The organism is Streptosporangium sp. NPDC050284, assembly GCF_044459525.1.
Taxonomy (GTDB): Bacteria; Actinomycetota; Actinomycetes; order Streptosporangiales; family Streptosporangiaceae; genus Streptosporangium.
Map to the genome: position 1 here is coordinate 172,278 of NZ_JBITIZ010000016.1, position 57,671 is coordinate 229,948.

General features: G+C 70.0%; 47 protein-coding genes and 1 pseudogene (2 of these 48 cut by a window edge). 29 read left to right on the top strand and 19 right to left on the bottom strand.

Features of this window, described 5'->3' with window-relative positions:
- Positions 1-151: the final stretch of an ATP-binding protein gene (locus ACIBH4_RS31770; RefSeq protein WP_362764625.1), read on the top strand. 1,154 nt of this gene lie to the left of the window's left edge; only the last 151 of its 1,305 coding nucleotides appear in the window; its start codon lies off the left edge, out of view; the stop codon is at positions 149-151.
- Positions 151-768, top strand: coding sequence for an RloB family protein (locus tag ACIBH4_RS31775; RefSeq protein WP_362510472.1), 618 nt, complete (start codon positions 151-153; stop codon positions 766-768). The genes ACIBH4_RS31770 and ACIBH4_RS31775 overlap by 1 nt, the downstream gene beginning before the upstream one ends.
- 208 nt (positions 769-976) lie before the next feature.
- Here the strand turns inward: ACIBH4_RS31775 and ACIBH4_RS31780 are convergent, their stop codons facing one another.
- Complete coding sequence (locus ACIBH4_RS31780) at positions 977-1,498, bottom strand: UTRA domain-containing protein (protein WP_362764737.1); 522 nt, start codon at positions 1,496-1,498, stop codon at positions 977-979.
- 42 nt (positions 1,499-1,540) lie between these two features.
- A pseudogene (locus ACIBH4_RS31785) lies at positions 1,541-1,738 on the bottom strand (winged helix-turn-helix domain-containing protein); the annotation flags it as partial.
- Positions 1,739-2,459: 721 nt separating this feature from the next.
- Between ACIBH4_RS31785 and ACIBH4_RS31790 the strand changes: the two are divergent.
- Positions 2,460-2,687 (top strand): hypothetical protein, encoded by a 228-nt coding sequence (locus ACIBH4_RS31790; protein ID WP_362764622.1) that lies wholly within the window; start codon positions 2,460-2,462, stop codon positions 2,685-2,687.
- A complete protein-coding gene (locus tag ACIBH4_RS31795) occupies positions 2,684-3,112 on the top strand; it encodes a hypothetical protein (protein WP_362764619.1) in 429 nt (142 codons plus the stop codon). The genes ACIBH4_RS31790 and ACIBH4_RS31795 overlap by 4 nt, the downstream gene beginning before the upstream one ends.
- A gap of 204 nt (positions 3,113-3,316) precedes the next feature.
- Here ACIBH4_RS31795 and ACIBH4_RS31800 read toward each other — a convergent pair whose 3' ends face one another.
- Entirely contained in the window at positions 3,317-4,216 is a 900-nt protein-coding gene (locus ACIBH4_RS31800; protein WP_362764617.1) for a TIGR03619 family F420-dependent LLM class oxidoreductase, read from the bottom strand.
- Between the two features lie 212 nt (positions 4,217-4,428).
- Here ACIBH4_RS31800 and ACIBH4_RS31805 point away from each other — a divergent pair, with 212 nt between their 5' ends.
- Together ACIBH4_RS31805 and ACIBH4_RS31810 are read left to right on the top strand one after the other, a co-directional pair.
- On the top strand, positions 4,429-4,839 hold the full coding sequence (locus ACIBH4_RS31805; protein ID WP_362510484.1) for a VOC family protein: 411 nt from the start codon (positions 4,429-4,431) through the stop codon (positions 4,837-4,839).
- Between the two features lie 62 nt (positions 4,840-4,901).
- Positions 4,902-7,280, top strand: coding sequence for an excinuclease ABC subunit UvrA (locus ACIBH4_RS31810; RefSeq protein WP_362510487.1), 2,379 nt, complete (start codon positions 4,902-4,904; stop codon positions 7,278-7,280).
- A 72-nt stretch (positions 7,281-7,352) separates the two neighbouring features.
- Here the strand turns inward: ACIBH4_RS31810 and ACIBH4_RS31815 are convergent, their stop codons facing one another.
- Positions 7,353-7,919 carry a TetR family transcriptional regulator gene (locus ACIBH4_RS31815; protein ID WP_362764614.1) on the bottom strand — a complete coding sequence of 189 codons (567 nt, stop codon included), beginning with the start codon at positions 7,917-7,919 and terminating at the stop codon, positions 7,353-7,355.
- A 197-nt stretch (positions 7,920-8,116) separates the two neighbouring features.
- Here ACIBH4_RS31815 and ACIBH4_RS31820 point away from each other — a divergent pair, with 197 nt between their 5' ends.
- A complete protein-coding gene (locus ACIBH4_RS31820) occupies positions 8,117-9,094 on the top strand; it encodes an SDR family oxidoreductase (protein ID WP_362764611.1) in 978 nt (325 codons plus the stop codon).
- 2 nt (positions 9,095-9,096) lie between these two features.
- Here ACIBH4_RS31820 and ACIBH4_RS31825 read toward each other — a convergent pair whose 3' ends face one another.
- Together ACIBH4_RS31825 and ACIBH4_RS31830 are read right to left on the bottom strand one after the other, a co-directional pair.
- On the bottom strand, positions 9,097-9,300 hold the full coding sequence (locus tag ACIBH4_RS31825) for a ferredoxin (protein ID WP_362510496.1): 204 nt from the start codon (positions 9,298-9,300) through the stop codon (positions 9,097-9,099).
- Between the two features lie 8 nt (positions 9,301-9,308).
- Positions 9,309-10,526: a cytochrome P450 gene (locus ACIBH4_RS31830; RefSeq protein WP_362510499.1), complete on the bottom strand. Its 1,218-nt coding sequence runs from the start codon at positions 10,524-10,526 to the stop codon at positions 9,309-9,311.
- A gap of 104 nt (positions 10,527-10,630) precedes the next feature.
- Here ACIBH4_RS31830 and ACIBH4_RS31835 point away from each other — a divergent pair, with 104 nt between their 5' ends.
- A complete protein-coding gene (locus ACIBH4_RS31835; RefSeq protein ID WP_362510502.1) occupies positions 10,631-11,254 on the top strand; it encodes a helix-turn-helix domain-containing protein in 624 nt (207 codons plus the stop codon).
- 150 nt (positions 11,255-11,404) lie between these two features.
- Here the strand turns inward: ACIBH4_RS31835 and ACIBH4_RS31840 are convergent, their stop codons facing one another.
- Both ACIBH4_RS31840 and ACIBH4_RS31845 read right to left on the bottom strand, forming a co-directional pair.
- Positions 11,405-12,646 (bottom strand): hypothetical protein, encoded by a 1,242-nt coding sequence (locus tag ACIBH4_RS31840; protein ID WP_362764608.1) that lies wholly within the window; start codon positions 12,644-12,646, stop codon positions 11,405-11,407.
- On the bottom strand, positions 12,643-13,143 hold the full coding sequence (locus ACIBH4_RS31845) for a SigE family RNA polymerase sigma factor (protein WP_362510507.1): 501 nt from the start codon (positions 13,141-13,143) through the stop codon (positions 12,643-12,645). The genes ACIBH4_RS31840 and ACIBH4_RS31845 overlap by 4 nt, the downstream gene beginning before the upstream one ends.
- A gap of 178 nt (positions 13,144-13,321) precedes the next feature.
- On the opposite strand from ACIBH4_RS31845, the gene ACIBH4_RS31850 reads away from it, so the two are divergent.
- The gene (locus tag ACIBH4_RS31850; RefSeq protein WP_362764605.1) at positions 13,322-14,029 is read left to right on the top strand and encodes a nucleoside/nucleotide kinase family protein; all 708 of its coding nucleotides are present in this window, start codon (positions 13,322-13,324) and stop codon (positions 14,027-14,029) included.
- Here the strand turns inward: ACIBH4_RS31850 and ACIBH4_RS31855 are convergent.
- The 3 genes from ACIBH4_RS31855 to ACIBH4_RS31865 are packed head-to-tail and all read right to left on the bottom strand — an operon-like array spanning position 13,989 to position 19,199.
- Positions 13,989-17,384, bottom strand: a complete 3,396-nt coding sequence (locus ACIBH4_RS31855; RefSeq protein WP_362510513.1) for a helicase HerA domain-containing protein — start codon at positions 17,382-17,384, stop codon at positions 13,989-13,991. The genes ACIBH4_RS31850 and ACIBH4_RS31855 overlap by 41 nt on opposite strands.
- On the bottom strand, positions 17,384-18,010 hold the full coding sequence (locus tag ACIBH4_RS31860) for a hypothetical protein (RefSeq protein WP_362510516.1): 627 nt from the start codon (positions 18,008-18,010) through the stop codon (positions 17,384-17,386). Before ACIBH4_RS31860 ends, ACIBH4_RS31855 begins: the two co-directional genes overlap by 1 nt.
- Positions 18,000-19,199 (bottom strand): DUF559 domain-containing protein, encoded by a 1,200-nt coding sequence (locus ACIBH4_RS31865; protein WP_362764602.1) that lies wholly within the window; start codon positions 19,197-19,199, stop codon positions 18,000-18,002. Before ACIBH4_RS31865 ends, ACIBH4_RS31860 begins: the two co-directional genes overlap by 11 nt.
- A gap of 270 nt (positions 19,200-19,469) precedes the next feature.
- On the opposite strand from ACIBH4_RS31865, the gene ACIBH4_RS31870 reads away from it, so the two are divergent.
- Complete coding sequence (locus ACIBH4_RS31870) at positions 19,470-19,730, top strand: hypothetical protein (protein WP_362764600.1); 261 nt, start codon at positions 19,470-19,472, stop codon at positions 19,728-19,730.
- 452 nt (positions 19,731-20,182) lie between these two features.
- Positions 20,183-20,803 (top strand): TIGR04282 family arsenosugar biosynthesis glycosyltransferase, encoded by a 621-nt coding sequence (locus ACIBH4_RS31875; RefSeq protein ID WP_362764597.1) that lies wholly within the window; start codon positions 20,183-20,185, stop codon positions 20,801-20,803.
- Between the two features lie 113 nt (positions 20,804-20,916).
- On the opposite strand, the gene ACIBH4_RS31880 is transcribed toward ACIBH4_RS31875, so the two are convergent.
- On the bottom strand, positions 20,917-22,203 hold the full coding sequence (locus ACIBH4_RS31880; RefSeq protein WP_362764594.1) for an endonuclease Q family protein: 1,287 nt from the start codon (positions 22,201-22,203) through the stop codon (positions 20,917-20,919).
- A gap of 215 nt (positions 22,204-22,418) precedes the next feature.
- Positions 22,419-22,955, bottom strand: a complete 537-nt coding sequence (locus tag ACIBH4_RS31885; protein ID WP_362510530.1) for an NUDIX hydrolase family protein — start codon at positions 22,953-22,955, stop codon at positions 22,419-22,421.
- Between the two features lie 446 nt (positions 22,956-23,401).
- On the opposite strand from ACIBH4_RS31885, the gene ACIBH4_RS31890 reads away from it, so the two are divergent.
- The 11 genes from ACIBH4_RS31890 (at position 23,402) to ACIBH4_RS31940 (ending at position 44,775) form a co-directional block, all read left to right on the top strand.
- Positions 23,402-24,679 (top strand): acyltransferase domain-containing protein, encoded by a 1,278-nt coding sequence (locus ACIBH4_RS31890; RefSeq protein ID WP_362510533.1) that lies wholly within the window; start codon positions 23,402-23,404, stop codon positions 24,677-24,679.
- The gene (locus tag ACIBH4_RS31895; RefSeq protein ID WP_362510536.1) at positions 24,676-27,621 is read left to right on the top strand and encodes an SDR family oxidoreductase; all 2,946 of its coding nucleotides are present in this window, start codon (positions 24,676-24,678) and stop codon (positions 27,619-27,621) included. Before ACIBH4_RS31890 ends, ACIBH4_RS31895 begins: the two co-directional genes overlap by 4 nt.
- Positions 27,618-30,200 carry a KR domain-containing protein gene (locus ACIBH4_RS31900; RefSeq protein WP_362510539.1) on the top strand — a complete coding sequence of 861 codons (2,583 nt, stop codon included), beginning with the start codon at positions 27,618-27,620 and terminating at the stop codon, positions 30,198-30,200. The genes ACIBH4_RS31895 and ACIBH4_RS31900 overlap by 4 nt, the downstream gene beginning before the upstream one ends.
- Entirely contained in the window at positions 30,197-31,531 is a 1,335-nt protein-coding gene (locus ACIBH4_RS31905; RefSeq protein WP_362764591.1) for a cytochrome P450, read from the top strand. Before ACIBH4_RS31900 ends, ACIBH4_RS31905 begins: the two co-directional genes overlap by 4 nt.
- Entirely contained in the window at positions 31,528-33,888 is a 2,361-nt protein-coding gene (locus tag ACIBH4_RS31910) for an SDR family NAD(P)-dependent oxidoreductase (RefSeq protein WP_362510546.1), read from the top strand. The genes ACIBH4_RS31905 and ACIBH4_RS31910 overlap by 4 nt, the downstream gene beginning before the upstream one ends.
- Before the next feature lie 376 nt (positions 33,889-34,264).
- Positions 34,265-37,597 (top strand): DUF4132 domain-containing protein, encoded by a 3,333-nt coding sequence (locus ACIBH4_RS31915; RefSeq protein ID WP_362764588.1) that lies wholly within the window; start codon positions 34,265-34,267, stop codon positions 37,595-37,597.
- On the top strand, positions 37,594-38,679 hold the full coding sequence (locus tag ACIBH4_RS31920; protein ID WP_362510552.1) for an AAA family ATPase: 1,086 nt from the start codon (positions 37,594-37,596) through the stop codon (positions 38,677-38,679). The genes ACIBH4_RS31915 and ACIBH4_RS31920 overlap by 4 nt, the downstream gene beginning before the upstream one ends.
- A gap of 2 nt (positions 38,680-38,681) precedes the next feature.
- Positions 38,682-40,934 carry a DUF5682 family protein gene (locus ACIBH4_RS31925; protein ID WP_362764585.1) on the top strand — a complete coding sequence of 751 codons (2,253 nt, stop codon included), beginning with the start codon at positions 38,682-38,684 and terminating at the stop codon, positions 40,932-40,934.
- A gap of 37 nt (positions 40,935-40,971) precedes the next feature.
- Entirely contained in the window at positions 40,972-42,105 is a 1,134-nt protein-coding gene (locus tag ACIBH4_RS31930; protein ID WP_362510558.1) for a VWA domain-containing protein, read from the top strand.
- On the top strand, positions 42,102-44,084 hold the full coding sequence (locus tag ACIBH4_RS31935; RefSeq protein ID WP_362764582.1) for a hypothetical protein: 1,983 nt from the start codon (positions 42,102-42,104) through the stop codon (positions 44,082-44,084). The genes ACIBH4_RS31930 and ACIBH4_RS31935 overlap by 4 nt, the downstream gene beginning before the upstream one ends.
- 148 nt (positions 44,085-44,232) lie before the next feature.
- Positions 44,233-44,775 carry a hypothetical protein gene (locus ACIBH4_RS31940; RefSeq protein ID WP_362764579.1) on the top strand — a complete coding sequence of 181 codons (543 nt, stop codon included), beginning with the start codon at positions 44,233-44,235 and terminating at the stop codon, positions 44,773-44,775.
- Positions 44,776-44,867: 92 nt separating this feature from the next.
- Here ACIBH4_RS31940 and ACIBH4_RS31945 read toward each other — a convergent pair whose 3' ends face one another.
- Positions 44,868-45,368, bottom strand: a complete 501-nt coding sequence (locus ACIBH4_RS31945; protein ID WP_362510567.1) for a DinB family protein — start codon at positions 45,366-45,368, stop codon at positions 44,868-44,870.
- Positions 45,369-45,684: 316 nt separating this feature from the next.
- On the opposite strand from ACIBH4_RS31945, the gene ACIBH4_RS31950 reads away from it, so the two are divergent.
- Positions 45,685-47,268 (top strand): MFS transporter, encoded by a 1,584-nt coding sequence (locus tag ACIBH4_RS31950; RefSeq protein ID WP_362510570.1) that lies wholly within the window; start codon positions 45,685-45,687, stop codon positions 47,266-47,268.
- Positions 47,269-47,384: 116 nt separating this feature from the next.
- Here ACIBH4_RS31950 and ACIBH4_RS31955 read toward each other — a convergent pair whose 3' ends face one another.
- The gene (locus tag ACIBH4_RS31955; protein ID WP_362510573.1) at positions 47,385-48,917 is read right to left on the bottom strand and encodes an FAD-dependent monooxygenase; all 1,533 of its coding nucleotides are present in this window, start codon (positions 48,915-48,917) and stop codon (positions 47,385-47,387) included.
- Positions 48,918-49,019: 102 nt separating this feature from the next.
- Here ACIBH4_RS31955 and ACIBH4_RS31960 point away from each other — a divergent pair, with 102 nt between their 5' ends.
- Entirely contained in the window at positions 49,020-49,649 is a 630-nt protein-coding gene (locus ACIBH4_RS31960) for a TetR/AcrR family transcriptional regulator (protein ID WP_362764576.1), read from the top strand.
- A gap of 171 nt (positions 49,650-49,820) precedes the next feature.
- Here ACIBH4_RS31960 and ACIBH4_RS31965 read toward each other — a convergent pair whose 3' ends face one another.
- From ACIBH4_RS31965 to ACIBH4_RS31975, 3 genes are all read right to left on the bottom strand, one after another.
- Positions 49,821-50,498 carry a DoxX family protein gene (locus ACIBH4_RS31965; RefSeq protein ID WP_362764573.1) on the bottom strand — a complete coding sequence of 226 codons (678 nt, stop codon included), beginning with the start codon at positions 50,496-50,498 and terminating at the stop codon, positions 49,821-49,823.
- A gap of 152 nt (positions 50,499-50,650) precedes the next feature.
- Complete coding sequence (locus ACIBH4_RS31970) at positions 50,651-52,279, bottom strand: multicopper oxidase family protein (protein ID WP_362764570.1); 1,629 nt, start codon at positions 52,277-52,279, stop codon at positions 50,651-50,653.
- A complete protein-coding gene (locus tag ACIBH4_RS31975; protein ID WP_362510585.1) occupies positions 52,272-52,847 on the bottom strand; it encodes a hypothetical protein in 576 nt (191 codons plus the stop codon). Before ACIBH4_RS31975 ends, ACIBH4_RS31970 begins: the two co-directional genes overlap by 8 nt.
- A gap of 183 nt (positions 52,848-53,030) precedes the next feature.
- On the opposite strand from ACIBH4_RS31975, the gene sigJ reads away from it, so the two are divergent.
- The 5 genes from sigJ to ACIBH4_RS32000 all read left to right on the top strand — a co-directional run bounded on the left by sigJ (position 53,031) and on the right by ACIBH4_RS32000 (position 57,593).
- The gene (sigJ, locus tag ACIBH4_RS31980; RefSeq protein ID WP_362510588.1) at positions 53,031-54,032 is read left to right on the top strand and encodes an RNA polymerase sigma factor SigJ; all 1,002 of its coding nucleotides are present in this window, start codon (positions 53,031-53,033) and stop codon (positions 54,030-54,032) included.
- A gap of 484 nt (positions 54,033-54,516) precedes the next feature.
- Positions 54,517-54,858, top strand: a complete 342-nt coding sequence (locus tag ACIBH4_RS31985) for a YciI family protein (protein WP_362510591.1) — start codon at positions 54,517-54,519, stop codon at positions 54,856-54,858.
- A gap of 21 nt (positions 54,859-54,879) precedes the next feature.
- Entirely contained in the window at positions 54,880-56,106 is a 1,227-nt protein-coding gene (locus ACIBH4_RS31990; protein WP_362510594.1) for an RNA polymerase sigma factor, read from the top strand.
- 765 nt (positions 56,107-56,871) lie between these two features.
- On the top strand, positions 56,872-57,213 hold the full coding sequence (locus tag ACIBH4_RS31995; RefSeq protein ID WP_362510597.1) for a DUF3147 family protein: 342 nt from the start codon (positions 56,872-56,874) through the stop codon (positions 57,211-57,213).
- Entirely contained in the window at positions 57,210-57,593 is a 384-nt protein-coding gene (locus ACIBH4_RS32000) for a DUF3147 family protein (RefSeq protein ID WP_362764567.1), read from the top strand. The genes ACIBH4_RS31995 and ACIBH4_RS32000 overlap by 4 nt, the downstream gene beginning before the upstream one ends.
- Positions 57,594-57,661: 68 nt before the next feature.
- Here the strand turns inward: ACIBH4_RS32000 and ACIBH4_RS32005 are convergent, their stop codons facing one another.
- On the bottom strand, positions 57,662-57,671 hold the 3' portion of the coding sequence (locus ACIBH4_RS32005; protein ID WP_362764565.1) for a DNA topoisomerase IB. It continues 986 nt past the right edge of the window; only the last 10 of its 996 coding nucleotides appear in the window; its start codon lies off the right edge, out of view; it ends in the stop codon at positions 57,662-57,664.

Below are 57,671 nucleotides of genomic sequence, written 5' to 3' on the forward strand. Positions count from 1 at the left end.
CTCCACCCGCCTCGGCGCATTGGCCGATTTTTCCGGAGAGCGTGTGCGCAAATCGCAGAACCTTGAGAATGCTTATCTCCACGGCAGGTTCGGCGCTCTACCTCAAGTGGACCAGACTGCCCTGTTGCGCGCTCTTGGATTAATCGGCTGATGATTTCGAGTAGGCGCCAAAGGGGCGGGAAGTCACTGAGGAGGACCGCTGAAAAGCGGCCCGAGCTCCGCACGATAATGGTTTTTTGTGAAGGGCAGAACTCTGAACCCGATTACATAAACGGCCTGAAGAGGCTTCCGCACATAGCCGAAAACACAGCGCTGAGCATAGAGATCCATCCCGAACAGGGCGTGCCTCTCACCTTGGTCAAGAAGGCCATGGCGTACAAGAGCGATCCTGAAATCGATGAATGTTGGTGCCTTTTTGATGTGGAGTGGCCAAAAAATCACCCGAACCTGCCGCAGGCAATAGATCTAGCGAGGTCGAACGGGATAAACCTTGCGATATCAAACCCGTGTTTCGAGCTGTGGCTGATCTTGCACTACAGCAACTGCAGTGCATTTATGGACACGAATTCCGCAGACAGTCGATCCCGTTCGCTGGACGGCCGATCAGGAAAGAGGATCAACCCCGAAGTCTATATGCCTCTAAGAAAGAAGGCGGCCGAGCACGCCAAGCGCCTCGATGCACGGCATGTGCAAAATGGCACATCTTTTCCACATGACAATCCATCTTCGGGGATGTATAAATTTTTACGGAGTCTTGAAGGCGAATAGCGCCGAGGTGCTTCCGTAACTAACGGACCAGTTGACTGGGCTGGACCGATGGAGGGCGAGCAGACGATCGCCCGCTGCGCTGGTTTCGCCGACTACGTATCCGTTGAGAGGGAGGCGCGCGATGATATTCACGAGGTCTTCATGACCCTCGCGATTGGCTGCTGGCGATGCCTTACCTTCCTGTTGGGACCCCTAAGCGGGCTGCCTCTCACAGCACGATGTGATCCACCCGCACGGCCCGGTCGCCGGGGATGACGATCGGATCCGCGACCTCCACGACACGCTTCTTTGAGTACATCAGCCGAGTGATCGAGAAGACCGGCACTCCAGCCGCGATCCTGAGCAGCTCGGTCTCTTCCGGTGTCGGCATACGCGTCGCGGTCTCTTCGGTGATCTTGTCGACCTCGATCCCGAGAGTCCGCAGCTGACCGATGTTGCCGCCCGGCCACGGCTCATTGCTCGGGTTGGCGACCGGCGTGCCCTCCACGTCAGCGGCCAACAGGTACGAGCGCGCCATCTGGCTCGGGTTGCCCGAGGCGTAGAAGACGAACCGGCGTTCAAGGACCCGGATTCCGGTCGAGACTCCGAACAGGCCGGCCAGGCGCTCGTCGGCTCGAATCATCCGGTAAGCCTTGTCGAGACGGTACTGCGACCAGGTGATCCCGACATCATGTGTGAAACTCGTCTGCGGACTGTCCTGCGGCCCCGCATCGATCAGGTAGCGGTCCATGCAGATGCGACGTACGGGCAGACGCTCCCGGACGTACGTTCCGGAGCCCTGGCGCGATTCGACCAAGCCCTCGTTGCGAAGGATCTCCAGCGCCCGCCTGATGAGGATGTCGGAAACCCCGTGCTCCTCGGCAAGGAGCCGTTGCGTCGGCAGTTTCGCTCCCGGGGCGAGCACTCCCGACACGATCAGTTCTCGCAGGTGATCGGCAATACGGAGATAGGCATGTGGCCTTTCGGTCACGTCTACCTCCTGAATTTCAGTTTGGCTTGACAGGAGCGTACACGGTCGGGCAAGTTCGTATACGAACTCGATTAACCAGTATACAGCGTCGCCTTTGAGTGCTCATGCCCGCTGTTGTCCCTCATGACCAGGAAGGTTCTCTCGGCCAGTGAACGTTTCCAGCGCTCTGGTTCTTGACCGGGCCACGCCGAGTGGATGCGGCTGTTTCGCCGAGGTCGCACCGTTGCCGATGGGGTGTGCCGTCTGCGGGCACGCGCCGTACGCGCACGGTTGTCCCGGTCAACCCGCCGATCACGAATACGCGCAGCCGTCCGGTGAGCTGATGGCGGTGCGCCTGGAGGCCCGTCGCCTCGGTCTTCCTATGCCGGTCTCCAAGTCGGCAGCCGACGAGGCCCCCGTCGAGGTGATTCCTCTGGTGCCCGTGCAGCGTGGCCCCGGCCGGTCCGAGACCGGCGCGGTCGCACCCACCGCGCGCACACCGCTTCCCCGGCGAGTGCATCGGTCTCGGGGGGCAGGTCCCGCAGCCATGCCGCCTCGGCGTGGAGACACCCGATGCCCGGCCGGTAGAGGACATCCGGTCACCCGGCGTTCTCGCCCGAAGAACGTTCCACCCAGGCCGCCGTGCGGCGGCGCATGTCAGACCCCTCCTGCCCATACAAGCCGGACCCGCCCGGCGCTCGCGACGTCCGGGCGGGTCCTTGATCGGATGGAGGTCCGATCCATGGACGATGGTAAGTCAACGACTCCTGAGCCGGTGATTTCCGGTTGGCGGGTCATTCTCAGTGACAAGGGGCGGTTGTGGGCGTCTCGTGTCGTTCCGTTCACCGATGCGGAGTTCGATGCCGGGGCGGCGCGTACGGTCGACGCCGACACTCTCGACGAGTTGCGGGAGGAGGTCGAGCGGCAGGAGAGTGCCGCTCGGCAGGTGAGCGGGCAGGCGGTCTCGTGATCCGGCGCAGGCCCGCGTCCACCGGAGGGCGGCACCGTGACGGCCGCGACGGTATGGCCCCCGCCCTTGTTCCCCGGCGTACGTGGGATCACCGTGCCCGTGGTGAGGCGGAGCGGCTGGATCGTGAGTGGAAGGACTGGACGGTCTTCTACGGCGCGCACTCGCGGCTGTTCTACGCGATCGCGGCCTGGCCGGTGCCCGGCCCGGTGATCCTCCAGGGGGCCACCGCCGACGATCTCGAAGCCCAGATGTACGGGATCGTGATGGCTCTGGCCGTCCGGCCCGTGGTGGAGGGCTCCGGTACGTCTCCCGAACGGGCGCGGCGGCGGTCTCGCGATCGTCGCGCCGATGACTCCCGCGAGCGTGAGCGGTGGTGCGAACCTTCTGGGATCGCTCGCGGGGCCGGGGGCGACCGGGAGTCATGATCCCGGTCGCCGTGGCGGTGCCCTTGTCAGGGGTGGCGAGGGCACCACTGCCGGTCGTTCCCGGCAAGAGCAGCGCTCTGGAGGAGATCCGGCGACCGGCCCGACATGGGGGCGCCGCCTTCCAAGAGTGGTGCCCTGCCCCGGCGAGGGCACCCCCAGGAGACGGTCCGGCGGACGCGGGACGAAGCGTTCACCGGCACCTCGTCAGGCGGGCAGGCCGAGCTTGCCGGCGAGGGCCTCCAGCAGTTCGATCTGATCGTCCGGGGAGACGGGCTTGAGGTTGAGGGTGAGGTGCATCTCGTCCGCATCGGCTTTCGCGGCGCGTTCGAGGTCGTTCAGCGTGGCGTCCGTGAACGTGGCGGGGGTGATCGGGGTGTCGGGGTAGGCCTGGATCGTGTTCACCACGACCGTGCCGGTGCCGCCCGCGTCCCGGTACCACTGGATCTTGGTCCGGGTCTCCTCCCAGTCCAGGGCCACGACGATGAAGCCGTCACCGACGCGCGCCGCCCGTTCGATGGTGTGCCGGGCCAGCGCGCCGATGAACAGCGGGATGGTGTCCCCGAACGGTTTCGGCCCGACCAGGGACGACGGGATGCGGTAGTACCGGCCGTGATGCGCGACGGGATCCGGCCCCCAGCAGGCCCGCATCGCGGCGATGTGCTCGACGAACCCGGCGCCCCTGCGCGAGGCCGGCACTCCCGCCGCGACGAACTCCTCGGGAATGTAGTACGGCGGTTCCATCGTGCCGCCCCCCTGGCCGATACCGGCGTCCAGGCGGCCACCGGACAGCCGGTCGAGGGTGGCCAGCCTGCGGGCGAGGATGACGGGCGACTGGAAGATCGAGTTGACGATTCCGGTGCTCACCCGGATCCGCTCCGTGTGGGCGGCGGCCCAGGTCAGGATCTCCAGTGAGTCCCAGACATGGGACTCGGGCAGACCGGCGTCGTTGGTCCAGTCCGGTGCGGCGGGCATGAGCAGCCGTTCGCTGACGGACACGGCGTGGAACCCGAGCCGCTCGGTCGCCCGTGCCACGGCGACGACGGCGTCCGGGCCCGCGTACGGTCCGAAGTGCGGCAGGCTGACGCCGATACGCGGAAGGTTCATCTCGTTCTCCGATGATCGTTGAGGTGTGTCCTTTCGATGAGTAGTCGGAGCGGGCATGAGATTTTTGCGCTCTCCCCGGGAGGGATGCCGAAATCTCCGTGCGGATTCGGCCGGGCGACGGCGGGGATACCGTCCTGCCTGGCCGGACAGGTGACCCGACCGGTCAGGATCGGAGAAGCGCACACCCCCGAGCCGCACCTAGCGTGAAGGCCATGGGCATCACCATTCACGCGAGTTTCCTCCCGCACGACGACCCGGACGCCTCCCTGGCCTTCTACCGCGACACCCTCGGCTTCGAGGTCCGCAACGACGCCGGATACGCCGGGATGCGCTGGATCACGGTCGGTCCCCCCGGACAGCCGGGCACCTCCATCGTCCTGCAACCGCCGGTCGCCGACCCCGGCATCACCGACGACGAGCGTCGCACCATCGTCGAGATGATGGCGAAGGGCACCTACGCCGGTATTGTTCTCTCCACCGACGATCTCGATAGTATTTTCGAACGGTTGCGTGCAGGCGGCGCCGAGATCAGTCAGGAGCCGACCGAGCAGCCGTACGGCGTTCGAGACTGCGCCGTCCGCGACCCCGCGGGCAACCTGATCCGCATCCAGGAGCTGCGCTGATCCCCCCCGGGGGGCGCAGCCAAGAACTCGCACAGCCGCCCCCGCAGACAGTTGGAGAGCCGATGAGTATGACCGAGAGGTCGTCCGAGCCGCACGCCGCCGACAGCCACGATCTGATCCGCGTGCTCGGCGCGCGGGTGAACAACCTCAAGGACGTGAGCGTCGAGATCCCGAAGCGACGGCTCACGGTGTTCACCGGTGTCTCCGGCTCGGGCAAGAGCTCTCTGGTCTTCGGTACGATCGCCGCCGAGTCGCAGCGGATGATCAACGAGACCTACAGCGCCTTCGTGCAGGGCTTCATGCCGACGCAGGCGCGGCCCGAGGTCGACGTCCTCGAAGGGCTGACGACCGCGATCATCGTGGACCAGCAGCGGATGGGCGCCGACCCCCGCTCCACGGTCGGCACCGCCACCGACGCGAACGCGATGCTGCGCATCCTCTTCAGCCGGCTCGGGCAGCCGCACATCGGCTCGCCCCAGGCGTTCTCCTTCAACATCGCCACGGTCCGGGCGAGCGGTGCGATCACGGTCGAGCGCGGTGCCCGTAAGACCGAGAAGGCGACCTTCACCCGTATCGGCGGCATGTGCGTGCGCTGCGAGGGCCGGGGCGCGGTCTCCGACATCGACCTCACCCAGCTCTACGACGACTCCAAGTCGCTCGCCGAGGGCGCGTTCACCATCCCCGGCTGGAAGTCGGACAGCTTCTGGACCGTACGGGTCTACGCCGAGTCGGGGTTCGTCGACCCGGACAAGCCGATCCGCGACTACACCAAGAAGGAACTCCACGACTTCCTCTACGGGGAGCCGGTCAAGGTGAAGGTCGACGGCGTCAACCTCACCTACGAGGGACTGATCCCGAAGATCCAGAAGTCGTTCCTGTCCAAGGACCGGGAGGGGATGCAGCCGCACGTCCGGGCGTTCGTGGACCGGGCGGTCACCTTCACCACCTGCCCCGAGTGCGACGGCACCCGGCTCAGCGAGGCGGCGAGGTCCTCACGCATCGGCGGGGTCAGCATCGCCGACGCGTGCGCGATGCAGATCAGCGACCTGGCCGGATGGGTGCGCGGCCTGGACGAGCCCTCGGTGGCTCCGCTGCTCGGCACGCTGGCGCACACCCTCGACTCGTTCGTGGAGATCGGGCTGGGCTACCTCTCGCTCGACCGGCCCGCGGGCACGCTGTCGGGCGGTGAGGCCCAGCGCGTCAAGATGATCCGTCACCTCGGCTCCTCGCTCACCGACGTCACCTACGTCTTCGACGAGCCCACCATCGGCCTGCACCCCCACGACATCCAGCGGATGAACAACCTGCTGCTGCGGCTTCGGGACAAGGGCAACACGGTCCTCGTCGTGGAGCACAAGCCGGAGACGATCGTGATCGCCGACCACGTCGTCGACCTCGGCCCCGGAGCCGGTACGGAGGGAGGCACCGTCTGCTTCGAGGGCACCGTCGAGGGGCTGCGGACCGGCGGCACCATCACCGGCCGCCACTTCGACGACCGATCCACGCTCAAGGAGACGGTGCGGACGCCCAAGGGCACGCTGGAGATCCGCGGCGCCGACCGTCACAACCTGCAGAACGTCGACGTGGACATCCCGCTCGGGGTGCTCGTCGTCGTCACCGGCGTCGCGGGGTCCGGCAAGAGCTCGCTCATCCACGGGTCGATCCCCGCCCGCGCGGGGGTGGTCTCGGTCGACCAGAGCGCGATCAAGGGCTCGCGGCGCAGCAACCCGGCGACGTACACCGGACTGCTCGAACCGATCCGCAAGGCGTTCGCGAAGGCGAACGGCGTGAAGCCGGCGCTGTTCAGTGCGAACTCCGAGGGCGCCTGCCCCGGCTGCAACGGCGCGGGCGTCATCTACACCGACCTGGCGATGATGGCGGGTGTCGCCACCGTCTGCGAGGAGTGCGAGGGGAAGCGGTTCCAGGCGTCGGTGCTGGAATACCGCTTCGGCGGTCGCGACATCAGCGAGGTGCTCGCGATGTCGGTGATCGAGGCCGAGGAGTTCTTCGGCGCGGGCGAGGCGCGCACCCCGGCCGCGCACGCGATCCTCGGTAGGCTCGCCGACGTCGGGCTCGGCTACCTCAGCCTCGGCCAGCCGCTCACCACGCTGTCCGGCGGCGAGCGGCAGCGGCTCAAGCTCGCCACCCACATGGCGGAGAAGGGCGGCGTCTACGTCCTCGACGAGCCGACCACCGGCCTGCACCTCGCCGACGTCGAGCAGCTGCTCGGCCTGCTGGACCGGCTCGTCGACTCCGGCAAGTCGGTCATCGTCATCGAGCACCACCAGGCGGTGATGGCGCACGCCGACTGGATCATCGACCTCGGTCCGGGTGCCGGTCACGACGGCGGCCGGATCGTCTTCGAGGGCACCCCCGCCGACCTCGTCGCCACCCGCTCCACCCTCACCGGCGAACACCTCGCGGCCTACGTCGGCACCTGAGCGGGAGAACGCGGGCACCTGACCAAGGGGAACGTCGAGCGCCGGGAATCCGAGCCGGTCGGGTCTCGCGGGTCAGGTGCCCGCGGTCACCGCTCTGAGTCCTTCGAACGACTCCCTGATGAACTGGGAGAGATCTCCCTGGCCGGACTGCTCGACCCAGAGGCGAGTCGCGATCTTGAAGACGGCGATGCCCGCCTCCGCGGCGAGGTTCGCGCAGGCGTCCTCGACTCCGCGTTGCCGCAGCGCGTCGGCGAGTGTGGTCGACAGTGAGGCGAGTTTGATCAGCTCGCGTTCCTGCAGCTCGGCGCTGGCGGCGATGACGGTCTGGCGGCGGAGGGTGTACTCCCGACGTTCCTGTAGCACGGCCGCGGTGGCTTCGATGGCCGCCGCCACGGCTTCTATCGGGGTGGCGGACTCGGGGGCCTGGGTGGCCGCGTCCGTGAAAAGCTGCTGCAGCAGGCTCGGACACGAGAACAGCACTTCGCGCTTGTCCGCGTAGTGGCGGAAGAACGTCCGCTCGGTCAGCCCCGCCCGCTGGGCGATCTCCGCGACCGAGGTCCGTTCGAAGCCGCGCTCAAGGTAGAGATCCAGCGCCGCCTGTTCGAGCCGAGATCGTGCGTTCGGCTCCCATCTCCCCATGTCGGGCAGTGTACCCGATGGCAGTGGCTGACATCGGTCGGCGCCGCGTGATGACAGTCGCTGACATTGTTTGCCACCATGTGATGACAGCGACTGACATCGGTTGCTACGGTGTGATGGCAGTGACTGACATTACTCGGTCGTCCAACGCGCCTTCTCCGCGCGAGGGCGACCGACCCGAGCGGGAGGCATGACTCATGCGCGTTTTCGTCACCGGAGCATCCGGATGGATCGGCTCCGCACTCGTCCCCGAACTCATCGACGCGGGTCACCAGGTCGTGGGGCTCGGCCGTTCGGACGCCTCGGCCGCAGCCCTCACCAGGGCCGGGGCCGAGGTGGTCCGCGGCACGCTCGACGACCTCGACGTCCTGCGCGACGCGGCCGCCGCCTCGGACGGGGTGGTCCACCTCGCGTTCAAGCACGAGATCGCCTTCGCGGGAGACTTCCAGACCGCCGCCGACGCGGACCGCCGCGTCGTAGAGACGTTCGGGGAGGCGCTCGCCGGTTCCGCCAGGCCGTTCCTGCTCGCCTCCGGGGTGGTCGGGCTCACCCCGGGCCGTATGAGCACGGAAGAGGACGGACTCACCTCCGAGGCGTTGCCCGCGGACCTGGCCAGCGGCCCGCGGACCCGGATGGGCACCGCACACCTCACCCTCGCCCTCGCCGACCGGAACATCCGCTCGTCCGTCGTACGACTTCCGCCGACCGTGCACGGCGAGGGCGACTACGGGTTCGTGGCTGCCCTGGTCGGCATCGCCCGTGACAAGGGTTTCTCCGGCTACATCGGCGACGGCTTCCAGCACTGGCCGGCCACGCACCGCGTCGACGCCGCGCACCTGTTCCGGCTCGCCCTGGAGGGCGCGCCGCCCGGATCGGTCCTGCACGCGGTCGCCGAACAGGGCGTGCCGCTCCGCTCGATCGCAGAGGTCATCGGCCGCCACCTCGACCTGCCGACCCGCTCCGTCTCCGTCGACGACGCGGCCGGGCACTTCGGCTGGCTGTCGTGGTTCCTCGCCACCGACAACCCCGCCTCCGGCGAAGTCACCCGCGAACTGCTGGGATGGCAGCCGACCCAGCCGGGCCTGATCGAGGACCTGGAGAAGGGCCACTACTTCAGGACCGACCGGCCCGGGGGAACCTCAGCCCTCCCGTTCAGGGCCGACCGGTCCGCTTAGCCTCAGCCCTCCGGATCGCTCACCGAGATCGCGCCCGAGGGGCACAGCTGCACGGCCCGGCGGACGGCCGCGTGCAGCTCGGGCGCGGGCGTCTCGTCGAGAAGCACGACGGTGCCCTCGTCCTCACTCTGGTCGAAGACCTCGGGCGCGGTGAGCACGCACATGCCCGCTCCGATACACCGCGCCACGTCCGTGGTGACCTTCATTCCGTCTCCTACCATCTGACCGGCAGCTCCCGTACACCGTAGATGGACATCTTCTCGCGCATGGGGACCTCCTCCGCGGGTACGGCGAGGCGCAGCCCGGGGAAGCGGTCGAACAGCATCGGGAACGCGGTGCGCATCTCCACGCGGGCGAGCTGCTGGCCGAGACACTGGTGCAGCCCGTGGCCGAACGTGAGGTGCCCGGTCGCGGAGTTGGTGATGTCCAGGTGCTCGGGGTCGGAGAAGCGCGCGGGGTCGCGGTTGGCGGCCACGAGTGAGAGGGTCACCGGGTCTCCCGCCTTGATGAGCCGCCCCTCGATCTCGACGTCCTCCAGGGCCGCGCGGAGCGGGCCGACGTGGATGATCCCGAGATAGCGCAGCAGCTCCTCGACCGTGTTGTCGATCAGCGAGGGGTCGGCGCGCAGCGCGGCGAGCTGGTCGGGGTGCTGGAGCAGGGCGAACGTGCCCAGGCCGAGCATGTTCGCCGTCGTCTCGTGTCCGGCGACGAGCAGCAGGAACCCGACGTTGCCCAGCTCCTCGTCGGTCAGCTCGCCGCCCGCGATCAGCCCGCTGAGCAGGTCGTCGGTGGGGTCGGCCCGCTTGGCCTCGATGAGCCGGGCGAAGAACGCGCTGAAGCCTACGATCGTCGCGCGGATGTCCTCGACGGAGGACTCCAGGTTCAGCAGCACCGCGGTGGACCGCTGGAACTCGTCGCGGTCGGCGTACGGGACGCCGAGCAGCTCGCAGATCACCAGGGAGGGGATGGGCAGCGCGAACTCCTTCACCAGGTCCTGGGGAGGCCCGGCCTTCTCCATCGCGTCGAGCCGCTCCTCGGTGATCTCGCGGATCCTCGGCTCCAGCTGCTTCATCCGCCGCACCGTGAACTGCGCGGTGAGCGGCTTGCGGTAGCGGGTGTGGTCGGGTGGGTCCATCCGGATGAACATGCCGGGGTCGGCCGGCCGGCGCATCTCCTGCATCAGCGGGAAGGGCACGGGGACGTGCAGCAGCTCGCGCCGGGAGCTGAAGCGGGGGTCGGCCAGGATCGACCGTACGGCGGAGTAGCCGGTCACGAGCCAGCCCGTCGCGCCGTCCGGGTAGACCATCGGGGTGATGGGCCCCTCCTCGCGTAACGAGGTCAGGCGCTCGGGCGGTTCGAAGGGGCTGGGACGTCCGAAGGGGAAGGTGACGGCTTCCTGGTGGGCCTGGGCTTCCGGTTGGGACTGTGCCATCTCACGCTCCTTTGCGGTGACGTGCTTCGTCCCATCCAGAAAACTACATCAAGTGCAAAATTTCAACAGGTGCAAAGTATGGTCTGATGTACTAAACTGCCCGCATGTGTGAGGTTCTGGGTTTGCGCGAACGCAAGAAACTGCGCACCCGGCACGCGCTCATCGCCGCCGCGCTGGAGCTCTTCATGGACAAGGGCTACGAGCAGACCACCGTCTCGGAGATCGCCGCGGCCGCCGACGTCTCGACGCGCACCTTCTTCAGCTACTTCGCGAGCAAGGAGGACGTGATCTTCTGCAACTCGCGCGACGGAGTCGAGCGCGTGCTGCGGGTGGTCGCGGAGCCCCGTCCTGGAGACCGGGCGATCGACCTCCTCACCCGCGCCGTCGACTCCGGCTTCTCCGCGATCACCCTCGACGAGCGGCTCCAGGGCGAGATAGGCCCGATCAACCACCTCGTCATGACCGTCCCCTCGCTGCGGGCACGCGGCCTGCTGCTTCTCTTCGAGAGCCAGCGGGAGCTCGCCGAGGCCCTGCACCGGGCATGCCCGGAGGAACTGAGCCTCGTCGAGGCGTCGGCGGTCGTCGGCGCGGTGATCGGCGGGGGCAAGCTTGCCGCCATCGTCAGCATGAGCAACGGTGCCTCGGCGGAGGAGATGCTGAAGGCCGGCCGCGAGGCGAGCGAACTCGTCCTCTCCGCCCTCCGCGCCGCCTCCGCGCCGCCGCTCTGACCACGCCTCCGTCTTCGGCCCAGACGATGATCCGTACACCTCGGACCGGCCGGTCTTCCCCGGGTTGCTTCAGGGGGAGAGGCCGGCTGTTCTCGCGGTGAGGAGTGTTCCCCGAAGGCGCCGGGGCGGGCATAAGCCCCGGCCCCTCCGCTACCTGATGGCCGCCAGGTCCACGACGTACATCTCCTCGCCGACCCGATAGGCCATCAGCCGGTCGAAGCCGCCGTCGGGGACGGTCGTCGTTTTCTGCTTGTTCCGTCGTACGCCCAGGTCGGCGGAGGTGCCGGTGGCCAGGTCGTAGAGGAAAACACCGCCGTCAATGGGCATCCTCTTGTAGAACCGCTCCAAACCGGGATCGTCTATCTGGACATCAAAGGGCAACGTCCGCTCCCGGGAACCATCGCGGTCGCGAACGAATTTGCGTGGTTCGGACCCCACAGGCAGGCTCTGGCCGTAACACCGGTTGATGCCGCAGCTGACGAAGTTCTCGTGGGGCTTGACCACGGCGCCCCGCCGCTCCCCCGTCTCGACATTGAACAGCTCGCCGAATCGCGTCAGCATGGCCGAGTCGTTCCACGTGGCGGTATCCCGAGGGATGTCGCGGCCCACCCAGGGCCACCGCAGGAGGTGCTGTCCCGCGGTCCTCGGCACCGCCCGCGGCTCGCCGCCGCGCAGTGGCACCCGGTACACTCCGCTCTCGTTGGAGAAGACCACGTCCCGGCCCACAACCTCCATCGCCCGGACCTTCTTCGGCGGGAGATCGGTCACCTTCCGAGGGGTGCCGCCGCCGACGGGCACCGTCCAAATTTGGGCGACCCGCTGCCTGCCCGGCTCCTTGTACCATGTCCACCAGGCGATGTTCCCGCCACTCGCTGTGACGTCGTCGACGAAGGTCATCGAATTCCGGGTTGGGATCTCGGCGATCCGTCGAGGCCTTCCGCTCTCCAGGTCATAGCTCCACAGGAACTGCTTCTTCCCGCCGCTCGCTCCCGACCTGACAAGCAGCGTCCGATCGTCGAGAAGCAACTGCGGATAGTAGACGCGGCCGTCGGGCAGCCTGGCCGGGATCTTGTGCAGGGCCTGCGGCCATACCCGCTCGATGGGCGGTGGCAGCTTCTCCTTCGGCACCGGGGCCGGCGGTGGCGTGGATTTCTGCGTGCCTGTGGCGTTCACCGCGGGCTGGGGTGCGGCCGAGGTGCCCAGGGTTCGCACCGCCGTACCCGCCCCACCGACCACCACGATCACGGCCGCCGCCGCGAGCAGTGCGGCGGGTGCTCGCCGAGGCCGACGGCGTTCCCCGACCGCCGCGGACAGTCTGATCCGCGCCTGCTCGGGCACCTGCTCCGCCGCTACGGACAGGACGCGGCTCAACTTGTCTTCGATCTCGGTCATCGCGTGCCCCCGTAGGCCTTCGGTGAGGTGGAGATGGCGGATCGCAGCTTGTCCAGGCCCCGGGAGACCTGGCTGCGCACGGTCCCCTGGGAGATGCGGAGCACCTCGGCGATCTCGGCGTCGGTCAGCTGCTCGTAGTAGCGGAGCACCAGCACGGCGCGCTGTCTGCGGGGCAGCGCGGCCAACTCTCGCCAGAGCCCCTGATCCTCGTCGGACGGGAAGACCGCCTTCCAGGTCTGCTCGGGCGGCTCCCCGGTGAGGTGCTCGCGCCTGCGTCGACGCCAGATGCTGATGTGCAGCCGCGCCATCGTCGTCCGGGCGTAGCTGAGCGCGTCGGTCTTGTGCCGCACCCTCGGCCAGGCGGCGCGTAATCGGGTCAGCGCCTCCTGCGTGAGGTCGGCGGCGTCGTGGGGGTTGCCGGTCAGGACATACGCGTAGCGGAGCAGCGCCTCGCCTCGTTCGACCACGAAGTCGTCAAAGCCGGGTTCGTCGTCCAACTGTCGTCCTTTCTGCGTCGTTACGGCCTAGACGGCGCAGGGACCGGAATTGTTGCAGCGCCGTCGGGACGTACGGGCCGCGCTGGATGCCGGCGGGCGGCTCGGCTACGTTCGTTCACGTGACGAGCACTTCGACGGTTTCGGCCGAGGACGACCCGCTCCGTGTGGGCCTGACCCGATGAGCTCCCTCGACGACCTGGTGGACAGGGCGCGCTCCCTCGTACGGGAGGGGCGGCGGGCGCTGCTCGGCGTCACCGGGAGCCCGGGGGCGGGCAAGACCACCCTCGCCGAGCACCTGGTCGGCCTGCTGCGCTCGGTGCCTCCGGAGGGACTGCCGGAGCGGGAGTGGGTGGCGTACGTGCCGATGGACGGCTTCCACCTCGCCGACGTCGAGCTCGACCGGCTCGGGCGCCGCGAGCGCAAGGGCGCGCCCGACACCTTCGACGCCGCCGGATACGCCGCGCTCCTCCGCCGCCTGCGCGAGGACGAGGACGACATGGTCTACGTGCCCGCGTTCGAGCGTGACCTGGAGCAGCCGATCGCGGGAAGCATCCCGGTCCCTCGGGCCGCCAGGCTCGTCGTCACCGAGGGGAACTACCTGCTGCTGGACCGGGGCGACTGGGCACGCGTGCGATCGTGGCTCCACGAGGTCTGGTACTGCGACCTCGACCCGGACGAGCGCGTACGCCGCCTCGTCGCCCGGCACGAGCGCTTCGGCAAGGATCCCGAGGCCGCCGCGGCCTGGGCGCTGGGCACCGACCAGCGCAACGCCGACCTCATCGCCACCACCCGCTTCCGCGCCGACCTCGTCGTCCCCGACGCCGTCCTGCGCTCGATCGGCGAGGTCAGCGGAAGTCCGCCACCGGCCTCCCCGCCCTCGCGATGACCTCCTCGGTGCTGAGCGGATCTTTCGGATGGTGGCTCAGGCACATGGGGACCTGCACCTTCACGAACGCCGCGCCCTCGGAGGCCGCGTAGAACTGACCCGTCCGCAGCCGCGAGATGTCGGTGACGTCGCTCCCCTTGGCCTGGGCCATCTCCCTCGCGGCGGAGATCTGGATCGGGCTGTTCAGCAGGCCGAAGAACTGGGTCGCGGCGTTACCGGGAATCCGGTTGTGCAGTCCCTTGGGTGCCTGGGTCGCGAACACGAGACCGAGCCCGTACTTGCGGGCCTGGGAGGCGAGCGCGAGCGTGCTGTGCGTGCAGGGCGTCATCACGCCTGACGGCGCGAACGTCTGGGCCTCGTCCATCACGAACAGCCCGCCCAGCGGCCGGTCACCGGCCGGGTTCTTCTTGATCCAGGCGAACAGGGCCATCTGCAGTTGGTTCACGAAGCTCTGCCGCTGGTGGTCCGACTGCAGCCCGACAAGGCTGATCACCGAGACGCGTGCCCTCTTTCCCGGGGGAGGGGTGAGCAGGAGCCCGGCATCCACCGGCGTACCCTCACCGCCGAACATCGGGTCGTTCACCATGGCCGCGGTCAGGTTCTGGGCCAGCTCGGCCGCGATCCTCTCCGCGTTGTCGAGCTCGCTCACCCCGTCCGGCAGTGCCGACAGCATCGCGATGAGCCCTCTGAGGCTGCTCGCCCCCTGCCTTCCGTAGTGTCTGAGCGTCTCCCTGAGCACCGCCTGCCCGAGCTGGGCCTTGGTCGTTCTCGCGTCCAGTTTGACTCGCGGCACGATGGACGCGACGGCCACCTCCACGGCCTCGGTGAACTCGTCGGGATTGTCGACGACGCTCGCGAAGTCGGGCAGGGGCTGGAAGCTGAGGGGACGTCCCGCGCTGCGACGCGGCGTCCAGATCACGACATCGGTGTCGGCGAGATACCTCTCGGCCTTCGCGGGGGCATCGGCGTCCCAGTGTGTCGGCGGGTACGGCCAGGGGTCTCCCAGACGTGCCAGGTCGTTGTTGGGATCGAGCACGATGGCCGACACGCCCTGAAGCGCGCACCTCTCGATCAGGCCGCGAATGAGCACGGTCTTCCCCGACCCGGACCCGGCGAAGATCGCGGTGTGTTTCCTGAGCGATTCCAGGTCGAGCTCAAGGGGGGCGCCGTCGGCCGTCGCCCTGCCGAGGGTGACGGAAGGCGCGCGGTTCGCGTCGGGTCTCGTACGAGGGCTCGCGTTGGATTCCGTGCCGGTTCCCGTACGAGGGGCCGTGTGGTTCGCGGGTCTCGTGTGAGGGCTCGCGTCGGATTCCGCGTCGGGCCTCACAGCGGGTCTCGCCGCGGGGGAGGAAAGCGGCGAGGAAGCGACCCGGCCGGGGTGCCCTCCGGCGGCGGTGTTTCCGGGCTCGGCGAGTACGGTGGCGTGCCCCGCCACCTCGGCATCTTCGAGAGTGGCCCGGCCGGACGGCTCGTCGGAGGCGACGGGAGAGGGCGGCTCGGGGCCCGAAGGCTCGCCGGGAACGGTCCACCCGTCACCCAGCGCCTCGCTGAACAGCTTGACGTCACCGCTGGGCTTCCGTGAGACGAGCCAGGCCTGCAGGTTCGCGGGGTCCTCGACGAACAGGTCACGGAGCGCCGTGAGGATCCTGAGGTCCTCGTCGTCCACGCGGAGCACCCTGCCGCCCGCCCGCTCGAACTCCGCGAGAACCTCCCGGGTGCGCGGCCCCTTCGCCCACTCCGCGTTCCGCAGTACGAACAGTTTCCGCTTCGGAACCCCGGCGTCCAAGCCCGCCGCCACCGAGGCGTTGCGCAGGCGGACCAGCGCGGCGTTGGCGTGCTTGGTGGCGATCGCACGGAAGCACCAGTGCGCCTCGTCCTCGGTGGTCTCGTCCAGGCTGCGCCGCAGACGCGCGTGCAGGGGAGGCTTCGAACTCGGCGGGGGGTCCTGGCTGAACAGGCGTCCCGCGTCGCCCTGTTCGGCGATCCAGGCGCTGAGTCCGGCCGAGAGCAGCGCGGGCATCGTCATGTCCTCGGTCGAGGGACTGGTCGCCGAGGTCATGTCCGCCCTGTCCCGCAGTACGGCGAAGCGGGCGTCCAGTGCCGCGAACTCCTGAGGGGAGACAGGGGGGTCGGGGAGGGAGGTCGGATCCGGGGCGGGGCGGGAGTTGAGGCTCTCCAGCTCCCTGATCTCGCCGTCGACCAGGCAGGAGTGGAGGTGCCGGTCGACGACCTTCAGCAACTGCCGTGGGGTGAAGTCGGGTGCGTCCTCGAACGCGGACGGCCGCACCGGCCACGTCGGATAGGGCAGCGTGAAGTCGACCCCTCGGAACGGCGGGGCGAACCGCCGCTCGACCAGCTCGCAGCCCACCTTGGCGTTGGGAATGGTCATGAGCTGGACCGTCTTCCTGAACCGATCCTGAACGGTGCCGGTCGCGAGCCTCTCGATGAGGATCCAGGTCTTCGGGAGGCAGGAGACGACCGTGAGTGTCCTGCGAGTGACCTCCCGCAGTGCCATCAGACCACCCGCCACCTGCTCGATGACGAGGGCTTGGCGCCAGTCCTGTTCCGAGTCGTTGACGTCGATGAGCGATGACTGCGCGATGAGCATGTCGATCTGGTCGACCGCGATCACGGTGGGGCCGGTGAGCGCCATGAGCCGCGAGATGTCCCGCACGATCTCCTGCGGTGTCTTCTCACCCCGCCGGATGCCCCACGGGGCGCGCTCGCCCGGCTCTTCCTCGGGAATGGAGGAGAGGTAGGAGGTTCCGATGTCCTGTGTGGCGAGGCCGCCGGAGGCGAGCAGGACGAGCGCCCGTACGGTGTTCTGGGTGTCCCGGCACAGCTGTCCGTCGAAGCGGTGCAGCGCCTCGACGAAGGCGTCGAGGGCCTCCCTCGTCAGCGTCGTGTTCCCGGTCACCGCGCGCCGCACCATCCGGGGGACCTCGACCAGTTCCGACAGGCGCTCCAGAAAGACACCGAGCTGGCTCGCCCCGTCATCCTCCCTGACCTTGCGGGAGAGGCTGTCGAGCATCGACACCACGACGCTCTCCCAGAAGCTCCTGGCGTCCAGCAGGCTCACCAGGAAGAAGTATCCGCCCTCCTTCAGGACCCGGGCGCGCGCCCAGCCCAGCAGGTGCGTCTTACCCGTGCCCCGCTGGCCCTGGACGACCACGCCGATCGGGCTCGGGCCCCGGCTCTCCCCGGCCTCGCCCAGCCCGTCGAGCAGGAGCTGGCCGGTGTGGCGGTGCAGGCCCTTCACGTGGAACGGCGAGGTGTTCCACACGTCGTCGATGGTCAGCACCGAGTTCAGCCTGAGCTTGAGCTCCGTCAGAGCCTTGCGCTCCTCGTCCCTCATCACGCCTCGATCCAGAGGAGGTGCTTCTCCTGCTCGCCGATGGTCACCGCCGCGTCCCTGTCCTCTTTGGAAAGCATCTTCTGGTCGTCATCAGGGGCGATGTTGACGTCCTTCATACGGTTCATCTGGATGAGGGTCTCGTCGACCGTCGCCCTCGGTACCTCGCCCAAGAGCGGGCGGAGCTTCGTGAGGCTCACCCAGGCGTCCGGCTTGGCGGCCAGTTCGCGGTATGCGGCACGAATGCGTTGCTCGACGTCCGGAGCCGCCGAGTTTCCCCCGACGACGTCGGCGAGATTGTGGTCGGTCAGCTTCATGAAGCCCTGCAGGATGTGCAGGGCGGCGCGGAGCGCGGCCCTCTCCAAGCTTGAGCCCTTCGGGACGACGATCCCGGCGCGGAGTTCGGTGTTCAGGCAGGCCCATCCGGCGTCGGTCAGCGTGTGGAAGAATGCGCCGCGCTTTCCCTTCCGGCTCTCCACGAGCTTCAGGTCGTTCAACTTCTCGCGCGCTTGTTTGGTGAACGTCAGGCCGTGAAGCTCCTTGAGCTCCGGATTGGAGATCTCTCTCGCCTCGATCATCAACACCAGCAGTGCGGCGATTTCCGGCAGTGAAAGTGCTTTATCGGGCATGTTCTAATCCTTCCAACGCTCCGGGGCGACGGTCCCGGAGAAATCGCCTTATCTGGTGAAGCACGGTTTTCGTATCGGTGATGACCTGCGCGTTGGTGAAGCGCAGCACGGCGTAGCCGTCGAGTTGGAGTCGTACGTCCCGTTGCCTGTCCGCCGCGTATGCGCGCGGGGAGTGGTGCTCGGGGCCGTCGATCTCGATCACGCACCGCTCGTCCCGCCAGAGCAGGTCCACCCGGATGGGGTTGACGAGCGGGTGCGGCCGGTGGGTCTGGTTCCACGCGCGTCCCGTCGCCCAGTCGCACGTGGCGAGCGCGGTCTCCAGCGTCCGCTCGGCGACGCTCGCCGGGTGCGGCCTTCCCGCCAACGCCGGGTAGGTGACCGTGTGCGCCGTACGGGCCTCGGGCTGGGGCTCCGCCGGTTCCGGTAGGCCGCGGAGGAGGTCCGTCACCTCGGCCGGCAGTCGCAGGGGCGTCACGGCGATCCGGTCCACGGTGGCCAGGGGGGCGCCGATCAGCCAGACTCCCAGGTCACCGTGGTGGGCGAGCCATTCGCATCCCGCGACGAGCGCCTCCTCCGCCGAGAGAGAGAGGTCTGCGGGCACGTGTACGAGGACGGCCGCGCGGGACCGGCCGAAGCTGGCGGCGATCACTCGCCCGAGGCCGGCGGCTCGCATCTCGGCCGTGAATCTGGAGGGGCGCCGCGCTCTCGCCTCGCGAGAGGCCCCTCGTAGCGCTTCCCGAGCGGCCCGCGACGCCCCTCGGAGTGCCTCCCGAGTCGCCGCCTCCCGCGACGCTCGGAGTGCCTCCCGGGACGCCCCTTGTGGCGTGGGAGGTTCGACCTCGTGAAGCGCCCGCTCGGCGAGGTCGGCGAGGAAGGGGCCGAAGTGCTCGGTCGCGGACGCGGCCTGTAGGGCGAGCACGCGTACGGCACGCCCGCCCGCGCCACCGGGGCCGCCGATGCCCTCGGCGCCGGGCAGCCAGGCGGGGAAAAGGCCGACGGCGGCTTTTTCCAGCTCACGCAGTACCGAGGAGACCGTTTCCCCCGCGGATCGCGTGTCACCCGCGTGGTAGGTGACAATCGCCGGCGCGTCGTCGGGAAGCGGGTCGATCGAAAGGGCGATGGCGTCGGTGTCCGCGCCGTGAACGCGCACGACGCGTCCCGTCGGCAGCTCCGCCCATGATCCTGCCACGCCACTTCCTTTTCTGCGTGTTGAGACTTCGCGAGGCTATACGCCAGTGCTGGGTGATGCAGGTGTTTTGCGAGAAGCGATAAAATTCATCCGTTTTCAATGCCCGAAATTTCGTATTTGAGATGATTTATCCCCTGGTTGTGGAAGGTGTGATTCCAAGTGGTGGACAAAGCGGGATGATCCGAATGCGACTCGGTGTGAATCTTGATGGTCGGCGTGGTTCGCCTTTCCTGAAAAAAGGCGATATCTCCGTCGGATCATCCGCACGTCATGGGAGAACCCATGCCCGTTGCCCGCTGTATCACTGTCATCGTCCTCGCCGCCCTCGCAGCCTCCACGGTGGTGCTCGCCGCGCCGGTCGCGTCCGCCGCCCTCATCCCGCCCACGCCTGCCATGGCGAGCGAATGCTCGCTCTTCGGGAAGAAGATCGTCAAAAACGGCGATCGTACGGAAATCTGGACGTGGGGGCCGGGCTACCAGAGCTACCAGAGCAGTGAGAGCAACTCCCGGACGTTCACAGAGAGCATGTAGGGAGTTGTCCCGAACGCGTTCCTGAGAGAGCCCGGGGGTGCGACGGTGGTTCGTGAGCGTGGCGAGTGGGGGTATCCGCGCCGGAATTCCCAAACATTCTCCAATCGTGGGCCTGAACCGGTCATTTATTGGAAGCACGCCCTTTCCCTCACGAGGGAGCCCGTCCACCGGCCTTAACGTCGAACGATGAAGATCGACGTGGTGCCGCAGTGCCCGTACGGGGAGGCGGTTCTGACGCGCCGGGTCATGGCCGATCGAGCGGACGCATGAGCCGTGCCGGGAACGGGCGGTACGGCACCGGCCCTTTCCCTCACACCCGGGCCCCCCGGGACATCTGGGCCGAACGTGCCCGGGACGGGACACCTCATGGCGAGGCGTCCAGGAACCGACGAGCCTGGGGTGAGCCGTCGCGGCGCGTACCGTCCCAGGGCGGGCCGCCCGAGGGACAGGTCGTGGTGATCGCGAGGGAGCCGGTGCCGGGAAAGGTGAAGTCCCGGCTGATCCCGCCCTTCACCGCGCGTGAGGCGGCCGCGCTCGCCGCCGCCGCCCTTGAGGACACGCTGCGCGCGGTCGCCCGCGTTCCCGTCGACAGGAGGATGATCGCGCTCGACGGCGTCCCCGGACCCTGGCTTCCCCACGGGTTCACGGTGCTGCCGCAGCGCGGGGACGCGCCGGACGAGCGGCTCGCCGCGGCCTTCGACGACGCCCATCGGCTCCTGCCCGTGCCGGTCGTGCTCATCGGCGCCGACACCCCGCAGGTCACCCCGGACATGCTCGCCTACGCCCTGTCCATGCTCAGCGCCTACGACGCGGTGTTCGGCCCGGCGACGGACGGCGGGTTCTGGCTGCTCGGGCTACGCGCTCCCCACCCCGCCCTCCTGCTCGGCGTACCGGTGTCGGAGCCGACCGCAGGAGAGGTCCAGCTGCGGAGGCTGGAGGAGGCCGGGTTGAGCGTCGCCCTGATGCCCCGCCTCACCGACGTGGACACCGCGGCCGACGCGTTCGTGGTGGCCGCGCAGGCTCCGCGCTCTTTTTTCGCCGCCGCCCTCGCGAGGATGAGCGCGCTGAGGTGACCGGAGTCCGGGAAGACCGCGCGGACGGAACCGGGGAGCGCGGTCGACGGAGACCGGGACCGAAGGGAGGTCGCGGTCGGCGGTGCCTGGAAGGCGAGGTCGGGGGAGCGGGGCTAGAAAAGCGTCGGGGCGGTTTCCTCGCGCGCCCGCTCCAGCTCGCCCGGTTCGAAGAGCCGGATCACACCGTACGTGCCGTCGTACCCGGGTTCCCTGATCACCTCGCCGCGGCGCAGCCGCCCGACGGCCTCCGCGAGCGGCGGTGAGAGGTCCGCGATGTCCTCGACCGGCACGTCCTCCAGGATCCTCAGCTCGGGTCCCAGCGCAGCGGTGAGCCTGTCGACCTCCCTGAGGACCTTCTTGCTCTTCGACCCCACGTCGAGGATCTCGCCCATGATCTCCGGCAGCGGTACGAGGTTGCGGAAGCCCGCGACGCCCTCGGGCCGGAAGCCGTCGGGCCGGTCGGCCAGCTCCTGGACCCGGTTCAGCACGCCCACCGTGAGCGGCTTCCCGCACACGGGGCAGATCCCGTCGCGCCCGCGTGTCTCCTCGGGGCCCATCCGGACGTCGCACTTGCGGTGCCCGTCGACGTGGTACCTGCCCTCCTCGGGGAAGAACTCGGTCGTTCCCGCGTATCCGGTCCCGGTCTGGAGCGCCCGCAGGACGGCGAAGTAGTCGAGGTCGGTCTCGAACACCGTGGTCTCGCGGCCGACCATGGGCGGCGAGTGGGCGTCGGAGTGGCTGACCAGCCGGTAGCGGTCGAGGGCGGAGACCCGCCAGTTCATGGCCGGGTCGCTGGACAGGCCGGTCTCCAGCGCGAAGATGTGGCCGGAGAGCTCGCCGTAGCACTCCTCGATCGTGTCGAAGCCCGACTTCGAGCCGAAGACGCCGAACCACGGCGTCCAGACGTGGGCGGGCACCAGGTAGGCGCCGTCACCGCTGCTCAGGGTGATCTCCAGCAGGGCGCGGGAGTCGAGGCCGAGGATGGGCCGCCCGTCCGAGCTCAGGTCGCCGATCCGGTCGAGCCTGTCGTTGAACGTCGCGGCCTCGTCGAAGCCCGGCATGTAGACCAGGTGGTGGATCTTGCGGGTGTGCTCGCCGCGCCGGTAGATCGTGGAGATCTCCGTGGACAGCATGAACCGCACCTCGCCGGGGGCGACACCGGCGGGCAGCGGCCCGAGGGCCTCTGGGGCGATCTCCTCACGCGGCCGGAACAGCCCAGGCTCCGCCGGTACGAGGTTCTCGCGTAAATGCTCGAACCACGCCGGATGCGTGAAGTCACCGGTGCCCATCAACGCGACGCCCTTGCGCCGCGCCCACCACGTCAGGTGCTCCAGGTCGCTGTCTTTGCTGCAGGCCCGCGCGTATTTCGAGTGAATGTGTAAATCCGCATGAAAACGCATCCATCGCTTCCTGTCCCGGGAAAGCCGGCTCGGCGAGGGCCACCCGTAGGCGTCGGTGAAGCCCTCATACCCAGACCGTCATGACCCAGACCGCCACAGCCCAAGAAAAAGATCATGGCCGTATATCGCGAGGGCGAACGGTCGGGAAAGGCAGCCGACGCGTGCGGCACCGGCCCGGGTACGACGACCGGTCGTTTCCCCAGGTCGTGCGATGGTCAGGAAAGGCAGCCGACGTGGGCGAGGGCCTGCTTCAGCAGGATGCCCTGTCCGCCGAGCATCTCCTGCTGCACCACCGGTGACGAGGCCTCCTCGGGGGTGAACCAGACGAGGTCGAGGGCGTCCTGCCGGGGACGGCAGTCACCGGTGACGGGGACGACGTAGGCGAGGGAGACCGCGTGCTGCCGGGGGTCGTGATAGGGCGTGACGCCGTGGGTCGGAAAGTACTCGGCGATGGTGAACGGCTGCGGGGAAGGGGGAATGCAGGGCAGTGCCGTCGGACCGAGATCTTTCTCCAGGTGCCGCATGAGCGCGTCACGGACGCGCTCGTGGTGAAGCACGCGGCCGGAGACGAGGGCGCGGCTGACCGCTCCGTCCGCTCCGATGCGCAGCAGCAGGCCGACGCGCGTGACCGTTCCCGTCTCGTCGACCCGTACGGGGACGGCGTCGACGTAGAGGATCGGCATCCGCGCGCGGGTCGCCTCCAGTTCTTCCGGAGCGAGCCAGCCGGGCGTGGTTTCGGTCATTTCGGTCATTGACCGATCGTACTTCGTGGTCGGCTCGGAAAGACGTCGGAGCGGCCGGTTCTTCCCGACGAGCGCGGTCAGATCGGCATTCCGGGACACGACCAGATCGTAGGTCAAGGCGAAGCTCACCGCGGGATGCTCCACCGACTACAGGCCGTCCCCCGGCGACTTGAACCATGATCTACGAATGTAGTTAAAACCTTAGGGGTGTCCAGTGCATCATGATCGCGGTTGTCGTCAAAAGAGTCAATCCCTCGCACGCATTTTTTCGTGGGGACTGCAATGGGCGATGCGTTTGTCTGTTCTTCGTGCTCGGGAAGGGAAAGGAAATGCTGGGCACCGTAGAGATAGTAGTCGGCCTTTTCCCGGGTCAAGGCGCATATGTGCCGAACGCCCTGCGATGGTTAAAGGACTATGGAAATGGTGCGACAGAAGCGGTTGAAATCATCGACGAAGTGGCCAGGGGAATGCTGGGCAAGGGCCTGGATCGCGCTTTTTCCGGTGATTCCCTGGAGCAGTTGCTGAATGAGGCGCCGGATGTCCTGCAGCTGGCCGTGTTCGCCGCGTCCACCGCGGCTCACCGCGCGCTCACCGAGGAGGGAGCACGGTTCAGCGTGCTCGTCGGGCACAGCCTCGGCGAGATCGCGGCACTGGTCGCCGGCGGCGCGCTGAACATCGCCGAGGGGGCGGAGATCCTCTGCCACCGCATCATCGTGCTGCGCGAGCACGACAGCAGCGGCGGCGGGTTGCTGGCGCTGGGCTGCGCGGCGGAGCGGGCCCAGCAGATCCTGGATCTGCTGCCCACCTCCGGGGCCGTGATCGCGGTGGACAACGGGCCGGATCAGACGGTGGTGTCGGGGTCGGCCGACGCGCTGCGGCGCACGTCCGCGATCGCCGACGCCGTGGGCCTTTCCGTCACCGAGTTGCGCGCGCCGCACCCGTTCCACAGCCCGCTGCTCGACCCTGCCGGGCGGGAACTGGGCCGTAGGCTCACCGGGTACGGGCGGCGCGGGCTGGACGTGCCCGTCTTCTCGCCCATCCTGAGCCGTTACTATCGCGACTCGGACGACCTCGGCGAACTGCTCGCCTCCCACCTCGTCACCCCGGTGCGCTTCGGCGCGGCCGTCGAGCGGCTGCACCGTTCCGGCGCGGGCGTCTGGGTGGAGGTGGGCGCGGGGCGGGCACTGACGTCACGGGTGCGGTCGGCGCATCGGGCCGCGTCCGTGTGCACGCCGCTGCTTCAGGACGTGGACACGTTGCGGGAGACCGGACGTTTCCTGGCTCCCGCCGCCACCTTCCGGTCGGTGACCGCGGAAAATCCCGTCACTCGGTCGATGACCATCGAGAACCCCACTGTCCAGACGATTTCCGCTGACAGCGCCGTCGCCCGACCGGTGACCGCCGATGTCGCCACCACTCAGGTGGCCGTCGACGAAAGCACCGCCGTCTCCGCCGGAGGCGCGGCCTCGCAGTCGAGGGAGGCGATCGCCGCCCGCGTGCGCGACCTCTACGCCACCGCCCTGGAGTACCCCGAGGAGGTCTTCGAGGACCATGCCGAACTGGAGGCCGACCTCGGTGTCGACTCGGTCAAGCGCGTGGAGCTCATGAGCCGGCTCAACCTCCTGTTCGAGCTGGGCAGGCGCCCCGAGGACCTGCGAGTGTCCGACTACCGCACGTTCGGCCAAGTGGTGGACTTCACGGTCGACTCGCTGGCCAAGCCGGACGCGGCATGACGGCGTTCGAGGGCCGGGTGGCCCTCGTCACGGGCGGGGCGGGCAGCGTGGGAGCGCACCTCGTGCGCTCGCTCGCCGAGGCAGGCGCCACGGTGGTGCTGAACTGTTTCCACTCCTACGACGCGGCCAAAGAGCTCGCGGCCGAGCTGGGCGGCGGCGTCCGGGTGATCCGGGCGTCGGTGGCCAAGCAAGACCAGGTGCGTCGGATGTTCGACGAGGTGACCTCGGCGTACGGACGGCTGGACCTGCTGGTCAACAACGCCGCCACGGGCACCTTCGTCGGCTGGGACGAGCTCACCGAGGAGCACCTGGACCAGGCGTACGAAACCAATGTCAAGGGCGCGCTGTGGTGTGCTCGCGCAGCCCGTCCGCTGCTGGCGCGCTCGGACGGGGGCTGCGTCGTCAACGTCTCCTCGGTCGGGGCGGCGTACACACCGGCGAACTATCTGCCGGTGGGGTTGTCCAAGGCGGCGCTGGAGGCGTTGACCCGCTACCTGGCCGCCGAGTTCGCGCCGGACGGGATCCGCGTGAACACCGCCTCCGCCGGGCTGCTGGACAACCCTGTCGGACGGATGTTCCCCGGCTTCGACTCGATGAGCGCGAACGCCGTGGCCGCGACCCCGATGGGCCGGCTGGCGACCCCGGCCGACCTGGCGGACCTGGTGCTGCTGCTGGCGTCGCCGGGTGCGGCCTGGGTCACGGGACAGACGGTGGTCGCGGACGGCGGCCTGTCGCTGCACCGCGCGGCACTGTCCCCGGGCCCCGGGCCGGAGCCCGCGCGGTCGCGACCGGAACCCGGGCCGGAACCCGGATCCGAGCTCAGCCCCGTGCCCGAGGCGCGCACAGAGCGGATCCAGGGCGTGGATCCGATCGCGGTGGTCGGCATGGGGCTGGCCGTGCCGGGAGCCAACGATCCCGACGCGTTCTGGCGGCTGCTCACCGAGGGCGCCGACCTGTTCGTGGACGTCCCACCGGACCGTTGGCCGCTGGCAAGCTTCCACGACGACGACCCCGGCGCCCCCGACAAGACCTACCAGCGCCGCTCCGGCTTCATCACCGACTTCACCCCGCACCCCGCCCTGGCCGCGGAACGCCCGGACGCCGGGCTCGACCACACCACGCTGTGGCTGCGGCACAGCGTCCACCAGGCGCTGGAGGGTGTGACCAGGCGGGACGCCGATCGTTTCACCGCCTGCTTCGGCTACACCCCCGACGGCAGCCAGCACCTGGTGGAGGCGCTGGTGGACCTGGAGCTCGGCGGCCCCGGCGTGCTGCCGCACGGCGACGCCCTCCGGTCGGAGCCGCTCCCGCACCGGGTGGGCGCGAGCGCGATCGACGGCCTGCTCCCGGCGGACACGCGGCTGCTCATGGTGGACACCGCGTGCTCGTCATCCCTCTACGCCGTCGATCTGGGGGTGCGCGACCTCCTGGCGGACCGGGCCGAGGTCGCCGTGTGCGGCGGTGCGTTCGCGCTGGCCCCCGGCGGTTCTGTGCTGTTCTCCAAGCTTCACGGCCTGTCGCGTGGCGGCGAGGTGCGCGCCCTGGACAGGAACGCGGACGGCGTGCTGTTCTCCGACGGCGCCGGTGTCGTGGTGCTGAAGCGGCTGTCGCGGGCGCTGGCGGACGGCGACACCGTGCACGGCCTTATCGCGGGCGTCGGGCTGTCGGCGGACGGCAAGGGCAAAGCGATCTACGCGCCTTCCAGCGCGGGCCAGGAACTCGCGATCGCCCGCGCCTTCGACAAGTCGGGCGTCGGCGCCGATGACGTCGACTGGGTGATCGCGCACGCCACGGGCACCCCGGCGGGTGACGAGGCCGAGTTCCTCAGCCTGCGCGCCGCCTATGCCGGCACCCGTCAGGTGCGGGTGACCTCGAACAAGTCGCTGATCGGCCACACCGGCTGGGCGGCGGGCGTGGTGTCGGTCATCCACGCGCTGCTGGGGCTGCGGCACGAGACGATCCCTCCCCAGCATCGCTTCTCGGCCGCGCCGGACTCCTTCGGATTGGCGACCTGCAATCTGAACATTCCCACGCGGCCGGTGCGGTGGCCGTCCCGGCCCGATGGGCCGCGGCCGCGCACGGCCGCCGTGTCCGGATTCGGTTTCGGCGGCACGAACGCGCACCTGCTGGTGCAGGAGTTCCTCCAGGACCGGCCCGCTCGTGCGGGTTACGGGGTCAGGAACGCCGAGCCCATGGTGATCGTCGGTTGGTCGGCGCACACGCCGGGGGCCGAGGACAACGAGCAGGTAGGCGCGTGGGCGCGCGGACGGCACCTCCAGCCGGACTCGTTCGGCGACCGCTATCCGCATCCGCCGTTCGCCCGCCTGCGGTTGCCGGCGTCCACGATCCGGGCGACCGATCGTACCCAGCTCATGATCATCGAGTGCATGCAGCGGCTGGAGCCGCGCGTCCGCGAGTTCTGCGCCCGTCACAGCCGCACGACCGGCGTGGTCGTGGGCCACACCGGTCCCACACGCAACGCCGTCCTGTACGCCGTGCGCGCCTACCTGGACGAGCTCGATCACCTGGCGGGCGAGCGGGCGGTGGAACTGCGCGAGCGCGTGGAAGGGCTCATCGGGCCGCCGGACGAGGACTCCTTTCCCGGTGAGATGCCGAACGTCATCGCCGCCCGCCTGTGTGGCTATTTCGACCTGCGCGGGCTCAACATCGCCGTGGACGGCGGTGCCGCCTCGCTGGCCGACGCCTTCGACCTGGCCGGACGCTACCTGGACTTCGGCGACGTGGACGTCGTTCTGGTGGCGGGAAGTAACGGCAACAGCCTGCGGTCGTGGGGCGACCTGCTCGGCTGCGGGCCGATCGGCGAGGGCACGTTCCTGTTCGCGGTCACCCGCGAGTCGCTGGCTCTGGCCGAGGGACTGCCGGTGCTGGCCGTGGTGTCCGTCGAGGCGGTCGCCGAGGACAGGCTGGAGGCCACGGCATGAGCAGGGCGAATCTGCTGGGCGCGCAGGGCGCCCGCGAGTTGATCGCGTTCCTGGAGGGCGGCGGAGACGGGACGATCGAGCTCAGGCCCGACCCCGGCGCCGGCGCGCGCCTCATCAAACTGAGGAGACCCGACACGCAGGACCCGCGGAAGGCCGGGGCCGCCGTGCGGGACACGCGGTCTCCGAGGTCCGCCGCACAGCACGAACCGCAACGGCTGCTGGACCGTCACGTGTTCGAGCTGGCCCCCGACCCGCGCCGCCCTGTCCGCACGGCACCCCCCGCGATCCCGGCGGACGCCGTCGTGCTGACCAACGCACCGCGCTTCAGGACGGGCCGCGACGACGGTGTGTCCGCGCACGTCAGGGTGCTTGTGGACGCAACCGACCCCCGTCTGCGCGCGGCTCGCCGGTCGGAAGCGGTCGATGAGCTGCTCGACCTGCACGAACGCGTGTTCTTGAAGGCCAAGGAGTGCGCCGCGTATCTGGACGGTGGCTCGTTCGTGGTGAGCGTCGTGGGCGGTGTGACGGAGGCGGGCGTGCCGCTGCCGTTCACGGGCCTGTTCACGGGCCTGGTCAAGAGCCTGGCGCTGGAGTTCCCCGGCGTCGACGTGCTGGCCACCGTGCACGAGGACGTGCCGCTCGACGAGGTGCTGGCCACGGTGAGCGCCGAGCTGGGCGCGCGGCGGCTCATCCCGGTGACCTACCACGCGGGAGGCATGCGGCTCACACCGAGAGCGGTGCCCACCCTGGCCCCGCCGTCCGAGGTCCCGGCGCTGGGCGAGGACGCCCTGGTCGTGGCAGCCGGAGGGGCGCGGGGCATCGGCGCGCCGATACTGGAGGCGCTGGCCGCGCGTCATCGTCCGCGCCTGGTGGTGCTGGGCAGTTCCGAGTTGCCCGACGACGCCGGTGAGGAGCTCGACCGCAGCGCGTTCATCCGCATCCAGGTGCGGCAGGGAGTCTCGGTGTCGGAGGCGAACGCCCGGTACGACCGGCTCGGCGAGGCGCGGCAGACCCGGCGTACGCTGGCCGGGCTGGAACGGCTGTGCGGGCCGGGACGCGTCCGCTACCTGCGCTGTGACCTGCGTGACGGCGACGAGGTCGAGCGGGCCCTCGCCACCGTGGACGGCCCCATCGACCTGCTGCTCAACATCGCGGGTACGAACCGGGCCTCCGACGTCACCGCCAAGTCCGTCCAGGACTTCCGGGCGGTGCGCGACCTCAAGGTGCGTGCGTACCTGAACCTGAAGGAGGCGACCCGGGGCCGCGAGCCACGCCTGTGGTGTAACTTCGGCTCGTTCATCGGGCTGACGGGCCAGCGTGGCGAGACCGACTACGGCGCCGCCAACGACTTCCTCAACACGGCCGCCGTGAACGCCGCCGGTGAGTTCACCATCGGCTGGACGCTTTGGCGCGACATCGGCCTGGGCGCGTCGCCGTTGATGCGCGACTTTTTGGAGGGCAGCGGAGAGTTCACGCCGACGCCGACCGAGGAGGGCGTCGAGCACTTCATGGCCGAGCTGGCCGCCGCCCCGGACGCGCCCGTCACCGTGTTCTTCGGCGCCAAGGAGCGGGCCGCGATCAGGGCCGCCGTACCGGAGTTCCTGGAGTTCTCCGCGGGCGCGAAGCGGCCCCTGCCGTTCATCGACCGGACGTTGCGCCACGACGCCGCAGAGCTGGTGGCCGAGCGGACGTTCTCCCTGGAGCGGGACGGATACCTCGACCTCCACCGGGTCCGCGGCTACCCGACACTGCCTGGCACGTTCGTCCCTGAGCTGGCGGCGCAGGCCGCGGTCTCACTCGTGCCCGGCCGGGTGCCCGCCGTCTTCGAGGACCTGCGGCTGGAGTCGTTCCTGCGCGTCTACCGTGCGGACCGGCCGGAGGTGAAGCGGCTCACCGCCAGGCTGGTGCGCGCCGACGAGCGTGAGTCGGTGGTGGCCGTGCGGGTGCTGGGGGACGTGGTCGCCCCGAACGGTGTCATAGTCGCTCGCGACCGGCTGCACTTCTCGGTCACGGTGCGGCTGCGCGACGCGGCGGTGCCCGGCCCTTCGTGGACGCACTGGGACGAGCACGGGAGCCGGCCACTGCGCGATCCGTACCACATGCCGGGATCCGACGTCCTGCTGCGCGAGGTGTTCGTGTCCACGACCGACACTCGGACGCATCCGCTGGGGCGGCGCGGCCGGCTCGCACTCGACGCGCCCGCGCTGCGCCGATGGTTTCCCGACCTGCTGGTCCCGTCCGTGACGCTGGACGGCCTGGTGCGAGTGGCCGTCCTGGAGCGGGCGGGGGGCCGCTGGACGCCGGTCGCGATCCCCCGCTCGATCCGCCGCGTCGACCTGTACGGCGGGCACACCGACCTGACGCTGGCCGCGCTGACCGAGCCGGTGGAGTTGTACGTCACCCCGGTCGACCTCGACCTGGAGGACCCCGAACCGGACAACCGGGCCATCGCGGTCGCGTCGAACGGTGAGGTGCTGCTACAGGCGAAGGACATCGTCGGCGCCGTCGTCGGCTACGTGGACCAGGAGACCGGTGAGTACGTCGACAGAGAGAGATTCGACCGCGAGGAGCGCCGATGACCCCCGAAGGGACCTGCCCGGTCGCCCACGGCCCGCGAGGGCTGCCGGTGATCGGCGACGCCATCCCCTACTTCAAGGACCCGCTGGCCTACACGCTGCGCATGCAGGAGCGCGACTCGCTGGTGTCGGTCCAGCTGCCTATCCCGTTCGTCCAGGTCACCGAGCCGGAGGCGATCGAGCAGGTGTTGCGCGTCAACCCGGACAACTATCGGCGCGGCACCCTCTACAAGGGGTTCGTCGGCACGATGGGAACGGGCCTGCTCACGCTCGACACCGACGGCTGGCGCGGCCCGCGCAAGGCGGTGCAGCCGGCCTTCACCCCACGACGGGTGACCGGCAGCGCCCGCGAGGCGATCGCGGCCACGGAGAAACTGCTGCGGCGCTGGTCGGAGCACGCCGCCTCGGGCGCGGTCGTGGACGTCGCGCCGGGCCTGATGGACGTGTCCGCACGGGTGATGGGCATGGCCCTGATCAGCCGAGACCTGTCGGGCACCGACTACTCCCGGGCCGCGGGGATCGCCAACAAGGTCATGTACACCAGCACGATCAAGGGCATCTCCGCGCTGATCCCGTCCTTCGTGCCGACGCGTTATCACCGCGACCGCAAGTGGGCGGAAGGAGTGCTCGACGCCATCGTCAGCCAGGTGATCGAGGAGCGGCGGGCCGCAGGCGAGCATGGCACGGACGCCGCCGGACTGCTGCTGGACGCCGGACTGTCCGACGCGGAGGTGTCGGACAACCTGCGCACGCTGCTGCTGGCCGGCTCCGACACCACCGGCCAGGCGCTGGCCTGGACCATGTACGAGCTGGCCCGCCACCCGCAGGCCCGCCGTGCCGTCGAGCGCGAGGTGGACGAGGTACTGGCCGAAGGGCCGCCCGACCTCGAACGGCTTGGCGAGCTGCCCCAGACGACGGCGGCGGTGAACGAGGCTCTCCGCCTGCACCCGCCGGTCTGGCAGTTCCCCCGCGACGCCATCGAGCCGGACACTCTGGCCGGGCGGCACGTCCCCGCGGGCACGACGGTCCTGCTCAGCGTGTACGGCACGCATCGCTCGCCCGAGCACTGGGCGGACCCGGAGGCATACGACCCGCAGCGTTTCCTGGGCGACGCCCAGGACGAGCGGCACAAGCACGCCTTCCTGCCGTTCGGCGGCGGGCGGCGTATGTGCGTCGGCAAGGGACTGGCGATGGCGACGCTGGTGACGGCGGTGGCGATGCTGTCGCGGCGCTACCGGCTGCGGCTGCCGGGCACGCGCCAGGTGCGCAGCGGCCACTACATCACGCTCTTCCCCAGCTCGGGGCTGCCAGTGGTCGTGCGGGAACGGACGTGACCGTGACGGCGGTCCGGCCGCATCTGGTGTCGTTCGAGACCGGCTCCTTCGTCAGGCCCGTGCGTCGCATGGTCTGGGAGCCGGTGCCCCACCCGCTCCCGCCCCCGTCCCCCGTGGCGCGGCGGCTACTGGTCATCGGCTCGGACACGGACCTGGCCGTGCGGCTGGCGAGCCGCCTCGGCGCCGACGTGTGCGCCCCCGGTCGCGAGCCGGAGCACGACGACTGGGACGGAATCGTCGACCTGAACGTCACCGGCGTCCCGTACCGGCTCGGCGGCGGCGAGTGGCGGGACGCGCTGGACAGGACCACCCGCATGGTGCAGCGCCGCTACGCCTCCTGGCGGGCGGAGTCGCGCGCCGACCGATACTGCTACGTCGCGGTCACCCACCTGGGGGGCCTGATGGGCTACGACGACGGGCGGATCGGCACGCCCCTGGGCGGCATCTGGGCGGGGTTCGCCAAGTGCCTGCCACGCGAGCTGCCCAACCTCGCGGTGAAGGTGCTGGACGTCGACACCGCCGACCCGGACGGGCTCGCAGGGCTTCTGAAGTCCGAGCTGGCGGCGTGGGACCTGTTCGAGATCGGCTACCGGCGGGGCGTGCGCCACGCGCTCACCGCCCTGCCGAGCCCGGAACCGCAGCCGCGCCTGGACCTGGACGCCGACGACGTGGTGCTGATCTCGGGAGGCGCGCGAGGCGTCGGCTTCGCCCTGGCGCGCGGACTGGCCGAGCGGTTCGGCTGTCGCGTCGTGGTGACGGGCCGCGACGAGCTGCCCACCGCGGACTGGCTCACGCTGCCGGACGACCGCTACGCCGCCCACCGCCACGCCCGGATCGCGGACGCCCGCACCGCCGACGCCCTGAGGAAGACGCGGGCGGCGCTCAAGCGCGAGTCGGAGCTGCGCCAGGTCGCAGCCAATCTGGCCGCCGCCGAGCGGGACGGCCTGCGCATCGCGTACGAGGCGTGTGACTGCGTTCGGCAGGAGCAGGTGGACGCCCTGTTCGCCCGTCTCCCGGCTCCGACCGTGGTGGTGCACAACGCGGGCATCGACGTGCCGACCAGGCTCGACATGAAGAGCCCCGAGGAGGTCGTGCGCACCGTGGAGGTGAAGGTGTCGGGGTTCGTGTCCCTGACCAGGGCGGTGCTCGCCACCCCGGAGCGGCGGGCGGCGCTCAAGGTCTTCTGCAACGTGGGGTCGCTGGCCGGCCGGATGGGCGGCATGATCGGCCAGATCGACTACGCGGCGGGCAACGAGGCGTTGCCGAGGCTGGGATTCTGGGCGCGGAACACCTACGGGCTGCCGACTCAGACGCTCTGCTGGCCGACGTGGGAGCGCCTGGGCGTGATCGCCAACTACGACGCGGCGGTCCGGTACGTGTCCACCCTCGACCCCGCCGAGGGCGTGCGCCGCTGGATCGACGAGCTGCGCTCCGGCGGAACCGGCGAGGTCATGTTCATCGGTCAGGTGGGCGGCGCGCTGGTGCCCACGCAGCTGCGCGGTTTCTGGCTGTTCACCGGCCACCCCGACCTGCCCCGGCTGCACGGCCTGGCGCACTTCCTCGGCGACGTCGAGGACTTCCGGCCCTTCCACTCACTGCGCGGCTCGATCGTCCACCGGCAGGGCTCCCATCCCTGCCTGACCGACTTCACGGTGGACGGCCGACCGGCGTTGCCGGTGTCGGTGCTGGTGGAGCAGGCGTGCTCGGTCGCCGACTGGGTGGTGCCGCCCGGCTGGCCGCCGCAGCACCTGGCCTCGGTGCGTGACGTGCGGGTGCACCTGTCGGCGCTGGTCCTGGAGGGCGGCCGGTTCACCACGTCGGCGGTGGGCGAGACGACGGAGGAGGGCTGGACGGTCAACGTCACGATCACCGCCGCCGACGGCGCGGTCGCCGGTTCGATGCGCCTGCTTTACGAACCGGACCCTCCAGCGCTCCCTCATCACCAGCCGGAACCCCCCGCGCTCTCTCCCCTGATCCCCGCCCCATCCGCGGTCAAGGCGCGCGACGGTGGCCGCCTGGCCTGGTCGGGGCTCGTTCTCGGGACGGCGGAGGACCCGCTGCCCGTCGTGACGGCCGCCGACCTGTGGACGACACCCTTCCCGCCGACCCACGGCATCTCGCCCGCCGCTCTGGAGGCCGCCGTCCGCGCGGCAGGCCCGGTGAGCGGCGATCTTCTCACCATTGACCGGATCGTGCCCTGCCCAGGGGCGCAACACGTGGACCGGCTGCTGCCCGTGGAAGGTGGCTGGGTCGGGTCGCGGGCGGGCGAGCCCGTACTGTTCGTCGCAGAGGTGATCCCCGGCAGCCGAAGGACTGGGAGATCGGCGGCAGGTTCCCCGCGACATCGGTCGTGGTGAGGAGCCGATCGTTCGTCAGGCGGTCTCCGATCACGAACGGCGGGGTTTCAGCGGCCAAGGCCGGCGTCTCGGGCGCGGCTGACCGCTCCGTCCGCCCCGATGCGCAGCAGCAGGCCGACGCGCGTGACCGTTCCCGTCTCGTCGACCCGTACAGGGCCGGCGTGAGGCGGCGAAAAGCGGATGTCGGAAGCGCTCATGACGTGACACGGCCGGGGCGGCCCGGCGGAGCGGGTCTGCGCACGGCCGGCTTCGTACGAGACGAAGTTCCCGCATCATGCCTCGTCAGGGCATGCGCTCCAAAGTTTGTCGGCATGCGTGGCTACTTTGTCCCGTGCCACCTGAGCGCGTAATGCGTAGACCCTTGCGAGGTATCCCCATGACCGTGGAACGCACGCCGACCCATGTCGTGCCTGACGCGCCGGCACCGGCACAGCGACCCGCTGAGACCGCCGACGAAGACCTCTTCACGATGCCGGCGAGCTGGGTACGCGGCCTTCACCCACGGCGGGGCGGTGTGGCGGTCACCGTGAAGCGGCCGGATGCGGGCGCACCGGCGAAGGTCGCCGCGACACTGGCCGAGTATCGGCAGACGATCCTCGGCTCCCTGAAGTTGTGCTCCGATCCGGAGATCGTCGAAGCAGCCACGGCGTACCTGGCCGGGAACGTGACTCCGCTGGGCGCCGCAGTGATCGCGGAGGTGGTGGGCGCGCACCTGGGCTGGCAGGACACGACGACACTGCCCGCGTTCGCCGACACCTGGCTGCTGGAGCGAGGCCCGGTGTTCGCGGCGGTGGCGGTGGCGGAGTTGAACGCGGTGAAATGCGGCGGCGACCACCACTACCACAGCAGCATGAAATCCGCCCTGCCGATCCAGTGGCTGGGCGCGACCGAGCGCCCCGGTCGCTGGTGGGGCTGGAACCGAACGGAGCTGCCCCTGCGGGTCCGCGCCGCCGTCGCGGCGACGTCGGACGCCGAGTACGCCGAGGTGGTGGCCGCGCTGGCCGAGTGCCGTGAGAAGGGCCCGCACCATCGGATGGCCGCGTCCTACCTGGTGCCGACCGAGATCGACTGGGTGGACGCGGATTGCACCGAAGCCGTGGGCCTCGGCTCGGGCCTCGCCGACTGCCTGATCGCCGCGATCAGCACCCCCGCCCAGGCGGCGCTGATCGTGGATCACGTCTCGGTCTACCAGGTGGCTCACTCTCTCGCCCTGCCGGCCACGCTCATCGACGGCATGGGCGCCGCGGCCGTGCCGGTCCTGGCCGGATGGTTCGACGGTGCCTACGGCAAGGAGGATCAGCGGCGGCTGCTGGCGGTGCTCGCCGAGTCGCCGACCGACGAGGCGATGCGGGCGCTGATCGACCGGATCGAGCACAGGCACGCCCAGCCGGCGCTTCTGCGGGCGGCGGCCCGCTTCCCGCGCCGGGCGATGCGGATGCTGGCCGCCTCCGGTGGCAAGGTGGTGGATGAGCTGCTGCGGGCCCACGTGCTGGCCCACCCCGACCTGGTGGACGAGGTGTCGGCGGAGTTGGGCGATGCCGCCGCGCGGCGCGTCAGCACGATCTCGACCGCTGCGGCGGTCGCCGTCGCTCCGCCGGAGGCCCTGCCCGAGGTGCTGGTCAGCCCGCCGTGGACACGGCGGCGTACGGCTCGCAAGCCGGTGGTGGTGGGCGGCCTGGTGTGCGCGGATGAGCCGAAGGTGGTGTGGGGGGCGGGCGAGCGCGATGCCTGGCTCTCCGTCCCAGAGCACTGGAGCGGCTATGGCGACCACGATTGGAAGCGCACCGCCGCAGGCATCGCCGGGGCCGGGCCGAGCCGCGTCCCCTGGTATCAGGAGGTGAGTCTGTTCACGGCCGGACCGGAGGAACTCGCCAGGCCGTTGATCGAGATGTGGCGCCCGTCCGATCTGTGGGGCGCCTCCGACTGGATTCGGGTGGTGCTCGCCCGCTTCGAGTCGGCCGCGCTGCCCATGGCGGTCGACAGCGCCAGGAAGAACCCCGGGCCGATCGCTTCGACACTGCTCCCGTTCGCCGCCCCGGAGATCGCCGTGCTGATGGCCGAGTGGTTGACCCGGCTGAAGTCGGTGCGGGCCACCGCGCTGTCCTGGCTGACGCGGCACCCCGCCGCCGCCGCCCGGGCGCTGGTTCCGCCGGCCCTGGGCAAGCCGGGGCCGGCCCGCCGGCAGGCCGAGCAGGCCCTGCTGGCGCTGGTCGCGGGCGGCAACCGCGACGCTGTGGCCCAGGCCGCCACGGGGTACGGCCCGGCTGCCGAAGCCGCGATCGCCGACCTGCTGGTGGGCGATCCGCTCGACGCGCTCCCCAGCAAGATCCCGACATTGCCCGACTGGGCCGATCCGGCGATCTTGCCCCGTGTCCGGCTGCGCGGTGGCGCCGAGGCACTGTCGATCGAGGCGGCTCGCCACGTGATGACGATGCTGGCGATCTCCCGGCCCGGTGACCCGTACGCCGGCATCTCCCTGGTCAAGGATGCCTGCGACAGCCGGAGTCTCGCGGACTTCGCCTGGGCGCTCTTCCAGCGCTGGCAGATGGCCGGGTACCCGTCCAAGGAGAGCTGGATGATGGACGCGCTCGCGCCACTCGGCGACGACGAGACCGTCCGCAGATTGACCCCGCTGATCCGGACCTGGCCCGGGGAAGGCGGGCACAGCCGGGCCGTCGCCGGCCTGGACATCCTGGCCACCCTCGGGTCCGAGGTCGCGCTGATGCACCTGCACGGTATCGCGGAGAAGGTCAAGTTCAGCGGGCTCAAGAACCGGGCCCGGCAGAAGATGGTCGAGGTCGCCGCGGAACTCGGCCTGGAGCCTCAGGAGCTCGCCGACCGGTTGGTGCCGGATTTCGGCCTGGCCGCCGACGGCAGCCTCACCCTCGACTACGGCGCCAGGAAGTTCGTGGTCGGCTTCGACGAGCAGCTCAAGCCGTACGTGGTCGACTCCGGGGGCAAGCGGCTGAAGAGCCTGCCCAAGCCGGGCGCCAAGGATGACGCGGAGCTGGCGCCCGCGGCCCACCGGCGTTTCGCCGGGCTGAAGAAGGACGTCCGCACCGTGGCCGCCGACAACATCCGCCGGCTGGAGCAGGCCATGGTGAGTCAGCGGCGCTGGAGCGGGGAGGACTTCGCCCGGCTGCTCGTCGGCCACCCGTTGCTGTGGCACATCGTGCGGCGGCTGGTCTGGGGATACTACGACTCCTCGGGTAAGCCGCTCGGCGCGTTACGCGTGGCCGAGGACCGCGGCTTCGCCGACGTCGAGGACGAGACGCTGACCCTGCCCGACGGTGTGCTCATCGGGGTGGCGCATCCGCTGGAACTGACCGAGACCCTCAGTGCCTGGGCGGAGACGTTCGCCGACTACGAGATCCTGCAGCCGTTTCCGCAGCTGGGCCGGGAGGTCCACACCTCGACCGCGGACTTCGACCCGAACGCGTTCACCAAGATCCCGACCGGCCGGGTGCTCGGTCTGGAACGGCGGGCCTGGCGACGTGGTCATCCGCAGGACGCCGGTTGGCAGGGCTGGATCGAGCGCGACCTTCCCGGAGGCAGGACCTTCACGGTCGGTCTCGAACCCGGTGTCGCCATCGGCTACATCGACATGCAGGAGGAGCAGACCCTGCATGTCTCCAAGCAGGACTTCGACGGCCTCGACCCCATCGCCGCCTCCGAGATCATGCGCGACCTGCGGGAGCTCGTCCGATGAACGACCACATCCAGCGGCCTCCGGCCGAGGTGCGCTACGCGGACGAGCTGGCCCGGCTGCGCGAAAGCGACGACGGCGACCGGCCGCCCGGCTGGGCGCTGAGCCTGCGAGCCGCCCGACGCTTCGTCATCGGCGACGAGAAACTCGGCATCGGCCGTAAGTTCGCCGGCGACCCGTCACTGATCGATCGAGCTCTGGTGACCCTCGCGACCAATCGAGGGCTCATGCTGGTCGGTGAGCCGGGCACCGCGAAGTCGTTGCTGTCGGAGCTGCTCGCCGCAGCGGTCAGCGGCACATCGATGCTCACCGTTCAGGGAGGCGCGGCCACCACCGAGGACCAGATCAAGTACTCGTGGAACTACGCGCTGCTGGTCGCCGACGGCCCGTCGACGCGGTCGCTGGTGCCCGCTCCGCTGCTGCGCGGCATGGCCGAAGGCAAGGTGGTGCGCTTCGAGGAGATCACCCGATGCCCGCTGGAGGTGCAGGACTGCCTGTTGTCGCCGCTGTCGGACCGCGTTCTCTCCATACCCGAGCTGACCGGGCCGGAGTCGATGGTGTTCGCGAAGGAGGGCTTCACCGTCATCGCCACCGCCAACACCCGCGACCGAGGCGTCAACGAGATGAGCGCCGCGCTCAAGCGGCGCTTCAACTTCGAGACCGTCTTCCCCATTCCCGACTTCGACACCGAGTTGTCGCTGGTGGAGGCGGAGGCCGCGGCGCTCCTGCGGCGCTCGGGGGTCGGCGCGCCGCCCCGGCGTGACGTGCTGGAGGTCCTGGTCACCGCCTTCCGCGAGTTGCGCGAGGGGCAGACCAGGCGGGGCGACGCCACCGACCGGCTGTCCGGGGTGATGAGCACCGCCGAGGCCGTCTCGGTCGCGCACGCCGTCGGGTTGCGCGGCTGGTTTCTACGCGGTGAGCCCGGCACGGCGGCCGACCTGGTGTCGTGCCTGGCGGGAACCGCGGCCAAGGACAACCCCGAGGACCTGGCGAAGCTCCGCAGGTATCTGGAGCAGCAGGCCAACGGGCGGCGTGGCGACCAGTGGCAGGCCCTGTACGAGGCCCGTCACCTGCTGCCGGGCTGACGATGACCGCGACGTTCATCGGTGTCCGGCACCACAGTCCCGCCTGTGCCCGGCTGGTCGCCGACACCATCTCGGCGCTGCGGCCGGCGTACGTGCTGATCGAGGGCCCGGCCGACATGAACCACCGGCTCGGGGAACTGCTGCTCGGGCACGAGTTGCCGATCGCGGTGTACACCGGCTACCGCGACGCGCAGCGCCGGCACGGCTCGTGGGCGCCGCTGTGCGAGTACTCCCCGGAGTGGACGGCGCTGACCGCCGGCCACGCCGTCGGTGCGGAGACGCGTTTCATCGACCTGCCCGCCTGGCATCCGGCGCTGGCCGAGGTCCACAACCGCTACGCCGACGCCGAGGCCCGCTACGCCGAGGTGACCGAGCGGCTGTGCCGCACCTTCGCCGTCGACAACGTGGACGCCCTGTGGGACCACCTGTTCGAGATCGAGCCCGCCGATGGGCTGGCCGAACGGCTGGCCACCTACTTCGACCTGGTGCGTGGTGACGCCGAGCCCGGCGCCGACGACATGGCCCGCGAGGCGTACATGGCGCGGTGGATCCGAGCCGCCGTCGCCGACGCGGGCGAGCGGCCGGTCGTCGTGGTCATCGGCGGCTTCCACCGCCCCGCGTTGATCCGGCTGAGCGAGCAGGGCGAGCGGACCTGGCCGGAACTGCCGGAACCGCCCGATGACGCAGTCGTCGGCAGCTACCTGGTGCCGTATTCCTTCCGGCGGCTGGACGCCTTCGACGGCTACCAGTCGGGCATGCCGTCGCCGGGTTACTACCAGCGGCTGTGGGAGTCGGGCCCGGCGGAGGCCGCCCGCGGGCTCACCGAGGCGGTGGCGGTACGGCTGCGCGCACGGAGACTGCAGGTGTCCACCGCGGACCTGATCGCCGCTCGGGCCACCGCGGACGGGCTGGCGCTGGTGCGCGGCCACCGCCATCCGGCCCGGGTCGACGTACTGGACGGCCTGGCGAGCGCCCTGGTCAACGAGGCGCTCGAGGTTCCGCTGCCCTGGGCGACCCGCGGGCGTCTGCGGGCGGGCAACCATCCCGCGATCGTGGAGATGGTCGCGGCGCTCAGCGGTGACCGGGTCGGCCGGCTGCACCCGTCGACTCCGCTGCCGCCGCTGGTGCACGCCGTCACCGAGCAGCTGTGCCGCCACGGTCTGGACGGCTCCGGTGAGGTGCGTCTCGACCTCGGAAAGGAGATCGACCGAGAGCGCAGCAGGCTGCTGCACCGGCTGCGGGTCCTGGCGATCCCCGGCCTGGCGCGCGAGTCCGGACCGCAGCCGGCAGGCCCTCCGGTGCTGGTCGAGCAGTGGACGCTCACCGACGCCGACGACCGGTTGCCCGCCCTGATCGAGGCCGGTGGCTACGGCGTGGACCCGCGGGAGGCGGCCGCCGCCGCCCTGTCGGAGAAGGTCACGGCCGGGGACCTGGATCAGCTGGCCCGCCTGTTGTTCGACGCGGCGGTGTGCGGCATCGGCGAGCTGACCGGGCGGGTGCTGGACGACCTGACGCGGGCCATCGGCGCGGCGGCCGACCTGGGGTCACTGGGCCGTACGCTCACCGTCGCCCTGGCGATGTGGCGACACGATGACATGTTCCGGACCAGCCGTAGCACCACGCTGGGTACGGTCATCGCGGCCGCCACCCGCCGGGCACTGTGGCTGGCCGAGGGAGCGCGGGGTGGTCCGGCACCGGCCGACCTCGGGCGGATCGGTGCCATGATCGCGGTCCGCGACGTCCTGACCCACGCCGCGACGCCGCTCGAACTGGACACCCGGGCGGCTCTGGGGGTCGCCGACCGGATCGCCGCCTGCCACGAGGCGCCGCCCGACCTGCGGGGCGCGTCGTTCGGGCTGGGCTGGTCACTGCGAGGTGCGGCCGCCGCCGACCCCACGCGGGCGATACGCGGCGCGTTCACCCCGGCCTCGGCGGGCGACTGGCTGGCCGGGCTGTTCGCACTGGCCCGTGAGGAGGTGCTGCACACCGCAGGGATGCTGGAACTGCTCGACGAACTGCTGGGGGCGATGACCGACCATGACTTCCTGGTGGCGCTGCCGGCGCTGCGCCAGGCGTTCGGCTACTTCCCGCCCCGAGAACGGCACATCATCGCCACCCGCCTGGTCCGGTGGCGCACCGGCTCCAGCCGGGACCTGATGCGGCTCGATGCGAGACCGGAGCTGGTGGCGGCAGGGATGGCACTGGACGAGCGGGTCGACGCGGCGCTACGCCGGGAGGGACTGATCACATCATGACCACGCTTGTTCCGGTCACGAGGACGAAGGAAGTCTCATGATCGATCCCGTCCTCGAACGCTGGCGGCTGCTGCTGGGTGAGTCCGGCGAAGCCTGCCTGGGCGGAGAGCGGCTCAGCGCGCAGGCAGGCGCCCGTGACGCGGCCATGGACTGGCTCTACGGCCGCGACGACGACCTGCGTAAGCGGGGTGTACGGCGAGGCGGTTTCCGTGAGGGCGGCACCGGCGCATCGATGCCGACCACCGTCGACTGGCTCGACGACATCACCCGGCTGTTCCCGAAGGAGACGGTCGAGCGGCTGCAACGCGACGCGGTCGAACGCTACGAGATCCACGACGTGGTGACCGACCCGGCCGTACTGGAGCGCATCGAACCCAACCAGGCCCTGCTCAAGGCGGTGCTGCGCACAAAACACCTGATGAACCCACAGGTGCTGCGGCTGGCCCGGCGGATCGTGGAGACGGTCGTCCGGCAGTTGACGGACAAGCTCGCCACCGAGGTGCGGACCGCGTTCTCCGGCACGAAGGCGCGCCGTCCCGGTCGGTTGCGGCAGGCCCGCAACTTCGACGTCACCCGGACTCTGCGCGCCAACCTGGGCCGCTACCGGCCGGACACCGGCAAGGTGGTGATCGAGACCCCGTACTTCTTCACCCGCACCCGCCGCCACCTTGAGCAGTGGCAGGTGATCCTGCTCGTCGACCAGTCCGGGTCCATGACCGACTCGGTGATCCACTCGGCGGTCACCGCGGCGTGCCTGTGGGGGCTTCCCGGCGTGCGCACCCACCTGGTCGCCTTCGACACCGAGGTCGTCGACCTGACCGCCGATGTCGACGATCCGGTGGAGCTGCTCATGAAGGTTCAGCTCGGCGGTGGCACCGACATCGCCCGCGCGACGGCGTACGGCGCCGACCTGGTCGACCAGCCGCGGAGGGCGATCGTCGTGCTGATCTCCGACTTCTACGAGGGCGGCGATCCCCATCGGCTGGTGCGTATCGTTCGAGACCTGGTAGGGCAGGGCACCAAGGTGCTGTGCCTGGCCGCTCTCGACGAGCAGGCCAACCCCGATTACGACCGGGAGCTGGCGCAGCGCCTGGCGAATGTCGGGGCGCACGTGGGCGCGATGACACCTGGCGAACTGGCCGCCTTCGTCGCGGAGCACGTAGGCCGATGAGGACCGACCTGCTCGCGCTCACCGCCGACTCCCTCGCCGCACTCACCAATCGTGGCCTGGTCAAACGAGCCGCCAGAGAACTCGACGGCGTCGCGCCACGACTGCGCGCCGATCCCGACGGTACGGTGCACGGTGAGTTTCCCGACGGCCCGGCCGCCAGTCTGCCTCCTGGCGGCCTCGACGCGGGGAGGTGCACCTGTGGTGCCACCGGCATCTGCCGCCACCTGATCGGCGTGATCCTGGCCTACCAGCGTGCCGACCAGCCGGGTGAGGGGCTCTCGGCCGGTCAAGGGGCCGGCGAACCCGGTGTGGAACGTCCGGCCGCCCGCCCGCCCGCGCCCTGGAATCCGGGGCAGGTGACCGACGACGAACTCACCGCGAGGATCGGCACCCGCATGATGGCCGCCGCCCGCCGTGCCGAGCAGGCCGGATACACCGCCAGGGTCCGCCGCGCCACCGCCGCGAATCCGGTGCCTCAGGTCGAGCTCGCTGCGGCGACCGTGCGTTTCCTGGTCCCCGGTGACCTTGGCTTCGTGCACACCGACACCGCCGCAGGCAACCGCGACGAGGTCGTCGCCCTGGCGGTGTGGGCGTTCCGCGCCGCCGACGACAGGCATCCCGAGGTGTCCGACGTGCGGGTCGACGTCGGCGGCGTCGAAGCAGGCACCGGCTCCGGGCTGGAGCGGGCGCTGACGCTGGCCGCCACGGTCCTGCACGAGGGTGCGACGCATCTTGGGCAGAGCCTGGAGACCACCGTCGCAGACGTGCGCCGCCACCTTGACGACGCCGGTCTGCGCTGGCCGCTCCTGGCCGTCGACGATCTCGCCGAGCAATTGACCGCCTACCACGACCGCGGCGCCCACTACCGTCCGGAGCTGCTCGCCGGTCACATCGCCGAGTTGCACGCCCGCCACCGTGCGGTGATCCGCCCGAACGCCACTCTGCGCAGCAGCGTGCTGGGCACCGCGGAGGCCGCGGAGACACCCCTGCGCCGGGCCCGCCTCGACAGTCTCGGCTGCCGGATTCGGGCCCTCGGCAACCAGCGGATCGCCGAGGTGTATCTCGTCCACGGTGCCAGTTCCATGGTGCTCGTGCTTCGCCGTCATTGGGACGGCGACGCCGACGGCGCGGAGCTGTCACGGCGACGGATCGCCACGACCACGCTGGGCGCGCTCGCCGCCGGCAACCTCGTCACCGAATCCGCGGTCCGCAGCGCCAACCGGACGGTGCGGCTGGCCACGGGACGGATCGCCAAGACCACTGTCAGCCCTTCGCGGGGCAACTGGGACGAACTACCACCGTCACTGGTGGCGACCGACTTCACCGGCCTTGCCCGCGAGCTCGACGCCCTCCCCCCGCAGCCGATCCGTCCGCGTGTCGAAGCGGAACTGGTCCGGGTCGTCGCGGTGGGCGGGGTGGAGTCCGTCACCTACACTCCGGGTGACCAGCGTCTCGACGCCGTGATCACCGATCGGGCGGGCAACCCCGTCACCGTCACCGCCACCCACACCAGCGCCGCCCCCGGACGCCTCGACGCCCTGGCGGCCGTGTTCGCCGGTACGGAAGGTGAGCTGCGTTTCATCAGCGGCATCGTGCGCAGAACAGCCGGAAGCGTCGTCATCGAACCGGTCGGCCTGGCGGTCGAAGATCGGGTCATCGTCCCCGACCTGCGGCCCGCCGGGAGCTTTGTCGGGCTCGCGGTCGCCGACGCGACCCCACGCGAACCGTTGTTCGCGGCCCTGGCCGACACTCGGGATCTCCTCGCGGAAGCGCCCCACCGGGGCCTGAGCCACCTGCCCCCGAGTTATGGTGATCGGCTCGCGGACGCGGCGCAGCGGTTGACCGCGCTCGGACTGCACCGTGTCGCGCAGGCCGTCACGGCCTTCGGGGCGACGCTGACCCACGGCCGTGACCAGGCGACCGAGCAGGCCTGGGTCGACGCGTACCTGCGCCTGGAGGTCGCTCTCGATCTCTGCTGACCGCCGAACCGTACGCGGTGCTCCGTACCGCCGAACCGGACAAGGAACGAAGAACGATGACCGAGACCCTCCGCGACCACACGCAGCAGGCCGCCCACAGCACCGACCCGTCCACGCAGCCGTCAGAATCGACCGTGCCCGCTTCGCCTTGTGCCTCTCCACCGGGGCGCTCATCTGGTCGACCTCCAGCTTCGTCCACGGCTTCCAGCCCACCTCCGAGATCGGCTGGACGATCACCGACCTGGGCGGCCTGGCCTTCCAGCTCGGCCTCTGGGCCCTCATCACGCTCATGAGCCGCACCGGTGCGATCGGGGTGACCCGCACCGCCCGCGTCATGCTCACGGTCGAACGGGTGCTGCTCGCCCCGGCGATGGTGTGGAGCCTGATCCACGGTCTCTTCCCCGCCGCCCGCGACACGCTCTGGCTGGGCATCCTCGACATCTTCTGGCCGCTCTCGATGCTGGGCATGTTCGTGATCGGCATCAAGGTCGCGGTGGCCGGCCGGTGGCGCGGACTCGCCCGCGTCTGGCCGCTCGTCGCCGAGAGCTGGGCGATCGTGTCCATCCCCGCGATGGGGATTCTCGGCGCCTCGATCGGAGGCGTCGTCGCCGCGACCCACCTGCTCGTGGGGTACGCCACCCTCGGACTCATCATCGCGTTCCGCCCCGAACTGGTACGCGGCGAGGACTGAGCGCGCCCCCTTGGCAGCACAGCGTTCGTCGCCACAGGAGCAGGACCCCGAGCGCGGCCGGAACCGGTTCCCCGGTTTCGCACCGGGGATCGTTATTCGCCGGTGGCACCGTCGATGCGCTCGCGCAGCAGGTCCGCGTGGCCGTTGTGCCTGGCGTACTCCTCGATCATGTGGACGAGGATCCAGCGATGGGTGCAGTCCCGGCCGTTGCGATCACCGAAGGCGTCCAGAGGTTTGGCCGCGGAGATGGCACGGGCGTGTTCGATCTCGGACCGCCAGGTGGCGAAGGCCTCCTCGACGGAGGCGGTGTCGACCTCGTTGAAGTCGGCGTCGTTGTCGCGGTCCTTGACCCAGAGCTTGGGGATGTCCTCGCCGTTCAGCACGCGGCGGAACCAGATGCGTTCGACGTATGCCATATGCCTGACCAGGCCGAGCAGGGACAGGGTCGAGGGCGGCACGGAGCGCAGGCGCAGCTGGTCGTCCGTCAGGCCCGCGCATTTCACGGCGAGAGTGGCCCTGTGCCATTCGAGCCAGTTGTTGAGCACGGTGAGCTCGTCGCCGTTGAGGGGCGGCGGAACACGGGTGTCGGTCACGGGCACAACCTATCCGTCGTAGGCGGCGGGCCGGTGACGCGGGCATCGACGCTTCAGGCGGAGCTTGCCCGATCCGGGCGGCGAGTCCGGCGCACCATGTGGTCCCCGCGACATCGGCGCGGGCGGTGAGTTCGACGCGCGGTGTGGTTCCCTGCGACGCCACCGCGGGCGGCGAGGGCACGCCACCTGGTCCCCGCGACGTCGGCGCGGGCGGTGAGTTGTCCGATGGCGAGCCCCCTGGCATCGGAAGGGGACTCGGTCGCGCCCACGGGCCGAAGGTTGACCTCATCTATGGTTGAGGTTTCATGATTGACGGGTGACAAGATCTTCTGCGGCCCCCGACCCGGCTGTCCTTGACCGCGCTGGGCGACGAGAGTGGATCGGGCTCGCCGTTCTCTCCCTCCCCGCTTTCCTCGCCTCCCTCGAATTGACCGTGACCCATCTGGCGTTGCCCGCCATCGGCAGGGCGTTGGCGGCCGACAGCGCTGAGCTGTTGTGGATCGTGGATGTTTACGCCTTCCTGCTCGCCGGATCGCTGATCACCATGGGTACGCTGGGCGACCGGATCGGCCGCCGACGACTCCTGTTGATCGGTGCGGCCGCGTACGGCATCGCCTCCGTGCTCGCGGCCTACGCGCCCAGCGCGGGTGCGCTCATCGCGATCCGCGCGCTGCTCGGAATCTCCGGTGCCACGTTGATGCCGTCCGTGCTCTCCCTGACCGTCGCCATGTTCCGGGACCCGCGGCAACGTACTGTCGCCGTCGGGGTCGTCATCGCGAGCGTGTCCGGAGGCACCGCGATCGGGCCTCTCGTGGGCGGCTGGTTGCTTGAGCGCTTCTGGTGGGGGTCGGTGTTCCTGCTCGGCGTGCCGGTGATGGCGCTGCTTCTGGTGCTGGGGCCGATCCTGCTGCCGGAGCGACGCTATGCCGGGGTAGGGCGGTTGGACCCGATCAGCGCCGTACTGTCGCTGGCCGCGGTCCTGGTGGCGGTCTACGGTCTCAAACAGATGGCCGCCGACGGTCCCGACCCGTTGCCCGTGTTCTCCGTCGCGGCCGGGTTGCTGTTCGCCGTCATCTTCGTACGCAGGCAGCGTGCGCTCCGCGACCCGTTGATCAACCTGAGGTTGTTCGCGAACCGAGCGTTCAGCACCGCGGTGGCCACGCTGGCGCTCGGCATCTTCGTGTTGTGGGGTTTCAATTACGCCTTCGCACAGTACTTGCAGTTGGTACACGGACTCTCTCCGCTGGAGGCGGGCCTGTGGACGGCGCCTTCGGCGGTCGGGGTGATCATTGGGTCGACGCTGGCCTCCAGGATCGTGCGATGGACGGCCCCGGGACCGGTCATCGCGGTCGGACTGGCTCTCGCCGCCACCGGCTTCGTGGTGGTCGCGCAGGTGGGCGTCCCGCCGGTAGGCATGACAGCCGGGACAGGCGACCTGGCCATCCTGGTGGCCGGGGCCGTCATCGTGTCCGCCGGGCTCGGTCCGATGATGGCGCTCGCCACCGACATGGCCGTCGGTGTCGCGCCGCCCGAGCAGGCCGGCGCCGCCTCGGCGATCTCCTCGACCGCTCCCCAACTGGGCGGCGCACTCGGCATCGCCATTCTTGGCAGCGCCATCACCGCGGTCTACCGAGACGAAATGAGCGGCGGCGTTGTGGTGGGTTTCCCCGCGGAGGCCGCGTCCGCCGCGACGGAGAGCCTGGCCGGTGCTGTGACGGCGAGTCGCATGCTCCCCGACCGGCTCGGGGACACGCTGCTCGGTGCGGCCCGTCAGGCGTTCACCGCGGGATTCCAGTTGAGCGCCCTGGTCAGCGCCGCGATCGTGGCGGTGATGGCCGTCACGGTCGCGGTCATGCTCGGGCGCGGCAGAGTCGGCCCCAAGCCGACCACGGGACGTTGATCGGACCGCATGTGCCGGTGGCCACGGCGGCCAACGCCAACGGCCGGTGGGAGATCCTCGGTCCGGAGGTCACCTCCGCCGAGGACGGCGCCGACCGGCCGGCGGCTCATCCCGGTTCAGGCGACCAAGATCGTCCTTAGGTAGTCGGCCACCGCATCGCCTGACCGGGTCCGTACGGCCACATAGCCGTCCGGCCGGACGAGGACGAGCGTGCCCCCGCCGGCGCCGTAGCGCTTGCTCGGAGGTCCTGGCTCCAGCCGGTAAACGCGGATGTCGTCGCCGTAAAGTCTGTCCAGGCGCTCGGCCGGATCCGGCGTCACCGCGCCGAACTGGAGCAGCGTGAAGTGGGAGCCGCGGAAGAGGTCGAACAGCCGCGACCGCTCGCCGGTCACCGGGTGCCGACACGGTGAGTCGGGCGCCCGGTCACCGGGCCGGACCTTGCCCTTGTCGCCGACCGACAGCTCGGAGGCGCGGTAGTTCACGCCGAGTTGGGAGGTCTTGCCGACGATCGCCCTGGTCACCGCGGGGTTGCGCATCAGCGGCAGGATGATCCGGTCGCGCAGGAAGGTCATCAGAGGTTTGGTGGAGAACAGCGCGGTCATGCCGGCGCCGCTGGCCTTGAGCACGGATTCGGCCACCGGGCGGCGCTCCCGCTCGTACGTGTCGAGCAGGCTGTCGGGGGCCTGGCCGCGTACCGTGAGGGCCAGTTTCCAGCCGAGGTTGTAGGCGTCCTGGATGCCGGTGTTCATGCCGAGCCCGCCCGCGATCGGGTGGACGTGGGCCGCGTCTCCGGCGACGAAGACGCGGCCGGCACGGTAGCGGTCGGCGAGCCGTACCTTGTAGCTGAAGCGCGACAGCCAGGTGGCGTTGTGCAGGCGCACATCCGTCCGGCCGGTGCGCTGCGCGAACAGGCGCTGGAAAAGCTCGAGTGAGGGCTCCTGGCCGGCCCCCTCCTCGCCAGGGCGTACGGTGAGGCCGAACTGCCACGACAGCGTACCGGGCAGCAGCGCGAGGCCCACGGAGGACTCATCGGTTGCGTACCAGACGTAGGAGCCGTCGCGGGGCAGACCGTCGACCTCCACGTCGCCGAGCAGGTAGTGCTCGGTCTCCGACACCAGCCCGGGGAAGGTGATCCCGGCGGCCTCGCGCACGGCGCTACCGCCGCCGTCGCAGCCTACGAGGTAGGAGGCGTGGATCACCTCACCCGTGGCGAGCCGTGCGACGACCTGACTGTCGGACTGCTTGAGGTCGGTCAGTCGCAGGCCGCGCTCCACGTGGCCACCCAGCTCGGCCAGGCGGGCGCGGAGGATCTGCTCGGTGCGCCACTGCGGTAGCAGGACGAGCGTCGGGTACGGCACATCCGGCCGCGGGCGGACACCGGCCAGGAGGTGAAGCTCCGCGACGAACCGGCGGTCCAGGTAGATCCGCGCCGGCATCTCGGACGCCCCGGCGTCCAGAAAGTCCTGGACCACGCCGAGGTCGTCGAACACCTCCAAGCTGCGCGGCTGTATGCCCTTGCCCCGAGACTGACGGTGGAATTCGGGAGATCTGTCGATCACCCGGAAGGTGACGCCGCGCCGGGCCAGCTCGCAGGCCAGCGTCAGTCCGGTCGGTCCGCCTCCGACGATGAGTACGTCTACGTCGGTCATGTTTTCCCCTGATTCCGGAACGGAACCTATCCGTTCCGTTTGGAGGATAAGCGGCCCCGAAGCTGGGACGCAACCGTTCCGTCTCGTGTTAATGTCGCCGACATGGCCGAGATCCGCCCGCGTGGTCGCGGCGCAGCCGTGCTGCGCCGGACAGTCACCGACACCATCCTCGCGGCGGCGGTCGCCGAGTTGGCGGAGACAGGGTACGCCGGGATGTCAATGGGCGCGGTGGCCCGGCGAGCCGGCACGGGAAAGGCCGCGCTCTACCGGCGGTGGTCGTCGAAAGAGGCGATGGTGGTCGACCTCATCGACGTCGTCGCCTCCCGGCAGGTCCCGGCAGGCGGGGCCGGTGACCTGAGCGGCGACGTGCGAGCCTACGTCCGAGCGGTGGCGGACACGCTGTCGGATCCCGTGGTCATGTGCATCGTGCTCGATCTGACAGCCGAGGCCGCTCGCAACCCCGAACTCTCCCAGGCGTTCGACACCGCGATCCGGCAACCGCGCAGGGCCGCCTGCGAGCGGTTTCTGCGGAGCGCGATGGAGCGCGGCCAGTTGCCCGCCGACCTCGACCTCGACCTGGCCCTCGACCTACTGGTCGGGCTCACCCAGTGGCGCGTCCTCAACACCGGCCGGACCGTCGACGACTCCTGCGTCGAGGCGACGAGCAAGCTGATCATCCAGGCGCTTCCGCTCTGCGTGGGCGTCGGCGATGAGCGTGGTGTGCCGGGATGACGGCTCCTGCGCGGGTTTCCGTGCGCCGGACGGCGCCAAGGCCGCCCATCCTGCTTCGAGTGTGTGGGCGGGGCGGCTGTTCGGCAGGCCGGAGGGCGAGAACAGCCGAACCGTCTCCATCGCGTGCGGCACGCTTTCGTACGCCCGCGACGGTGCCGCGGAACCACACCGCTACCCGTCGATCCAGCCGAGCTCGACCGCCCACCCGTACGTCATGGCTTCGGCCGCGGGCAGCGTGAGGAACGAAACGGCGTACAGAACGACAAGGAGCCCGATCGGAACGGCCCAGGCGCGAGTGCGGGCTTCCGGCGGACCTGCCTCATCCTGTCCGGCGTCGGTACGGCGCTCCCGCCGGAGCCGCGTCCCCGGGAGCCGGCGGTCGTCAGGCCTCAGCGCCCACGACGCGACGGCGCACGCCCCGAACACCAGCGGCACCCCCCACGTCCGAAGACCGTCGCCGACCGTCAGATGCGACACCACGGCACTCGACCACAGGAAAAAGGCACCCGCGTACGCCCACTCCTTGATCAGCGGCAGCCCGGGCGCGATGATCACGATGGCCGCGCCCGCCTGCCACGCGGCCAGAACATAGGCGAAGAATTGGGGATATCCCAGGTGGCCTAACTGGGCTTCCACCCACTCGATCGGCACAAGGTTCCACACCGATCCGGCAACCAACTCGAAGACGATGACAAACGTGGTGGCCCAGAAGGCGACAGGGCGGATCCCGCCCCGATTCCAGCCGCTTCGTGCTGCGGAGGCCGGCTTCTCGCCCGTCGTGTGCTGGAACGTCGTGGTCGTTCGAGTTCGCCTCGCGGCCTCCTCGTCACGTCGGTCCGCCATGTTCATGAGATTCTCCTTGCGTTGCGAGCGACTTCGGTTCGAAGTCGCAGGTGGCGATTGACTCCACTGACTCCACAACGGAGTGGCCGGCAGGGGGCGAGGGCCGCTGAACGCGACTTTCGCCCGCATGCTCGTCAACCTTCCGCGGCGCGGTGGTGTCAGACGATTTCAAGGTTGGCCATCATCCCCATGTCCTCGTGCTCGGCGTTGTGGCAGTGGAAGAGATAGCGGCCGCGATAGCCGTCGAAGCGGGTGATGATCTCCACTGATTCACCCGGCCGCAGGGAGACGGTGTCCTTCAGACCGGCGTCGTGGGGCAGCGGTGGCCGGTCGCGGCGCGAGAGCACCAGGAAGCCGACCAGGTGCAGGTGGACGGGATGGTGGACGTCGGCGATCAGCCGCCACACTTCCACGTCGCCGAATCCGGTGGTGACGTCGGAGCGGGCGGGGTCGAACGGCAGCCCGCCGATCAGCCATCCGTGACCGCCGTGCATGCGCCCGGCGCGGAAGGAGAGGTCGCGCACCCGGACGGCGTCCGACCGGCACCAGGTCGGGAGATCGGTGGAAAGGACACGCGGGATGCGGCTGTCGTCGGTGGCCTCGCGCGCGACCCGGAAGGCCATCACGTCGCGGGTGCGGCCGGAGCCGAGCCGGTTGACGACTCTGACGCGGCCGCCGACCGGGACGCCGGAGAAGTCGACGACCACGTCGTAGCGTTCGGCCGGCGCGATCGGCAGGAACCGGTGGACGACCGGAGCCGCGAGCAGCCCCTGGTCGGCCCCGATCTGCACGAGGTCGAGCCGGTGTCCGTCGTCGGTGATCGCCTCAAGCTCGTAGTGCCGGGCGTTGGAGGCGTTCAGTACGCGTAGCCGGTAGCGGGCCGCGTCGATCTCGTGCACGGGCCACGGGGCGCCGTTGACCAGGATCACGTCACCGAGAACCCCGGCAAGGTACGGCTCGCGCACGCCCGGCCGCTCCCGCGACGTGGGATCGAGGGCGGGGTAGTCGAGGCCGCCGTCGGCGGCGAACGCACGGTCCACGATCATGAGAGGCAGTTCGCGCCGCCCGGCGGGCAGGCCGAGCGAGTCCTCGGCATCGTCACGGACGACGTGCAGCCCGGCGAGGCCCCGCCAGACGGCGGGGGCGGTGAAGTCCATCCGGTGGTCGTGGTACCACAGCAGCGTCGGCCGCTGGTCCAGCGGGAACGTGTAGTCCCGCGACAGTTCGGTCACCACCGCCCGCGGGTCGTGCATGACATGTCCCGGTCCGCCCGGGCCCGCGTGCGTGACGTGGGCGGCGTCCGGCCAGCCCTTGGGCAGGACGAGGTCGGTCGGGTACCCGTCGGACCCCGCCGGGGTCCGGCCGCCGTGCAGATGCACGACGGTCGGCACGGGAAGGTCGTTGCGATGCGTCACGGTGACCGGCCGACCGCGACGCGACTCGATCGTCGGCCCCGGGAAGGAACCCTCGTACGTCCACAGCGGCGTCCTGACACCGGGCAGAATCTCCACCGTCGCCTCGCGCTGGGTGATCTCGTAACGGTCGACCCCGCCCGAAGTGCTGACCGGCTCCAGCACGGAGGGAAGCGGCAACGGCACCTGGAACGCGGGCGGCAGCGGCACGGCGCTGCGCAGTTCGGCCCCGGTGAACGGCGTACGGCGGGCCAGCGCGGCCGAGGCCGACAGCCCGCCGGCCGCCACCAGGCCGAGTGCCCCGCCGATGCCCAGTGCCTGACGTCTGGTCACCGTACGGGCACGGCCGGGTCGGTCGTCGTACGGCTCACGCATCGTCGGCTCCCTGCCGTTTCGGCTCCCGCGAGCTCCGTATCCGCTCCCGCTCTCGCTCGCCCCGTTCCCGCGAGCTCCGTATCCGCTGCCGCTCGCCCCGCTCCCGCTCGTTTCGGGGGTGCTGTCGCCTCCGGAGGGGCCGGCTCCACACGGCGACGAACAGCGCGACGAGCGCGACGACGGTCATCACCCCCAGCGGGAAGTGCAACCACAGGGCGCCGTCCAGCCCGGCGAAGTACTGCACCGACTCGGCCGCCATCAGCGCCGACGTGGCAAGGAACGGCCAGGCCTGACGCCTCCGTACCCAGATCACGACCCCCACGATCACCTGCACAAAGCCGACATAGGTGACCACGTCGGCGCCGGCCGCATGCCAGCGCAAGCCGTCGTAGTCACCGCTCATGTACACCCCGGCGAACACCGGCTGGCCGGCGATCGCGACCATGTGCGCGCTGACGACGGCCCGCAGCACCCAGTCGGCGGGCCCCGTCCGATGCCCCGTCCGATGCGTCGCATCGGGCCGGGCCGACACGATCGCGCGGAGCCTGTTGGCCGCGTTAACCATCAAGCGTTCTCCTCACGCTGTCTCGACAAGCCGGCCGGCGAGACGACCGGTGGAAAGGTGTTTGGCCTGACCCGTACGACAAGACAGCGCTTCGAAATGTGAGACAACGCGTCAAGCTCACATTTCGAAGAGCTGTCTTGTCGTCCTACTGACAGCCGACCGCGACCAGAGAAGTCGGGGGACACCATGACCACCCAGCCCGGGCCAGGAGACATACCGCTCGATCCAAGCCTGAGCGCGATCACGGGCGAGCGGCGTCGGCTGATCAATCTCGCCTACCGGCTCCTCGGCTCGCTGGCGGAGGCCGAGGACGTCGTCCAGGAGACCTATGCCCGCTGGTACGCCATGACCCGGCAGCAGCAGGACGACATCGCGTCCCCCGGCGCCTGGCTGTCCACGGTCGCCGGCCGGATCTGTCTCAACGTGCTCACCTCGGCACGGGCCCGGCGAGAGACCTACGTGGGCGAGTGGATCCCCGAGCCACTCCCCGAAGCCACGGAGTGGATCAGCGGACGGCCGGACGGCATCACCGTCGACCCGGCCGACCGGGTCACTCTCGACGAGTCGGTCAACATGGCCTTCCTCGTCGTCCTCGAATCGATGACCCCGGCCGAGCGCGTCGCGTTCGTCCTGCACGACGTCTTCCGCTACTCCTTCGCCGAGGTGGCCGAGATCGTCGGCCGCACCCCGGCGGCCTGCCGCCAGCTGGCCTCCTCGGCCCGCCGCCGCATCCGTGCCGCGCGGGCGTCCACGACCCCGGCGGCCCGGCAGGCCCGGATCGTCAGGGAGTTCAAGCGGGCATGGGAGGCCAAGGACATCGACGCCCTCGTCGCCCTGCTCGACCCCGGCGCCACGGCGACCGCCGACGGGGGCGGCGTCGTCGGCGCGCTGCTCCGCCCGGTCGAAGGCGCCGAGCGGATCGTGCGCTCCCTGGTCCAGCTTGAGGGAAGGCTCCACGACCTGACGTTCCTGGAGCGTACGGTCAACGGCCGGCCCGGCCTGATCGCCCAGGAAGACGGCGTCACCGTGTCGGTCTACGCGTTCGAGGTGGCAGACGACCGGATCAAGCACATCTGGGCGGTACGCAACCCCGACAAGCTCCGCTCATGGACGGCGGAACCGCAGCGGCCACCACTGGAAACGCCGGCTCCGCCACAACAAGACGCAGATACGAATCACAAAAAATGACTGTGCTGGGCACGTGAGCATCGACACGTACCGACACCCGTAGGACTCCGCAGACGAGACCACCCGCGCGGCCGTCGATGCCGTGTTCGCTCCTCGACGACGTACATTCCGAGATCCTGTGGGCCGACGGGGAGCAGACCCCGGCCGTGCTCGCGAAGCTCTTCGTCAAGCGCCCGCTTGCCGAGCACCGCCAGGCGTGGCCCGTCGTGACCTCTCGGCGTCATCGTGTGGTCCGGCCCCGAGAAGGTCTCCACGTGAAGAGTCGCCGCCCCGTCCGCGCGCGGGATACGCCCCCCGACCGGGTGCGTAAAAGAATCTTGGTGTGGGCTGTAGTGGAGGACCCCTCCCGTTCGTCATCCACATGACGCACGGGAGAGGAGGGCACCCATGGACATGGTCACCGGTGCACAATCGCCCTGTGCCGAAACATGGCCACCACGATCGCCGTGATGGTCACCGCCGGCTACGCGATAGGAGCAACCCGATGAAGTACCTGATGCTGGTATGCACCGACCCGGCCTACACGCCCGGCCAGGACGACGGCGCCCCGGATGTGGAGGACTGGGTCACGGAGATGGACGGCAAGGGGATCCGGCTGATGGGTAACCGCACCCGCCCGGCGAGCGACGCGACCACGGTTCGCGTCCGCGACCGTAAGGTGCTGCTGACCGACGGCCCGTACGCGGAGACCAAGGACCAGATAGTCGGCTTCGACGTCCTCGAGTGCGGCGACCTCGACGAGGCCATCGACGTCGCGTCCAGGCACCCGATGGCGTGGGCCGGGATGATCGAGCTGCGTCCGTTCTGGCCCGACGGCGAGGACTGACGGCCAAGACGGACGACGTCGATGACAGCTCAGGTGGCTCGGGTGAAGGACCGGATCGCCGGGATCTACGCCGACGGGTGGAGTCGGATCGTGGCCACCATGATCCGATTCACCGGTGGTGCCTGGGACCTGGCCGAGGAGTGTACGCAGGACGCGTTCGCGCAGGCACTCCAGAGGTGGCCGGAATCAGGCGTACCGGATCAGCCACTGGCGTGGCTCACCACCGCGGCACGCCACCGCGCGATCGACCGGATGCGCCGCGCGTCGACCGAGATGGCGAAACTACGGGAGGTGGCCGCGTTGGACCTGGAGCCGTCGCCCTACTCGAGCGACAGCGAGATCCCCGACGAACGCCTGGAGCTCATGTTCACCTGCTGTCATCCGTCGCTGAGCCTTGACGCCCAGGTGGCGTTGACCCTGCGGAGCCTGGCCGGCATGAGCACCGCCGAGATCGCGCGTGCGTTCCTGGTGCCGGAACGCACCATGGGTCAACGCCTCTTTCGCGCCAAACAGAAGGTCGCGCACGCTGGCATCCCGTTTCGGGTGCCGCCCGCGCACCTACTGCCGGACCGCCTTCCCGCCGTACTTCACGTGCTCTACCTGCTCTTCAACGAAGGGTACGGAGACCCGCGAAAGGCCCGGCTGTGCCTGGAGGCCATCCGTCTCGCCCGGGTGGTGACGGCGTTGATGCCCGACGAGCCGGAAGCGCACGGCATGCTCGCGCTGATGCTGCTGCACGACGCCCGGCGGCCGGCGCGTACGGACGCGGGCGGCGACATGGTCACCCTCGCCGAGCAGGACCGCTCGCTGTGGGACCAGGCGCAGATCGCGGAGGGTGCCGCGATCTGCGAACGAGCACTACGGCGACGCCGCGCCGGGCCGTTCCAGCTCCAGGCGGCCATCGCGGCGTGTCACGCCACCGCGCCGGTCGCCGACCAGACGGACTGGCCGCAGATCGTCGGGCTGTACACGCGGCTCGCGCGGATGGCACCGAGCCCGATCGTGGATCTGAACCGTGCCGTGGCGATCAGCATGGCCGACGGTCCCGAGACGGCGCTGCCACTGGTCGACGCGATCGCCGAGACCGGACAACTCGACGACTACCACCTGTTGCACGCCACCCGCGCCGACCTGCTGCGACGCGCCGGCCGCACGCGGGAGGCGGCCGACGGCTACCGCGCGGCCCTCGACCTCGCACCCACCGACGCCGAACGCCGTTTCCTGCGCGACCGGCTGCGGCTTCTCTGACGGCATACTCGGCTCCGCACGCGGCGAGGATCTTCACCGCGTCGCCCGCCCCGACCATGCGCCCGGATCCGTCGGCGATCCGATGGACGCCCTGACCGCCGATCGACGTCTTCTACCCGGCCGACCTGGCCCGGCACCGGAAAATGATTATGATCTCTCCTTCCTTCACCACTTCAAGAGCATGAATTTGCCCTGATCTCTCCGATCCGGGGCAGGGCAATGGGCATGGAGCATCCACACGCGCCTGTACTGGAGGCCCTGGCCGTCCACCACGCGTCCGGTTGGCCTCCTTTTCACCCGCCCGGTCACAAGCGGGGCCGAGGCGTGGATCCGAGGGGCGTCGAGGCCATGGGCCTGGGCGTCTTCCGCTCCGGCCCGCTCAACGCCACGAGCTCGTCAGTGCTGATCTACGCGGCTCTCGACGGCCGACGCAGGCACATGGTCGAGCACGGCCACGACGTCCACGAACGGCCGCTGCCCTCGACCCACCGACCCACCGACCCCGCACCGAGATCGACGATGTCTACGGCACGCTGTAAGCCGAGGTCGAGCAGGTGCCCGCCGACAGGGCGGCCGGCCGGATCTCCGTCGAGATACCGCCCCCTGCTCGCCGGGCATGCCGGGCGACCTCACCGATGACGTGCCCCGCCGCCTGAACACAGGGGTCGACGCGGGCATGGTCGTGCCGGACGCGATGGACGGCCTCCCCGGACGGTGTCCGGGTGGTCCGGAACCGTACCCGGACCTGAGAACAGGAGGACGATCATGGAACAGGTGTGGTTACTGGCGGCGCGTGGACTGCTGGGCGGTGTCCTGGTGGCCGCCTTCGCGGTTCTCGGAGAGATCACCAAGCCGAAGCGGTTCGCGGGCATCTTCGCCGCCGCACCCGCCGTGGCCATCGCCGGGATGACGATCACGGTGCTGAGCGAGGGGGACCTCGCACTGGCCCGCTCCGCGCTGGGCATGACCGCCGGTGCGGTGGCGATGGTGGTCTACTGCCTGCTGGCGGTGCCGCTCGTACGCAGGTGGGGTGCGCTCAAGGGGTCCGCGTCGGCGCTGGTCGTGTGGGCGGTCGTCGCCTTCGGCGGATGGCTGGTGGTCTCATGAGCGGCATCGAACTGGAGCCGTCGAAGATCCGCACCATCTCGCTTCGCGGACTGGCCGTGCGTTTCGCCTTCGGCGCGGTGATCTCGGTGGCGGCCGGTCTGGTCGGCCACTACTTCGGGCCGCTGGCCGGAGGCGTCTTTTTGGCGTTTCCCGCCATCCTGCCTGCCACGTTGACCCTCATCCAGGAAAAGGAGGAACAGCGCGCTCCGGCCGCCCAGGACGCGAAGGGCGCCACGCTGGGCGCGGTCGGAATGATCGTCTTCGCCGTGTGCGTCTGGGCGGCGATGACCGGCCTTCCCGCCTGGCTCGCCCTGACGATCGCCACAGCGGCCTGGGCGCTGACGGCCCTCCTGGTCTACCGGGTGACCACTCCGCGGTAACGCCGTCACAACCGCCCGCCTCCCGGACGACGCGATCGATGTGGTCCGCCGCGCCCTCACCGCGGCGGCTACCCTCCT

Coding starts and splice junctions, on each gene's coding strand:
- ACIBH4_RS31775 (WP_362510472.1), top strand. CDS start 151: ATGATTTCGAGTAGGCGCCAAAGGGGCGGGAAGTCACTGAGGAGGACC.
- ACIBH4_RS31780 (WP_362764737.1), bottom strand. CDS start 1,498: ATGGACCGCTACCTGATCGATGCGGGGCCGCAGGACAGTCCGCAGACG.
- ACIBH4_RS31790 (WP_362764622.1), top strand. CDS start 2,460: ATGGACGATGGTAAGTCAACGACTCCTGAGCCGGTGATTTCCGGTTGG.
- ACIBH4_RS31800 (WP_362764617.1), bottom strand. CDS start 4,216: ATGAACCTTCCGCGTATCGGCGTCAGCCTGCCGCACTTCGGACCGTAC.
- ACIBH4_RS31805 (WP_362510484.1), top strand. CDS start 4,429: ATGGGCATCACCATTCACGCGAGTTTCCTCCCGCACGACGACCCGGAC.
- ACIBH4_RS31810 (WP_362510487.1), top strand. CDS start 4,902: ATGAGTATGACCGAGAGGTCGTCCGAGCCGCACGCCGCCGACAGCCAC.
- ACIBH4_RS31815 (WP_362764614.1), bottom strand. CDS start 7,919: ATGGGGAGATGGGAGCCGAACGCACGATCTCGGCTCGAACAGGCGGCG.
- ACIBH4_RS31820 (WP_362764611.1), top strand. CDS start 8,117: ATGCGCGTTTTCGTCACCGGAGCATCCGGATGGATCGGCTCCGCACTC.
- ACIBH4_RS31825 (WP_362510496.1), bottom strand. CDS start 9,300: ATGAAGGTCACCACGGACGTGGCGCGGTGTATCGGAGCGGGCATGTGC.
- ACIBH4_RS31830 (WP_362510499.1), bottom strand. CDS start 10,526: ATGGCACAGTCCCAACCGGAAGCCCAGGCCCACCAGGAAGCCGTCACC.
- ACIBH4_RS31835 (WP_362510502.1), top strand. CDS start 10,631: ATGTGTGAGGTTCTGGGTTTGCGCGAACGCAAGAAACTGCGCACCCGG.
- ACIBH4_RS31840 (WP_362764608.1), bottom strand. CDS start 12,646: ATGACCGAGATCGAAGACAAGTTGAGCCGCGTCCTGTCCGTAGCGGCG.
- ACIBH4_RS31850 (WP_362764605.1), top strand. CDS start 13,322: ATGAGCTCCCTCGACGACCTGGTGGACAGGGCGCGCTCCCTCGTACGG.
- ACIBH4_RS31855 (WP_362510513.1), bottom strand. CDS start 17,384: ATGAGGGACGAGGAGCGCAAGGCTCTGACGGAGCTCAAGCTCAGGCTG.
- ACIBH4_RS31860 (WP_362510516.1), bottom strand. CDS start 18,010: ATGCCCGATAAAGCACTTTCACTGCCGGAAATCGCCGCACTGCTGGTG.
- ACIBH4_RS31870 (WP_362764600.1), top strand. CDS start 19,470: ATGGGAGAACCCATGCCCGTTGCCCGCTGTATCACTGTCATCGTCCTC.
- ACIBH4_RS31880 (WP_362764594.1), bottom strand. CDS start 22,203: ATGCGTTTTCATGCGGATTTACACATTCACTCGAAATACGCGCGGGCC.
- ACIBH4_RS31885 (WP_362510530.1), bottom strand. CDS start 22,955: ATGACCGAAATGACCGAAACCACGCCCGGCTGGCTCGCTCCGGAAGAA.
- ACIBH4_RS31895 (WP_362510536.1), top strand. CDS start 24,676: ATGACGGCGTTCGAGGGCCGGGTGGCCCTCGTCACGGGCGGGGCGGGC.
- ACIBH4_RS31900 (WP_362510539.1), top strand. CDS start 27,618: ATGAGCAGGGCGAATCTGCTGGGCGCGCAGGGCGCCCGCGAGTTGATC.
- ACIBH4_RS31905 (WP_362764591.1), top strand. CDS start 30,197: ATGACCCCCGAAGGGACCTGCCCGGTCGCCCACGGCCCGCGAGGGCTG.
- ACIBH4_RS31915 (WP_362764588.1), top strand. CDS start 34,265: ATGACCGTGGAACGCACGCCGACCCATGTCGTGCCTGACGCGCCGGCA.
- ACIBH4_RS31920 (WP_362510552.1), top strand. CDS start 37,594: ATGAACGACCACATCCAGCGGCCTCCGGCCGAGGTGCGCTACGCGGAC.
- ACIBH4_RS31925 (WP_362764585.1), top strand. CDS start 38,682: ATGACCGCGACGTTCATCGGTGTCCGGCACCACAGTCCCGCCTGTGCC.
- ACIBH4_RS31930 (WP_362510558.1), top strand. CDS start 40,972: ATGATCGATCCCGTCCTCGAACGCTGGCGGCTGCTGCTGGGTGAGTCC.
- ACIBH4_RS31935 (WP_362764582.1), top strand. CDS start 42,102: ATGAGGACCGACCTGCTCGCGCTCACCGCCGACTCCCTCGCCGCACTC.
- ACIBH4_RS31955 (WP_362510573.1), bottom strand. CDS start 48,917: ATGACCGACGTAGACGTACTCATCGTCGGAGGCGGACCGACCGGACTG.
- ACIBH4_RS31960 (WP_362764576.1), top strand. CDS start 49,020: ATGGCCGAGATCCGCCCGCGTGGTCGCGGCGCAGCCGTGCTGCGCCGG.
- ACIBH4_RS31965 (WP_362764573.1), bottom strand. CDS start 50,498: ATGAACATGGCGGACCGACGTGACGAGGAGGCCGCGAGGCGAACTCGA.
- ACIBH4_RS31970 (WP_362764570.1), bottom strand. CDS start 52,279: ATGCGTGAGCCGTACGACGACCGACCCGGCCGTGCCCGTACGGTGACC.
- sigJ (WP_362510588.1), top strand. CDS start 53,031: ATGACCACCCAGCCCGGGCCAGGAGACATACCGCTCGATCCAAGCCTG.
- ACIBH4_RS31985 (WP_362510591.1), top strand. CDS start 54,517: ATGAAGTACCTGATGCTGGTATGCACCGACCCGGCCTACACGCCCGGC.
- ACIBH4_RS31990 (WP_362510594.1), top strand. CDS start 54,880: ATGACAGCTCAGGTGGCTCGGGTGAAGGACCGGATCGCCGGGATCTAC.
- ACIBH4_RS31995 (WP_362510597.1), top strand. CDS start 56,872: ATGGAACAGGTGTGGTTACTGGCGGCGCGTGGACTGCTGGGCGGTGTC.
- ACIBH4_RS32000 (WP_362764567.1), top strand. CDS start 57,210: ATGAGCGGCATCGAACTGGAGCCGTCGAAGATCCGCACCATCTCGCTT.